General features: G+C 72.2%; 49 protein-coding genes (1 of these 49 running past the window's edge). 29 read left to right on the top strand and 20 right to left on the bottom strand.

The features are described 5' to 3' along the window. On the top strand, positions 1-262 hold the 3' end of the coding sequence (locus tag SMA5143A_RS26430) for an NADH-quinone oxidoreductase subunit D (protein WP_063791502.1). 899 nt of this gene lie to the left of the window's left edge; the window shows 262 of its 1,161 coding nt (coding positions 900-1,161); its start codon lies off the left edge, out of view; its stop codon occupies positions 260-262. Between the two features lie 13 nt (positions 263-275). On the opposite strand, the gene SMA5143A_RS26425 is transcribed toward SMA5143A_RS26430, so the two are convergent. After that, positions 276-1,385, bottom strand: coding sequence for an SAM-dependent methyltransferase (locus SMA5143A_RS26425; RefSeq protein WP_107465339.1), 1,110 nt, complete (start codon positions 1,383-1,385; stop codon positions 276-278). A gap of 136 nt (positions 1,386-1,521) precedes the next feature. Between SMA5143A_RS26425 and SMA5143A_RS26420 the strand changes: the two genes are divergently transcribed. Together SMA5143A_RS26420 and SMA5143A_RS26415 are read left to right on the top strand one after the other, a co-directional pair. Beyond that, positions 1,522-2,724, top strand: a complete 1,203-nt coding sequence (locus SMA5143A_RS26420) for a sensor histidine kinase (RefSeq protein ID WP_107465338.1) — start codon at positions 1,522-1,524, stop codon at positions 2,722-2,724. Positions 2,725-2,799: 75 nt separating this feature from the next. Beyond that, a complete protein-coding gene (locus SMA5143A_RS26415) occupies positions 2,800-3,468 on the top strand; it encodes a response regulator (RefSeq protein ID WP_107465337.1) in 669 nt (222 codons plus the stop codon). 110 nt (positions 3,469-3,578) lie between these two features. On the opposite strand, the gene SMA5143A_RS26410 is transcribed toward SMA5143A_RS26415, so the two are convergent. Continuing rightward, positions 3,579-6,119: a hypothetical protein gene (locus SMA5143A_RS26410; protein WP_146193963.1), complete on the bottom strand. Its 2,541-nt coding sequence runs from the start codon at positions 6,117-6,119 to the stop codon at positions 3,579-3,581. A gap of 20 nt (positions 6,120-6,139) precedes the next feature. On the opposite strand from SMA5143A_RS26410, the gene SMA5143A_RS26405 reads away from it, so the two are divergent. Beyond that, a complete protein-coding gene (locus tag SMA5143A_RS26405; RefSeq protein ID WP_146193962.1) occupies positions 6,140-6,694 on the top strand; it encodes a hypothetical protein in 555 nt (184 codons plus the stop codon). Positions 6,695-6,818: 124 nt separating this feature from the next. On the opposite strand, the gene SMA5143A_RS26400 is transcribed toward SMA5143A_RS26405, so the two are convergent. The 3 genes from SMA5143A_RS26400 to SMA5143A_RS26390 all read right to left on the bottom strand — a co-directional run bounded on the left by SMA5143A_RS26400 (position 6,819) and on the right by SMA5143A_RS26390 (position 9,744). Further along, positions 6,819-7,352 carry an NUDIX hydrolase gene (locus SMA5143A_RS26400; RefSeq protein ID WP_107465334.1) on the bottom strand — a complete coding sequence of 178 codons (534 nt, stop codon included), beginning with the start codon at positions 7,350-7,352 and terminating at the stop codon, positions 6,819-6,821. An 81-nt stretch (positions 7,353-7,433) separates the two neighbouring features. Then, positions 7,434-8,540: a DUF5937 family protein gene (locus SMA5143A_RS26395; protein WP_107465333.1), complete on the bottom strand. Its 1,107-nt coding sequence runs from the start codon at positions 8,538-8,540 to the stop codon at positions 7,434-7,436. 70 nt (positions 8,541-8,610) lie between these two features. Continuing rightward, a complete protein-coding gene (locus SMA5143A_RS26390; RefSeq protein WP_258193765.1) occupies positions 8,611-9,744 on the bottom strand; it encodes a threonine aldolase family protein in 1,134 nt (377 codons plus the stop codon). A 281-nt stretch (positions 9,745-10,025) separates the two neighbouring features. Between SMA5143A_RS26390 and SMA5143A_RS26385 the strand changes: the two genes are divergently transcribed. The 10 genes from SMA5143A_RS26385 (at position 10,026) to SMA5143A_RS26340 (ending at position 18,410) form a co-directional block, all read left to right on the top strand. Next, positions 10,026-10,964 (top strand): Rossmann-like and DUF2520 domain-containing protein, encoded by a 939-nt coding sequence (locus SMA5143A_RS26385; RefSeq protein WP_107465331.1) that lies wholly within the window; start codon positions 10,026-10,028, stop codon positions 10,962-10,964. Beyond that, positions 10,961-11,953 carry a pantoate--beta-alanine ligase gene (panC, locus tag SMA5143A_RS26380; protein WP_107465330.1) on the top strand — a complete coding sequence of 331 codons (993 nt, stop codon included), beginning with the start codon at positions 10,961-10,963 and terminating at the stop codon, positions 11,951-11,953. Before SMA5143A_RS26385 ends, panC begins: the two co-directional genes overlap by 4 nt. Continuing rightward, complete coding sequence (locus tag SMA5143A_RS26375; RefSeq protein ID WP_107465329.1) at positions 11,950-13,665, top strand: L-aspartate oxidase; 1,716 nt, start codon at positions 11,950-11,952, stop codon at positions 13,663-13,665. The genes panC and SMA5143A_RS26375 overlap by 4 nt, the downstream gene beginning before the upstream one ends. Positions 13,666-13,670: 5 nt before the next feature. Further along, positions 13,671-14,657: a carboxylating nicotinate-nucleotide diphosphorylase gene (gene nadC / locus SMA5143A_RS26370; RefSeq protein WP_107465328.1), complete on the top strand. Its 987-nt coding sequence runs from the start codon at positions 13,671-13,673 to the stop codon at positions 14,655-14,657. Positions 14,658-14,673: 16 nt separating this feature from the next. Beyond that, positions 14,674-15,471 (top strand): type III pantothenate kinase, encoded by a 798-nt coding sequence (locus SMA5143A_RS26365; protein ID WP_055513136.1) that lies wholly within the window; start codon positions 14,674-14,676, stop codon positions 15,469-15,471. A 298-nt stretch (positions 15,472-15,769) separates the two neighbouring features. Then, positions 15,770-16,456: a hypothetical protein gene (locus SMA5143A_RS26360; protein WP_107465327.1), complete on the top strand. Its 687-nt coding sequence runs from the start codon at positions 15,770-15,772 to the stop codon at positions 16,454-16,456. Between the two features lie 19 nt (positions 16,457-16,475). Then, on the top strand, positions 16,476-16,652 hold the full coding sequence (locus SMA5143A_RS26355) for a hypothetical protein (RefSeq protein WP_099967052.1): 177 nt from the start codon (positions 16,476-16,478) through the stop codon (positions 16,650-16,652). A 137-nt stretch (positions 16,653-16,789) separates the two neighbouring features. Next, positions 16,790-17,236, top strand: coding sequence for a BlaI/MecI/CopY family transcriptional regulator (locus tag SMA5143A_RS26350; RefSeq protein WP_375136548.1), 447 nt, complete (start codon positions 16,790-16,792; stop codon positions 17,234-17,236). Positions 17,237-17,245: 9 nt separating this feature from the next. Next, entirely contained in the window at positions 17,246-17,785 is a 540-nt protein-coding gene (locus SMA5143A_RS26345; protein WP_055522484.1) for an amino-acid N-acetyltransferase, read from the top strand. A 289-nt stretch (positions 17,786-18,074) separates the two neighbouring features. Beyond that, positions 18,075-18,410, top strand: a complete 336-nt coding sequence (locus SMA5143A_RS26340; RefSeq protein ID WP_055538663.1) for a histone-like nucleoid-structuring protein Lsr2 — start codon at positions 18,075-18,077, stop codon at positions 18,408-18,410. On the opposite strand, the gene SMA5143A_RS26335 is transcribed toward SMA5143A_RS26340, so the two are convergent. Further along, positions 18,389-19,105 (bottom strand): SCO3374 family protein, encoded by a 717-nt coding sequence (locus tag SMA5143A_RS26335; RefSeq protein ID WP_107465325.1) that lies wholly within the window; start codon positions 19,103-19,105, stop codon positions 18,389-18,391. The genes SMA5143A_RS26340 and SMA5143A_RS26335 overlap by 22 nt on opposite strands. A 463-nt stretch (positions 19,106-19,568) precedes the next feature. Here SMA5143A_RS26335 and SMA5143A_RS26325 point away from each other — a divergent pair, with 463 nt between their 5' ends. Next, a complete protein-coding gene (locus SMA5143A_RS26325) occupies positions 19,569-22,094 on the top strand; it encodes an ATP-dependent Clp protease ATP-binding subunit (protein ID WP_055538661.1) in 2,526 nt (841 codons plus the stop codon). 96 nt (positions 22,095-22,190) lie between these two features. Here the strand turns inward: SMA5143A_RS26325 and SMA5143A_RS26320 are convergent, their stop codons facing one another. Continuing rightward, positions 22,191-25,352 (bottom strand): NACHT domain-containing protein, encoded by a 3,162-nt coding sequence (locus SMA5143A_RS26320; RefSeq protein ID WP_107465324.1) that lies wholly within the window; start codon positions 25,350-25,352, stop codon positions 22,191-22,193. Between the two features lie 431 nt (positions 25,353-25,783). Here SMA5143A_RS26320 and SMA5143A_RS26315 point away from each other — a divergent pair, with 431 nt between their 5' ends. Next, positions 25,784-26,395, top strand: a complete 612-nt coding sequence (locus SMA5143A_RS26315; RefSeq protein WP_107465323.1) for a M23 family metallopeptidase — start codon at positions 25,784-25,786, stop codon at positions 26,393-26,395. A gap of 19 nt (positions 26,396-26,414) precedes the next feature. Here SMA5143A_RS26315 and SMA5143A_RS26310 read toward each other — a convergent pair whose 3' ends face one another. Then, positions 26,415-27,050, bottom strand: coding sequence for a TetR/AcrR family transcriptional regulator (locus tag SMA5143A_RS26310; RefSeq protein WP_258193759.1), 636 nt, complete (start codon positions 27,048-27,050; stop codon positions 26,415-26,417). Between the two features lie 166 nt (positions 27,051-27,216). On the opposite strand from SMA5143A_RS26310, the gene SMA5143A_RS26305 reads away from it, so the two are divergent. Beyond that, complete coding sequence (locus SMA5143A_RS26305; RefSeq protein ID WP_258193758.1) at positions 27,217-28,878, top strand: MDR family MFS transporter; 1,662 nt, start codon at positions 27,217-27,219, stop codon at positions 28,876-28,878. A gap of 51 nt (positions 28,879-28,929) precedes the next feature. Here SMA5143A_RS26305 and cseC read toward each other — a convergent pair whose 3' ends face one another. From cseC to SMA5143A_RS26275, 6 genes are all read right to left on the bottom strand, one after another. Then, on the bottom strand, positions 28,930-30,531 hold the full coding sequence (gene cseC, locus SMA5143A_RS26300; RefSeq protein WP_258193757.1) for a two-component system sensor histidine kinase CseC: 1,602 nt from the start codon (positions 30,529-30,531) through the stop codon (positions 28,930-28,932). Between the two features lie 14 nt (positions 30,532-30,545). Next, the gene (gene cseB, locus SMA5143A_RS26295) at positions 30,546-31,253 is read right to left on the bottom strand and encodes a two-component system response regulator CseB (protein ID WP_107465322.1); all 708 of its coding nucleotides are present in this window, start codon (positions 31,251-31,253) and stop codon (positions 30,546-30,548) included. Positions 31,254-31,313: 60 nt separating this feature from the next. Continuing rightward, positions 31,314-31,994: a hypothetical protein gene (locus SMA5143A_RS26290; RefSeq protein ID WP_107465321.1), complete on the bottom strand. Its 681-nt coding sequence runs from the start codon at positions 31,992-31,994 to the stop codon at positions 31,314-31,316. Beyond that, entirely contained in the window at positions 31,982-32,533 is a 552-nt protein-coding gene (locus SMA5143A_RS26285) for a SigE family RNA polymerase sigma factor (protein ID WP_055524060.1), read from the bottom strand. Before SMA5143A_RS26285 ends, SMA5143A_RS26290 begins: the two co-directional genes overlap by 13 nt. 409 nt (positions 32,534-32,942) lie before the next feature. Next, a complete protein-coding gene (locus SMA5143A_RS26280; protein WP_107465320.1) occupies positions 32,943-33,866 on the bottom strand; it encodes an A/G-specific adenine glycosylase in 924 nt (307 codons plus the stop codon). Positions 33,867-34,126: 260 nt separating this feature from the next. Beyond that, on the bottom strand, positions 34,127-35,197 hold the full coding sequence (locus SMA5143A_RS26275; RefSeq protein WP_181362021.1) for an LLM class flavin-dependent oxidoreductase: 1,071 nt from the start codon (positions 35,195-35,197) through the stop codon (positions 34,127-34,129). A gap of 306 nt (positions 35,198-35,503) precedes the next feature. Here SMA5143A_RS26275 and SMA5143A_RS26270 point away from each other — a divergent pair, with 306 nt between their 5' ends. Further along, the gene (locus SMA5143A_RS26270) at positions 35,504-36,337 is read left to right on the top strand and encodes a hypothetical protein (RefSeq protein ID WP_107465318.1); all 834 of its coding nucleotides are present in this window, start codon (positions 35,504-35,506) and stop codon (positions 36,335-36,337) included. 108 nt (positions 36,338-36,445) lie between these two features. Here SMA5143A_RS26270 and disA read toward each other — a convergent pair whose 3' ends face one another. The 3 genes from disA to SMA5143A_RS26250 form a co-directional block, all read right to left on the bottom strand. Then, positions 36,446-37,570: a DNA integrity scanning diadenylate cyclase DisA gene (gene disA / locus SMA5143A_RS26265; protein WP_055542252.1), complete on the bottom strand. Its 1,125-nt coding sequence runs from the start codon at positions 37,568-37,570 to the stop codon at positions 36,446-36,448. Positions 37,571-37,651: 81 nt separating this feature from the next. Next, complete coding sequence (gene radA / locus SMA5143A_RS26260; RefSeq protein WP_107465317.1) at positions 37,652-39,061, bottom strand: DNA repair protein RadA; 1,410 nt, start codon at positions 39,059-39,061, stop codon at positions 37,652-37,654. Between the two features lie 306 nt (positions 39,062-39,367). Then, a complete protein-coding gene (locus SMA5143A_RS26250) occupies positions 39,368-40,744 on the bottom strand; it encodes an alpha/beta hydrolase (protein WP_107465316.1) in 1,377 nt (458 codons plus the stop codon). Between the two features lie 243 nt (positions 40,745-40,987). Between SMA5143A_RS26250 and SMA5143A_RS26245 the strand changes: the two genes are divergently transcribed. Then, a complete protein-coding gene (locus tag SMA5143A_RS26245; RefSeq protein WP_107465315.1) occupies positions 40,988-42,685 on the top strand; it encodes a BACON domain-containing protein in 1,698 nt (565 codons plus the stop codon). 44 nt (positions 42,686-42,729) lie between these two features. Here the strand turns inward: SMA5143A_RS26245 and SMA5143A_RS26240 are convergent, their stop codons facing one another. Continuing rightward, complete coding sequence (locus tag SMA5143A_RS26240) at positions 42,730-43,617, bottom strand: hypothetical protein (protein ID WP_107465314.1); 888 nt, start codon at positions 43,615-43,617, stop codon at positions 42,730-42,732. A 71-nt stretch (positions 43,618-43,688) separates the two neighbouring features. Here SMA5143A_RS26240 and SMA5143A_RS26235 point away from each other — a divergent pair, with 71 nt between their 5' ends. The 4 genes from SMA5143A_RS26235 (at position 43,689) to ilvD (ending at position 48,235) form a co-directional block, all read left to right on the top strand. Continuing rightward, the gene (locus SMA5143A_RS26235; protein WP_107465313.1) at positions 43,689-44,621 is read left to right on the top strand and encodes a Ppx/GppA phosphatase family protein; all 933 of its coding nucleotides are present in this window, start codon (positions 43,689-43,691) and stop codon (positions 44,619-44,621) included. Between the two features lie 209 nt (positions 44,622-44,830). Further along, positions 44,831-45,652, top strand: coding sequence for a sugar phosphate isomerase/epimerase family protein (locus SMA5143A_RS26230; RefSeq protein WP_079049281.1), 822 nt, complete (start codon positions 44,831-44,833; stop codon positions 45,650-45,652). Then, the gene (locus SMA5143A_RS26225) at positions 45,649-46,266 is read left to right on the top strand and encodes a TetR/AcrR family transcriptional regulator (protein ID WP_107465312.1); all 618 of its coding nucleotides are present in this window, start codon (positions 45,649-45,651) and stop codon (positions 46,264-46,266) included. Before SMA5143A_RS26230 ends, SMA5143A_RS26225 begins: the two co-directional genes overlap by 4 nt. Positions 46,267-46,381: 115 nt before the next feature. After that, positions 46,382-48,235 carry a dihydroxy-acid dehydratase gene (gene ilvD, locus SMA5143A_RS26220; RefSeq protein WP_107465311.1) on the top strand — a complete coding sequence of 618 codons (1,854 nt, stop codon included), beginning with the start codon at positions 46,382-46,384 and terminating at the stop codon, positions 48,233-48,235. Positions 48,236-48,425: 190 nt separating this feature from the next. Here the strand turns inward: ilvD and SMA5143A_RS26215 are convergent, their stop codons facing one another. Further along, positions 48,426-50,639 (bottom strand): serine/threonine-protein kinase, encoded by a 2,214-nt coding sequence (locus tag SMA5143A_RS26215; protein WP_107465310.1) that lies wholly within the window; start codon positions 50,637-50,639, stop codon positions 48,426-48,428. A gap of 182 nt (positions 50,640-50,821) precedes the next feature. Here SMA5143A_RS26215 and SMA5143A_RS26210 point away from each other — a divergent pair, with 182 nt between their 5' ends. The 6 genes from SMA5143A_RS26210 (at position 50,822) to proC (ending at position 55,602) form a co-directional block, all read left to right on the top strand. Next, positions 50,822-51,154, top strand: a complete 333-nt coding sequence (locus tag SMA5143A_RS26210) for an SH3 domain-containing protein (RefSeq protein ID WP_107465309.1) — start codon at positions 50,822-50,824, stop codon at positions 51,152-51,154. 249 nt (positions 51,155-51,403) lie between these two features. After that, entirely contained in the window at positions 51,404-51,844 is a 441-nt protein-coding gene (locus SMA5143A_RS26205; protein ID WP_107465375.1) for a hypothetical protein, read from the top strand. Between the two features lie 83 nt (positions 51,845-51,927). Then, complete coding sequence (locus SMA5143A_RS26200) at positions 51,928-52,707, top strand: class I SAM-dependent methyltransferase (RefSeq protein WP_107465308.1); 780 nt, start codon at positions 51,928-51,930, stop codon at positions 52,705-52,707. A gap of 303 nt (positions 52,708-53,010) precedes the next feature. Beyond that, positions 53,011-53,871, top strand: a complete 861-nt coding sequence (locus SMA5143A_RS26195) for an ABC transporter ATP-binding protein (RefSeq protein ID WP_107465307.1) — start codon at positions 53,011-53,013, stop codon at positions 53,869-53,871. Continuing rightward, on the top strand, positions 53,868-54,677 hold the full coding sequence (locus SMA5143A_RS26190) for an ABC transporter permease (protein ID WP_107465306.1): 810 nt from the start codon (positions 53,868-53,870) through the stop codon (positions 54,675-54,677). The genes SMA5143A_RS26195 and SMA5143A_RS26190 overlap by 4 nt, the downstream gene beginning before the upstream one ends. A 112-nt stretch (positions 54,678-54,789) precedes the next feature. Further along, entirely contained in the window at positions 54,790-55,602 is an 813-nt protein-coding gene (proC, locus tag SMA5143A_RS26185; RefSeq protein ID WP_107465374.1) for a pyrroline-5-carboxylate reductase, read from the top strand. Positions 55,603-55,668: 66 nt separating this feature from the next. Here proC and trpS read toward each other — a convergent pair whose 3' ends face one another. Next, positions 55,669-56,664, bottom strand: a complete 996-nt coding sequence (gene trpS / locus SMA5143A_RS26180) for a tryptophan--tRNA ligase (protein WP_107465305.1) — start codon at positions 56,662-56,664, stop codon at positions 55,669-55,671. Between the last annotated feature and the right edge of the window lie 434 nt (positions 56,665-57,098).

The raw sequence follows: 57,098 nt of genomic DNA, 5'->3' as shown, positions 1-57,098 counted from the left end.
GCCCGGACCGATCAACCAGCGCCTGCCCAAGGTCCTCAAGGCGCCCGAGGGCCACACCTACGCCTGGACCGAGAACCCCCTCGGCATCAACGGCTACTACCTCGTCAGTAAGGGCGAGAAGACGCCGTACCGGCTGAAGCTGCGCTCGGCGTCCTACAACAACATCCAGGCCCTCACCGAGCTGCTGCCGGGGACCCTGGTGGCCGACATGGTGGCGATCCTGGGCTCGATGTTCTTCGTGGTGGGCGACATCGACAAGTAGGCATCCGACCCGTCTACTCCGTGTCGTGCCCCCTGCCGTGCTCCGTGCCGCCCTCCCCGAGCGGGTGGGGGAGTCCTCGGGGGATCCCCACCGGCTGGATCAGCCAGCCGAAGTCGCCCAGCCCGCCCGGCGAGGTGAGTTCGGCGGCCTCGCCGGCGCCCGCGAGGGCGCGCACGTAGGCGGCGGGGTCCGTGGTCGCCAGGGACAGCGGCGGGCGCCCGGCGGTGACGCCGAGGGCCCGCAGCGCGTCCCGCTGGGTCAGCAGCCGCGCGCCCGGCAACGCGCAGGCGTCCAGGGCGACGTGCGCGGTGATGTCGCGGGAACCGTCCGGCACGGGCGCCGTCTCCCGGCCCTGACGGAAGCCGGTGAGCGTCCCGAAGGGCGGCCGGGCGTCCGCGAGGTGCGCGTAGTCGACGGCGACCGCGAGGCCCCGTTCCACGCCCGCGACGGCCGCGGCCCAGGCACGGTCCCGGGGCAGCCCGATCTCGGCCCGCAGCCCCTCCTCCCCGGCCACCGGCCACCACCGCTCCAGCCAGGCCGCCTCCTCGCCGCCGACCGGCTCACCGAGCCGTTCCCGGCCGTCCGCGCGGACGAGGACCAGCCGGGGCGTGCCCGCCGCGTCCACCTCCACCACGTCCACCGGCACGTTGTCCAGCCACTCGTTGGCGAACAGCAGCCCGGTGACCCGCTCCGGCGGCTCGGCGCACCACTCGATGCGGTGATCGAGGCCGTCCGGCCGGTCGGCGATCTCGACGGCGTACGCGCGCGTGCGGGCCGCCACCTCCGCGGGGAGCGCCGCCAGAACCCCGGTGCTCAGCTCGCCCCGGCCCGCGCCCATGTCCACGAACGCCAGTTCGCGGGGGTGCCCCAGCGCCGCGTCGACCCGGCGCAGCAGCCGTGCCACGGCGCCCGCGTAGAGCGCGGACGCGTGCACGGAGGTCCGGAAGTGCCCGGCGGGCCCCTCCGGCCGCCGGTAGAAGCCGTGGGTCCCGTACAGGGCCTCCTCGGTCGCGGCCCGCCACGGCAGCCAGGGGCCCGCCCCGCCGGGGGCGGGAGGCCGTGCCCCGTGCGCGTCCGGCGCGGCGGAGCGGCCGGCCTCCGCCGACCCGCGGTCGTGAACCACGCAACCCTCCCGAAGTCCCGGTGATCCCTCGCCGCCAGAGGCTATGCCGCCTCCACCTTGGGGAGTACTTGGCCCTGTCATGGATCGATCCTCCGGTTGACCCCGCTGTGCCGCGCGCTTCCCTACGCTGGGTTACGTGCAGCGCCTCTATGACTTCCTCCGCAGGCACCCGACATGGGTCGACGCCTTCTGGGCGTTCGTCCTGCTCGGGATGTCCGTGCTGGGCGGCCCGATCCACTCCGACTACACCGTGGGTGTGACCGATTCCGCGTTCGTGCCGATCACCCTGGCTCTGTGCCTGTCGGTCGCCCTGCGTCGGCGTATGCCGGAGAAGATGCTGGTGCTGGCCGCCCTCACGGGCTTCGCGCAGTTGGTCTTCGACGTGCCCATGATCCCGGCCGACTTCGCGATGCTGGTCGTCATCTACACGGTCGCGGCGAACGGCGCCCGCTGGGCCTCCCGGTTCGCCCTGGCCGGCGGGCTGTGCGCCGCGCCGCTGGCGCAGATGCGGTGGAACGACGCGCAGACGGGGATGCTGGGCAACGCCGTGCTCGCGATCATCCTCACCGTGCCGTTCGCCCTCGCCTGGGTGCTCGGCGACTCGCTGCGCACCCGCCGGGCGTACTTCGCGCAGCTGGAGGAGCGCGCCGCCCGCCTGGAGAAGGAGCGCGAGGCGCAGGCCAAGGTCGCGGTCGCCGCCGAGCGCGCCCGGATCGCCCGGGAACTGCACGACGTCGTCGCGCACAACGTGTCGGTGATGGTCGTCCAGGCCGACGGTGCCGCCTACGTCCTGGACGCCGCCCCCGACCAGGCGAAGAAGGCCCTGGAGACCATCTCCTCCACCGGCCGCCAGGCCCTCGCCGAGATGCGCCGCCTGCTGGGCGTCCTGCGCACCGGCGAGCACCAGGAGGTCGGCGAGTACGTGCCGCAGCCGGACGTCGAGCAGATCGACGACCTCGTGGAGCAGTGCCGTACCGCGGGCCTGCCCGTCGACTTCAAGATCGAGGGCACCCCGCGCCCGCTGCCCAGCGGTGTGGAGTTGACGGCGTACCGCATCGTCCAGGAGGCGCTGACCAACACCCGCAAGCACGGCGGCCCGAACGCGGGTGCGAGCGTCCGGCTGGTGTACTTCGACGACGGGCTCGGTCTGCTCGTCGAGGACGACGGCAAGGGTGCCCCGCACGAGTTGTACGAGGAGGGCGGCGTCGACGGTCAGGGGCACGGCCTGATCGGCATGCGTGAGCGCGTCGGTATGGTCGGCGGCACGCTCGACGCGGGCCCCCGGCCCGGTGGCGGCTTCCGTATCAGCGCCCTCCTGCCGCTCAAGCCCGCACACTGACATGGCCGTGCCACCGGCTGACACCTGTCACGGACGGCACCGGACGACACCCCACGGACACGGAAGAGGACCCCGATGGCGATCCGCGTAATGCTCGTCGACGACCAGGTGCTGCTGCGCACCGGGTTCCGGATGGTGCTGGCGGCCCAGCCGGACATGGAGGTCGTGGCCGAGGCGGGCGACGGCGTGGAGGCCCTCCAGGTGGTGCGGTCGACGGCCGTGGACGTGGTCCTCATGGACGTCCGGATGCCGAAGCTGGACGGCGTCGAGGCGACCCGCCGGATCTGCGCCGAGCCGAACCCGCCGAAGGTGCTCATCCTGACCACCTTCGACCTCGACGAGTACGCGTTCTCCGGGCTGAAGGCGGGTGCCTCCGGCTTCATGCTCAAGGACGTGCCGCCCGGTGAACTGCTGGCCGCGATCCGTTCCGTGCACAGCGGCGACGCCGTCGTGGCGCCCTCCACCACCCGGCGGCTGCTCGACCGTTTCGCTCCGATGCTGCCGGGTGCCGCCGACCCCGAGCGCAAGGAGCTGGACCGGCTCACCGAACGCGAACGCGAGGTGATGATCCTCGTCGCCCAGGGCCTGTCCAACGGTGAGATCGCCGCCCGTCTCGTCCTGTCCGAGGCCACGGTCAAGACCCACGTCGGCCGCATCCTCACCAAGCTGGGCCTGCGCGACCGCGTCCAGGTCGTCGTCCTCGCCTACGAGACGGGGCTGGTCAGGGCCGGCGGCCACGGCTGAGCCGGCCGACTCCCCGGCGTCCACAGGAGGGTGACCCCGGTGGACGCCGGCCGCGCACCCGCCCGCGCCAGGCCCGTGTCGGCGACCGCCGGCGGCGGCCCCGGCGTTCGTCAGGCGCCTGGACCCCGCCCACGACCGGGCTCCGGCCCCGGACGGTCGCGCAGGTGCGGCGGTGGCACGGCCGGGCCGGGGGCCGTGGGTCGGTTCTGGCCCGGTGTCGTCCGGGGGGCCGAGCGGGACCGGGCCGCCGCCGCGCTCGCGGCACGCCGGGCGTCGCCCGGGGCGGCCGCCCCGGCGGGCCCGGCCGGCCCGTTGGTCATGGGCGGCCCCTGTCGCTGTTCACGCTCGGCGGCGGTGTGCCGGGCCAGGTGGCTGCCCTGGAGGGCCGTCGCCATGAAACCGGCGGCGACATTGCCGCTCTCCGGCGGAGTGGTCCTGTCGTTGAGGACCGCGAGCCGTGCCATGTCCTCGCGGCCGAAGACATGGGTGGGAAGCATGCGCGAGGCGGCTCCCGTCACGTCGCACGCGTGGCGCTGCCCGCGCGCCTCGAACTCGAGGCGGTAGCCGAGGTACTGGCGGTCCTTGTCGAAGCGCAACTCGCCGCGGACCTCCCCGCCCGCCGACCGCGCCCACGACTCGACGGAGTCCACGGCGTGCGGCAGACGGGAGACCCGCCCCAGGCACGCCACATAGGCGTCGCCCTCCACCCCGAGCGACCTGCCCGAACTGTCCAGCGCCGTGAGACGGACCCGGCCGTCCGGCGCGGTCACCGTGCCGACCGCCCCGAGATGGCGGCCGGAGAACGTCACGAGGCGGCCGTCGCCGCCGTACTCGGCGTCGTGCTTGGCGCGCAGCGCGGTGTACTGGGCGTCGTTGTGCAGCACGAACGGCGCGTCCTTGCCGACCATGAAGACCCTGCTGTCGGGGCGGGCCCGCAGGATGATCTCGGCGTTGGCGATGGCGGCGCCGCCCACGCCGGCGATGACCCAGTCCTTGGCGACGGAGGGGTCGTAGTCACCGTCTCCCACCTCGTCGCCCATCAGGACGCGTCCGGGCGCCGCGGCACGGGCCTCCTCCCACGCGGCCGTCGCCCGCAGGGTCTCCATCGCCCCGGCCGCCCTGGGGTCTCCGGACGCCGCGAGGCTGTCGGAGACTCCCGCGTCGGCGAGCACGGCGAGGGAGGCCGCGGCCCGGTCCTGGCCCTCGGGCAGGGAGAGCAGCCGGTCGCGGGCGGCGGCGGCCTCCGGAGTGCCGAGCGCGGCGAGGCCGTCGGCCAGATGCTCGGTCGCCTCGGGAACGGTCGGCACCCGCCGGTCGGCACCCGGGACGATCTCGGGCGGGATACCGGTCGCGATGAGCGGGGAACCCTTGACCTCCACCGTCACCGGGTCGGATCCGTCCGCCGGGCTGATCTCGGCGAGGAGCCGGCCCTCGGCGCCGACACGGAGCTCCGCCCGCCCGTCGACGAGCGGACCGCGGACGGCGGCGGTGTCCTCCCAGAGCTGCAACGCGGGCAGCGGTACGCGCTGCCGCGGGTCGGCGAACTGGTACGGGTCGCCCATGCCGCTCTGCCGCAGATGCCGTACCTGGTCGGCGGATTGGACGATCGCCTCGATGGGGTCGACGTGCCAGCGTCCCCGCGCGTCCACGAGCAGCATGTCCGGGGAGCGGGCCGCCAGGGCCGCGCCCCCTCCGATCATCAGCTCGTACTGCGGGTGCCGGCCCTCGGGCAGTGCCGCCTGCCGGGCGCGCAGCTCCTCCAGCGTGCGGCCGCTGAGCGACGTCCGCCGCTCGGCTGCCTCCGCCGCGGCCCGGTCCAGTTCCGCCCGCGGCACGGGCGAGCCGTCGGGCCGCAGCCCCGGCATGGTGAATCCCGGCGGAACCACCGGGGCGGTCCCCTCGGAGGCCCGTGCCGCCCGCGCCTCGACGACCGCGCGCGCGTCGGCGGTGTCCAGTCGCTCCACCGGCCGGGCGAGTTCCGCCATGGCCTCGCGCGCCCCCGCCCGCAGCAGGGGCCGTACGACGTCCTGGCGGATGTCGGCCGCGTACAGCTCGATCGCGTGACTCGCGTCGGTGGCCGGTGACCTGGGCCGCAGCCCCGACTCGTCGACCAGCTCCGAAAACCGGTGACGGGCGTCGAGGCGCTCCGCCGCGCCCAGGTCCGCGTCGTTCATCCGGGCCGCCAGGTAGTTGAACTCCTCGGCCCGGCCCCGGTCCGCGTCGGACAGCTCCGGATGTGCCGGCAGTGTCGCGCCGGGGGTCAGCAGGCTGTCCAGGGGCACCCGTGCGCCGACGGTGGACCGGTCCCGCACCGCCAGCAGCTCACCGACCTCACGGGAGAGCACCTGCCCGGCCAGCTCCGGGCGCAGGGTGTCGGCGAGCTGCACGACGTACCGGTCGGTCGTGGTGTTGGTGAAGGTGCGCGCCAGCAGGGGGTGCGGCAGGGCCGCCGTGTCCAGGCGTAGTTCGATTCTGTCGCCGGCCGTGGTGCCGAGCTCGAAGAAGCGCCGGCCGTCCTGCTCGACCGCGGACACACCGGTCAGCAGGCCGGGACGGATGTCCCGCAGCACCGCGGGCAACGCGGCCTCGGCCTCAGCGAGCAGCCGCCTCTCCGCACCCGATTCCACTGCATCCCCCCTGATCAGCGCCATGACTCACGTAGGATGATGGCATGTTGATCGCCCGTTCGGCTCAAGAAGCGCACCTGTACATGGACCTGCGTGCCTGTGCGTGCGGGGCGGCGGGTTTCGACCGTCAGCACCGCCTGGAGGAGCGGAACGGGGCACTCGTCAGCGTGTACGAGGGGGTCTGCCCCGCGTGCGGGACGACCCGCGTGTTCGAGTTCACGCTGTCCGACGACCGGCCGCCGGAGCCGCCCGCGTTCGGCGGCGCCGAGCCCTCGCGCGTCCTGGACCCCGGCGAGTTCCTGTGGGTCGCCGACCAGGTGTCGACCGAGTCCGGGCTACGGCTGCTGAGCGCGCCGCTCGCCGAGCACCGGGCGATCGGAGCGGCCACCGCGTATGCGATCGCCGCGCTGGAGGAGGTCGCCAAGTTCCTTCCCGAGCACGCCGACCGCGTCCCCGAGGACAGGTTCACCTCGCGGCTCGGACAGGAGATGTACGCGAAGGACCCCACCCGCTTCACCCGCCAGGACATCACCGCCGCGCTGGAGCTGAAGCGCCGGATCGCCGCGGGCACCCGGCAGTTCGGCACCCAGCAGGGCTGAGACCGGCCCCGCGGGCCGAGGTCGGTCGCGGTCCGGCTCCGCAGGGCCGAGGTCAGCCGCCGTCCGGCTCCGCAGGGCCGAGGTCGGTCGCGGTCCGGCCCCGGCAGGTTCCCGGGCGGGCGATTCAGGTCGCCGTCTCGGGCAGCAGGAGCGCCATGACGCCCACGAGTGTGGCGCTGCTGACGATCTCGCGTCGGCCGATCATGCCGGGGACGTCGGCCAGGGGGACCCACGCCAACTCGTCCGACTCGTTGCGTTCCGTGGGCTCACCGATGTGCCGGGCGTCGTCCGTACGGAACACGAAGTGGCGTGAGTCCATGATCCCGGCCGCCGGCTGCGCGTGGATCAGCTCCCGCATCGTCCCCGGACGCCACCCCGTCTCCTCCTCCAACTCCCGGGCGGCCGCGGCCTCCGGGCTCTCGCCGTCCTCGACCAGCCCCATGGGCAGCTCCCAGGCCCAGGTGTCGGTGACGAAGCGGTGCCGCCACATCATCAGCACGCGGCGCCGGTCGTCCACGGCCGCCGTCACGGCGACATCGCGCACTCTGACGACGTGGTAGTCGGCGCGGGTGCCGTCCGGCTGGGTCACGTCCAGCGATCTCAGCCGCACCCAGGGGGTGTCGTGCAGCGTGTGCTCGCCGTGAACGGTCCATCGCATGGTGCGCCTGCTCTCCTCGGTCGCGGTTGCCGGAGGCGGGGCCCGGCGCGGGTCGCCCACCTGTCGGCCAGATGATCCCGCCTACCGCAGGACCCCTTCCAGGAAGTCGCTGCCGAGGCGGGCCACCACCGCCACGTCCAGCTGGTGCAGGACGTACCGGCCGCGGCGACGGGTCGTCAGGAGGTCCGCCTTCTTCAGGACGGCGAGGTGCCGGGATATCTCCGGTGCCGTCATGCCCAGCATCTGCGCCAGCTCGCCCGTGGTGTACGCGCTGCGGGCGAGGTTGCGGCACAGGCGCATCCGGACGGGGTGCGACAGGGCGGTCATGCGCAGCGCGAGCTGCTCGACCGACGGTGGCGCGGCGGGCTCGGCGGCACCGACCGGGTACTGGAGGACCGGCTGCCAGCCGAACCGGTGCAGGACGGTGAGGTGGGGCCGGCCCAGACTGGTCGGCACGAGGAGCAGTCCCCCGTCCTCCGTGGCGGTCCGGCTCTCGACCAGCTTGTCCACGGTGATCCGGGCCGCCGCCTCGTCGTGGGCGATCGACGGGGACACGGCGTCCAGCGCCTCGGCCAGGCCCTTGTGCCGCAGCAGTTCCGTCTTGTGGCGGGCGTCCCCGGCGAGGGTGTGGCGCAGCCGGGACCACGTCTCGGCGAAGAACGCCTCGTCGCAGTCCTCCAGGAACTGCCGCAGCCAGGCCCGCACGGCCGGCGGGTCCGCCAGCAGCCGCTGCGCGAACCGCACCTGCCGCGGCCCCCGCGCGGCGGCCAGCTCCAGGGCCAGCCGACGCGTCTCCGCGTCGGACAGCACGTCCCGCTTCCGCGAGTCATAGCCCGGGGTGCAGACGAACTCCATTCCCGCGTCGACGAACTGGTCGTCCGTCAGCTTGTCGAGCAGGTCCAGCTCCTCGGCGAGCGTCCCGCCGGGGAGCGTGTCCCGGCCGGGGACGCCGGCGAACGACATGAACAGGTCCGAGAACGTCGTACGCCACAGGAAGTCCGCCTCGCACATCCGGTCCGCGAGATGCGGATCGAGCCGGGCGGTCACCCCCGTCACCCAGCCCCGCGACCCCGGATGGTGCCCCGGCTCGGCCAGCACGTGCAGCGCCATGCCGAGTTCGGCCAGGGGAGAGGGGACGAAGGCCACCCGCTCCGGCCGCAGCCCCGTGATGTCGATGCGCACGCTCACTGCCCCATGGTGCACCCGACCACCGACAACGCCTCCGGCGCGGCCCTCCGGAGAACAGGGCCCTGACCGGCTATGCCCCGAGCACCGTCCTCACCCGCTCCACGAAGTCCTCCGCCGCCCGCCGTACGTCCTGCGCCGTCCACTCCAGCCCCGCCGCCCGCACCTCGACCTCGGTGACGGCCAGTCCCGGGCCTCCCCGGTCCCAGGCGCGGGCGAACAGCAGTGTCCCGGTCTCCTCGCCCTGCCGGACCGCGGCCTCCGCGACGACGTCGACGTCGTACGGCAGCCACACCTGGAACTCCTGCGTGTGCGGCACCTCCGGGTGCACCCGCGCCCACGGCACCCCCGCCTCGGCGAACCCCTCGCGCAGCGCGGCGGCGACCACGCGCGCGTGCCGGACGTACTCCGGCAGCCGGGGCAGCTCCCGCTCCAGCCCCACCAGGGCCGACAGGGCGGTCGGGAACTGCTGGAACAACTGGCCGCCGTACCGGTGCCGCCAGGTCTTCACGTCCTCGACCAGCGTCCGGGGACCGGCGATCGCGGCACCGCCGTAGGCGTCGAGGGACTTGTAGTACGAGACGTAGACGCTGTCGGCGAGGGACGCGATCTCGTCCACCGGGCGGCCGAGGTGCGTGGCGGACTCCCACAGGCGGGCCCCGTCGAAGTGGACCACCGCGTCGCGCTCGCGTGCCGCGTCGGTGAGCGCCGTCAGCTCCTCCCAGGAGGGCAGGACGAATCCGGCCTCCCTGAGGGGCAGTTCCAGCATCAGCGTCCCGAAGGGCTCGGGGAGGCCGTCGACCTCGTCCGCGGTCGGCTGCCGGGCCTCACCCGTCAGCCGGACCGGGCGCAACCCGCTGACCTGGCTGAACGCGTTCCGTTCGTGCACCTCGGGGTGCGACAGCGCGTGCAGCGCGACGGCGGGGTTACCGGTCCGGGCCGCCCAGCAGCGCAAGGCCACCTGCTGGGCCATGGTGCCGGTCGGGAAGAAGGCGGCGGCCTCCATGCCGAGCAGCGCGGCAGTCCGCTCCTCCAGGGCCTCCACGACCCCGTTGCCGTAGATGTCCGCCGACCCGTCCAGGTCGTACACGTCCCCGGCCGTGTCGAGCACGGCCAGCCGCTCCCTGATGGTCCCCAGGGCACCTGGCCGCGACAGCACGCGGTCCGCCGCGCGGTGCGCGATCAGCCGCCGCCGGTACCGCGACATCGCCGCGGACTCCTCGGGCTTTCCGTTCGCCGCGGGCTCCTCCGCGGAGTCCGTCCCGCCGCGCGTGTGTGCCGTCGTGTTCTCCGCCGCGTCTGTCATCCCCGGATCATCCCGCGCCCCCGCCCTCCGGGCACATGGATTTCACACCGCCGTGACCTGCGGACATTCCACGCGGAAACCCACAGCCTGTGGACAACCGATCGACCTCCGAACCAATCGCGTTAACATGACGAGAAATCGTCCGGTACCCGGAGCGGACTGGAACGGGAAGGCCACCGCGAGTGAGTACATTCCAGCAACCAGAGCCGAAGGACCGCCCCGCGCGGCTCACCGTCGGCGTCGTGGGCGCCGGCCGGGTCGGCCCGGCGCTGGCCGCGTCGCTGAAGCTCGCGGGACACCGCCCGGCGGCCGTGTCGGGGGTCTCCGACGCCTCCCGGCGACGCGCCGCCGAGCTGCTGCCCGACGTGCCGCTGATGCCCCCGGCCGACGTCCTGCGCCACGCCGACCTGGTCCTGCTCACCGTCCCCGACGACGCCCTGCCGGGCCTCGTGGAGGGCCTCGCCGAGACCGGTTCCGTCCGGCCGGGGCAGCTGCTGGTGCACACCTCGGGGCGCTACGGCGCGAAGGTGCTGGACCCGGCGCTGCGGGCCGGGGCGCTGCCCCTCGCGCTGCACCCCGCGATGACGTTCACCGGGACCGCCGTGGACGTGCAGCGGCTCGCCGGATGCTCCTTCGGGGTCACGGCGCCCGAGGAACTGCGGCTGGCCGCCGAGGCGCTGGTGATCGAGATGGGCGGGGAGCCCGAGTGGATCGCCGAGGCGAACCGCCCGCTCTACCACGCGGCCCTCGCCCTCGGCGCCAACCACCTGGTCACCCTGGTCGCCCAGTCCATGGAACTGCTGCGCACGGCCGGCGTCACGGCCCCCGACCGCATGCTCGGCCCGCTCCTCGGCGCCGCCCTCGACAACGCCCTGCGGTCCGGGGACGCGGCCCTCACCGGCCCCGTCGCGCGCGGCGACGCGGGCACGGTCGCCGCGCACATCGCCGAGCTGCGCGCGCACGCCCCCGCCACCGTGGCCGGGTATCTGGCGATGGCCCGCGCCACCGCCGACCGGGCCCTCGCCCACGGCCTGCTCAAGCCGGAGCTCGCCGAGGACCTCCTCGGGGTACTCGCCAACGGAGCGGGCGGGACCACCGGGACCGAAGGGAACGCCGGATGACCACCACCGTGCTGCGCACCGCCGACGAACTGCACGCACGCACGCGTGCGGGCCGCCGCGCCGTCGTGATGACCATGGGCGCCCTGCACGAGGGCCACGCCACGCTGGTCCGCACCGCCCGCGAGATCGCCGGCGCCGAGGGCGAGGTCGTCGTCACCGTCTTCGTGAACCCCCTTCAGTTCGGCGCGGGCGAGGACCTCGACCGCTATCCGCGCACCCTGGACGCCGACGTCAAGCTCGCCGAACAGTCCGGCGCCGACGTCGTGTTCGCCCCTGCCGTCGACGAGGTCTACCCGGGCGGAGAACCCCAGGTCCGCGTCACCGTCGGCCCCATGGGCGAACGCCTGGAGGGCTCCTCCCGCCCCGGCCACTTCGACGGCATGCTCACCGTCGTCGCCAAGCTCCTCCACCTCACCCGCCCCGACGTGGCGCTCTACGGCCAGAAGGACGCCCAGCAGCTCGCCCTGATCCGCCGTATGGTCCGGGACCTCAACTTCGGCGTGGACGTCGTCGCCGTCCCCACCGTCCGCGAACCCGACGGGCTGGCCCTCTCCAGCCGCAACCGCTACCTGTCCGCCCAGGAACGCCGCACCGCCCTCGCCCTCTCCCAGGCCCTGTTCGCGGGCCGGGACCGGCACGCCGCGCAGGAGGCGCTCCGCGCGCGTGCCCGCGAAGTGCCCGCCACGCGCGCGCGTGCCGAGGCCCTCAGCGCGCTCGGCGAGTCCCGCGCGGCCGCCGACGCCCACGCCATGGCCAAGGCCGCGCCCGGCGGCCCCGCCGCCGTCCGCGCCGCCGCCCGGCTGGTCCTGGACGAGGCCCTGCGCATGAAGCCACCGCTGGAGCTGGACTACCTGGCCCTGGTGGACCCGTCCGACTTCACCGACATCCCCGACGACTTCACCGGCGAAGCCGTCCTCGCCGTCGCGGCCCGGGTGGGGACGACCCGGCTGATCGACAACATCCCGCTGACCTTCGGAGCCGCCTCGTGAGCAGCACAGGCATACGACTGCACGCCCCAGCACCGGGCTGGTCCATCGACGCCGACGTGGTCGTCGTCGGTTCCGGCGTCGCCGGCCTCACCGCCGCGCTGCGCTGCGAGGCCGCCGGCCTGGCCACGGTCGTCGTCACCAAGGCCCGCCTCGACGACGGCTCCACCCGCTGGGCCCAGGGCGGCATCGCCGCCGCCCTCGGCGAGGGCGACACCCCCGAACAGCACCTGGACGACACCCTCGTCGCGGGCGCCGGCCTGTGCGACGAGGAGGCCGTGCGCCTCCTCGTCACCGAGGGTCCCGACGCCGTGCGCCGCCTCATCGCGACCGGCGCCCACTTCGACGAGTCCGAGGAAGGCGGCCTGGAGCTGACCCGCGAGGGCGGCCACCACCGCCGCCGCATCGCCCACGCGGGCGGCGACGCCACCGGCGCGGAGATCTCCCGCGCCCTCGTCGAGGCGGTACGCGCGCGCGGCCTGCGTACGGTCGAGAACGCGCTCGTCCTGGACCTCCTGACGGACGCCGAGGGCCGCACCGCCGGTGTCACCCTGCACGTCATGGGGGAGGGCCAGCACGACGGCGTGGGAGCCGTCCACGCCCCCGCCGTGGTCCTCGCCACCGGCGGCATGGGCCAGGTCTTCTCCGCCACCACCAACCCGTCCGTGTCCACCGGCGACGGCGTGGCCCTCGCCCTGCGCGCGGGCGCCGAGGTCTCCGACCTCGAGTTCGTGCAGTTCCACCCCACCGTGCTGTTCCTCGGCGCGGACGCCGAGGGCCAGCAGCCGCTGGTGTCCGAGGCCGTGCGCGGCGAGGGCGCCCACCTGGTCGACGCCGGCGGCACCCGCTTCATGCTCGGACAGCACGAGCTGGCGGAGCTGGCTCCGCGCGACATCGTCGCCAAGGGCATCATGCGCCGGATGCAGGAGCAGGGCGCCGAGCACATGTACCTGGACGCCCGGCACTTCGGCGCCGCCATGTGGGAGCACCGCTTCCCCACGATCCTCGCGGCCTGCCGCGCCAACGGACTCGACCCCGTCACCGAGCCCATCCCGGTCGCCCCGGCCGCCCACTACGCCTCCGGCGGCGTCCGCACCGACTCCCACGGCCGGACGACCGTCCCCGGCCTGTACGCCTGCGGCGAGGTCGCCTGCACCGGCGTCCACGGCGCCAACCGGCTCGCCTCGAACTCCCTCCTGGAGGGCCTGGTCTACGCCGAGCGCATCGTCGCCGACATCGCCGCGGCCCACGCCGAGAACGGCCTCCACGCGCGCGTGCCCCAGCCCGTCCCGTACGCCGAGCAGCCCGCGCACCCGCTGCTCGCCCCGGAGACACGGTTCGCGATCCAGCGGATCATGACCGAGGGCGCCGGCGTCCTGCGCTCCGAGGCCTCCCTGGCGACCGCCGCCGCGGCTTTGGACCGGCTCCACGCGGAGGCCCGCGACGCGCTCGCCGAGAACGGCAAGACGGCCGAGCCCGGCGTCGACACCTGGGAGACCACCAACCTCCTGTGCGTGGCCCGCGTCCTGGTCGCCGCCGCCCGGCTGCGCGAGGAGACCCGCGGCTGCCACTGGCGCGAGGACCACGCCGACCGCGACGACACCGACTGGCGCCGCCACATCGTCGTACGGCTCAATCCGGACCGCACGCTCGCGCTGCACACCACGGATACCGCAGACTTCCCCCCTACCCGGCCGCACCACCAGGAGCAGTGACAGACGTGAGCACCCCCGAACTTCCCCTCGCCTCCGCAGGTGGCTGCGGCGACGGCTGCGCGTGCGGCGCCGACGACGGCCTCACGGGCGAGGAGTACCTGGAGTGCGGGCTGGACCCCGCGCTCGCCCAGCTCCTGGCCGACGCCGGACTCGACCCCGTCGAGGTCGAGGACATCGCCAACGTCGCCATCCAGGAGGACCTGGACCACGGCGTCGACGTCACCACCGTCGCCACGATCCCCGAGGACGCGCGCGCCACCGCCGACTTCACCGCCCGCGAGGGCGGCGTCGTGGCAGGCCTCAGGATCGCCGAGGCGGTCCTGTCGGTGGCCTGCTCCGACGAGTTCGAGGTCGAGCGCCACGTCGACGACGGCGACCGCGTGGAGGCCGGGCAGAAGCTCCTCAGCGTCACCGGCGCCACGCGCGACCTCCTCACCGCCGAACGCAGCGCCCTGAACCTCCTGTGCCGCCTCTCCGGCATCGCGACCGCCACGCGCGCGTGGGCGGACGCCCTGGAGGGCACCAAGGCCAAGGTTCGCGACACCCGGAAGACGACGCCGGGGCTGCGCTCCCTGGAGAAGTTCGCCGTCCGCTGCGGCGGCGGCGTCAACCACCGCATGTCGCTGTCCGACGCGGCCCTCGTCAAGGACAACCACGTGGTCGCCGCCGGCGGGGTCGCGCAGGCCTTCAAGGCCGTCCGCGAGATGTTCCCCGAGGTGCCCATCGAGGTCGAGGTCGACACCCTCCACCAGCTCCGCGAGGTCGTCGACGCGGGCGCCGACCTGATCCTCCTGGACAACTTCACGCCCCCGGAGTGCGAGGAGGCCGTCGCCCTCGTCGCCGGCCGCGCGCTGCTCGAGGCGTCCGGCCGCCTCACCCTGGCGGGCGCCAAGGCGTACGCGGACACCGGCGTCGACTACCTGGCCGTCGGGGCCCTGACCCACTCGTCCCCGATCCTGGACATCGGCCTCGACCTGCGCGCGGCCGAGTGAGGACGGGGGACCGGTCATGCTGCTGACGATCGACGTGGGCAACACCCACACCGTCCTCGGACTGTTCGACGGCGAGGACATCGTCGAACACTGGCGCATCTCCACGGACTCGCGCCGCACCGCCGACGAACTGGCCGTCCTCCTCCAGGGCCTCATGGGCATGCACCCGCTCCTCGGCGAGGAACTCGGCGACGGCATCGACGGCATCGCGATCTGCGCGACGGTCCCCTCGGTGCTGCACGAACTGCGCGAGGTGACCCGGCGCTACTACGGGGACGTCCCGGCGGTCCTCGTCGAGCCCGGCGTGAAGACCGGCGTGCCGATCCTCACCGACAACCCCAAGGAGGTCGGCGCCGACCGCATCATCAACGCGGTCGCCGCGGTCGAGCTGTACGGCGGTCCCGCGATCGTCGTCGACTTCGGTACGGCGACGACGTTCGACGCGGTCAGCGCGCGCGGCGAGTACGTCGGCGGCGTCATCGCCCCCGGCATCGAGATCTCCGTCGACGCGCTCGGCGTCAAGGGCGCGCAGCTCCGCAAGATCGAGGTCGCCCGGCCGCGCAGCGTGATCGGCAAGAACACGGTCGAGGCGATGCAGGCGGGCATCGTCTACGGGTTCGCCGGACAGGTCGACGGCGTGGTGAGCCGTATGGTCCGCGAGCTGGCGGACGACCCCGAGGAGGTGACGGTGATCGCCACGGGTGGGTTGGCGCCGATGGTGCTGGGCGAGTCCTCGGTGATCGACGAGCACGAGCCGTGGTTGACGCTGATCGGGCTGCGGCTGGTGTACGAGCGGAACGTGTCACGCCTGTGAGGGGGGCGTCGGGCGCCTTGTAGCTCGGGGCCGCGGGTTCGTTGCGGGTGCGGGTGGTTCGTGGTTCCTCGCGCACTTCCCCGCGCCCCTGCTTTCCAGGGGCGCGGGGAACTGCGCGAACAACCCCCACCCGCCCGCAGCCACCCACGGACCCTTGCCCCCGAGCTGGATGGCGCCCCGCGTCCAGGATCCCCCCACGTGGGTGGTCCCCCGGCGCCACGCGCCACCCGCTGGCCTCTTTTGTCTGATTAGCGCGTATCGTCGCCGCATGCCCACGCCCCACGGAACCCGCGGCGGCATGGCGTTCGGCGCTGAGGAGCTGCGTGTGCTCCGTCGTGCCCTCGCCCTCGCCCTGAACCCCAGTCCCGCTTCGGCGGAGGACGTCCAGGACTGCCTCCGGCTCGCCGAGTCCGTCGACGAGGCGACCCGCGAGGACGCCCGCCTGAGGGCCTTCCTGCTGGCCGACCTCGCCCGCTACCGCGCCGCGCTCCCCGGCACGGTCACGGGCTACGCGGCCCTGCTGGAGGAGGCCCTGGACGCCGGGTACCGCCCCCAGTCGGACGACCTCGCGGCGCTGCGCGCCCTGCGCGGCAGCCCCGCGGCGGCCGCGCTGCTGGACCGCTGCCGCTCCCTCGCGGAGCGGGACGTGCGCGCCCGTTTCGCGGGGCGCGCGGTGCGGACGGTGGTCGTCCCGGCCTCCCGCTCCGGCGCAGGCGCGCGCGGTCGGCTCACCGCCCTGCCCGGCGGCCTGGCCGCGCGGGCGGCACACGCGCGTGCGGCCGGCGAGGAGCCCGCCGAACAGCCTCCGAAGCCGGCCAGGCCCGCCCGTCCCGCGCAGCCCGCCGACAAGCCGGGCCCCGTGCCCCGGCCCGACGCGCCCCGGCCGGGCCGCCGGCCCATCCCCACCCCGGGCGAGGTGTTCCCGCCCAAGCGGAAGCCCGGTGCCCCGCCGGCGAACCCGCCCCACCAGCTGGCCGCCGTCTAGCCCTGGCTACCCTGGACGCATGGACTACGTCTCCGCGCTGCTGCCCCCCTTCGTGATGGCCGCACTGTTCATCGGTGTGATCAGGGTGATCGTGAAGACCCAGGGCGGCCCCAACAAGGCCAAGGAGGACGCGGCCGTCGACGCCGCGCTCGCGCGCGCGGACCACGCCCGCCCCGCCTCCGACGGCGACCGCTGAGGCTCACCGCCCCACGCCTCGCACCTCAACGGCGTACGACTCGTGTGTTTTTCGAGTCGTACGCCCTTTTTGTTCACCTTCTCCGGATATCGTGCGGAACTGTGCCTCGCCCATTGGGAGAACTCGAAGACGCGGTCATGACGCGGGTGTGGAAGTGGAACCGCCCGGTGACCGTTCGGGAAGTCCTGGAAGATCTGCAACAGGAACGGTCCATCGCCTACACGACGGTGATGACCGTTCTGGACAATCTCCATCAGAAGGGCTGGGTGCGCCGGGAGGCGGAAGGCCGGGCCTATCGATATGAGGCGGTCTCCACCCGCGCCGCCTACGCGGCCGCTCTCATGAACGAGGCCTGGTCGCAGAGCGACAACCCGGCAGCCGCTCTCGTCGCCTTCTTCGGGATGATGAGCGAGGAACAGCGGCAGTCCCTCACCGACGCCGTACGCATCGTGCAAGGTCCCGAAGCGCTCGCGCCGCCCGCCCCCGATGCCGAAACCCCTGCCGAAACCGGCGGCGAATCCACCGAATCGTCCGGCGAAACAAGGGGCACCCCCGGCCAATCCCCGGACCACCCCGGGCGATAGCGTCCGCTCATGCCAGCAGAGAGTCCCGAAGTCACCGCTAAAGCCCTCACCGTCCGACGGGCTCGGACCAGCGATGTCCCGCACGTACGCCGGCTCCTCGACTCCTACGTCCAGCGCCGCATCCTGCTCGACAAAGCGACGGTGACGCTTTACGAGGACATCCAGGAGTTCTGGGTGGCGGAGCGGGGCTCCGGCGCGGACGCGGAGGTCGTGGGCTGCGGGGCGCTGCACGTGATGTGGGAAGACCTCGCGGAAGTCCGCACTCTCGCGGTGAACCCGGAGGCGAAGGGACTCGGGGTCGGTCACCGGTTGCTGGAGAAGTTGCTGGAGACCGCTCGCTGGCTGGGTGTTCGCCGGGTTTTCTGTCTGACCTTCGAAGTCGAGTTCTTCGCGAAGCACGGCTTCGTGGAGATCGGCGAGACGCCCGTCGACACCGATGTCTACGCGGAGCTGCTGCGTTCCTATGACGAGGGCGTCGCGGAGTTCCTCGGTCTCGAACGAGTGAAACCGAACACCTTGGGCAACAGCCGGATGCTTCTGCATCTGTGATCGTCGGGCGATCGGCAAGGACTGACGGCTTCCGAACGAGCCTCAAGCGCTATTCCGGTGCCGCCGCCTTGCCCGGGTTCCCTATGTCCGAAACGCGCATCTTTTCGGTCTGCCCCGGGCGCCCCGGTCTCTCCTCACCCTCTCCCCGGTCTCTCCCAGGGGTTTGTGTTTTTCCTGGAAAAGCGGTTTGCTTTCCGACGTACTGCAGTACTGCATATAACAGGGGACGTGAAACAGCGGCGGACGCCGCAGGTCCTCCGCCCCGTAGTTATCGATGAAAGGAAATCCGGTGGCACAGAAGGTTCAGGTCCTTCTTGTCGACGACCTCGACGGCGGCGAGGCGGACGAGACCGTGACGTTCGCGCTGGACGGCAAGACATACGAGATCGACCTCACGACCGCCAACGCGGACAAGCTTCGCGGCCTTCTCGACCCCTACGTCAAGGGTGGTCGGCGTACCGGAGGCCGTGCTGCCGGAGGGCGCGGCAAGGCCCGTGCGGCTTCCGGCGGCAGCCAGGACACCGCGGCCATCCGCGCCTGGGCGAAGGAGAACGGCCACGAGGTCAACGACCGCGGTCGTGTCCCCGCCGCCATCCGCGAGGCCTACGAGAAGGCCAACGGCTGAGACTCGGACGGTCCGGTGCTCGCGCGCCGCAACCGGACGCGGTGGCAGTGCGTCGCCACCGTGTCCACCACCCGTACGAGGTCGGGGGTGCCCGTGGCGCCCCCCAACGCCGACATCGTCGGCAGCGAGGCTTCCACCTCGCGTCCCGGCTCGGGGGGCCGCAGCCATACGGCGGCCCCCTGTGAACCGGTGCCCTCCGGCATGCCCCCGCGCCCCGTGGCCCCGCCCGCGGGTGCCGGCGCCTCGATGTGACCGCCCGTTCCCACGGCTGTGAGGTCCAGGTCGAGGCCGCCCCAGTCCAGCCACTCCAGCAGCCCCGGCACCTCCTCGGCGCCGCCCGCCGCGACCAGCAGCCACATCCGCCCGTCGCGCAGCGCCACCGGCGAGCCCGGCCCGGGAATCGGGCCCAGGTGCCGCAGCGCCGCGAACCCCGCCTCCGCCGGCACGTCGAGCACATCGAAGCGCAGCCCCGTAATGAGGTGTACGGGCGTCCCGGGCACGGTCGCCCAGCCGAGATCGTTCTCGTACCACAGCCGTACCGCCTCGGACGGGAGGTCGCCCGGGGCGTCGCCCGGGGCGTCGCACGGGCTGTCGCCCGGCGTATCGCACCGGATGTCGCACCGGATGTCGCCCGAGACGTCGCCCGAGATGTCGCTCGGGTCGAGCGGTCGGCGAGGAAGGGGGACGATGGCCATGTCAGCAGCAACCGCGCAAAGGGGCCCGGAGTTACGCTGGGTGTCTGAGCGGATGCACAGGGTGCAGGGAAAGGGGGCGTTCAGCGGTGGGTGGCGACGCAAGGATGTTCGCCCTTAGCGGAGGGAACCGGTGCACCCGGCATGGAGTGTCAGTCCCTACGGGTAAGACATCCCTAGTGGGAGGGGGCGACACGCAGGAAAGGCCGTCTCACGTTCGCCATCGGCGTACTGATGGTGAGGGTAACTGCCTGGCCTGCGGGAACATCGTCTCGCACCATCGGGTTGGAGCAGATGTCGGCGTTCGGGACCCAGGAGGCAGCAACTTCTGTCTCCGCGAGAGCGGAGGTGAACCGGACGGTGTCGGCAGTTGGAATGAGCGGTCCCCGCTTGCGGGACTAAGCTGCGGAAGGACAGAGAGGGGAGCGTCCCCTTACTGCCTGACCGCTCTGAGGAGCGATTAACGATGTTCGAGAGGTTCACCGACCGCGCGCGGCGGGTTGTCGTCCTGGCTCAGGAAGAAGCCCGGATGCTCAACCACAACTACATCGGCACCGAGCACATCCTCCTGGGCCTGATCCACGAGGGTGAGGGTGTCGCCGCTAAGGCCCTGGAGAGCCTCGGGATTTCGCTCGAGGCGGTCCGCCAGCAGGTGGAGGAGATCATCGGTCAGGGCCAGCAGGCCCCGTCCGGCCACATCCCCTTCACCCCCCGTGCCAAGAAGGTCCTGGAGCTGTCGCTCCGCGAGGCCCTTCAGCTGGGCCACAACTACATCGGCACGGAGCACATCCTGCTCGGCCTGATCCGTGAGGGCGAGGGCGTCGCCGCCCAGGTCCTGGTCAAGCTGGGCGCAGATCTCAACCGGGTGCGGCAGCAGGTCATCCAGCTGCTCTCCGGCTACCAGGGCAAGGAGACCGCCACCGCCGGCGGTCCCGCCGAGGGCACCCCCTCCACGTCCCTGGTCCTCGACCAGTTCGGCCGGAACCTCACCCAGGCCGCTCGTGAGTCCAAGCTCGACCCGGTCATCGGGCGCGAGAAGGAGATCGAGCGGGTCATGCAGGTGCTGTCCCGCCGTACCAAGAACAACCCGGTCCTGATCGGTGAGCCCGGCGTCGGCAAGACCGCCGTCGTCGAGGGCCTCGCTCAGGCCATCGTCAAGGGCGAGGTGCCCGAGACCCTCAAGGACAAGCACCTCTACACCCTGGACCTCGGTGCGCTGGTCGCCGGCTCCCGCTACCGCGGTGACTTCGAGGAGCGCCTGAAGAAGGTGCTCAAGGAGATCCGCACCCGCGGCGACATCATCCTGTTCATCGACGAGCTGCACACGCTGGTCGGTGCGGGTGCCGCCGAGGGCGCCATCGACGCGGCCTCCATCCTGAAGCCGATGCTGGCCCGCGGTGAGCTCCAGACCATCGGTGCCACCACCCTGGACGAGTACCGCAAGCACCTGGAGAAGGACGCGGCCCTCGAGCGCCGCTTCCAGCCCATCCAGGTCGCCGAGCCGTCCCTGCCGCACACGATCGAGATCCTCAAGGGTCTGCGTGACCGGTACGAGGCGCACCACCGCGTCTCCATCACCGACGAGGCCCTCGTCCAGGCCGCCACCCTGGCCGACCGGTACATCTCGGACCGCTTCCTGCCGGACAAGGCGATCGACCTGATCGACGAGGCCGGCTCCCGGATGCGCATCCGCCGGATGACCGCGCCGCCGGACCTCCGCGAGTTCGACGAGAAGATCGCCGGTGTCCGCCGCGACAAGGAGTCCGCGATCGACTCGCAGGACTTCGAGAAGGCCGCCTCCCTGCGCGACAAGGAGAAGCAGCTCCTCGCCGCCAAGGCCAAGCGCGAGAAGGAGTGGAAGGCCGGCGACATGGACGTCGTCGCCGAGGTCGACGGCGAGCTGATCGCCGAGGTCCTCGCCACGGCCACGGGCATCCCGGTCTTCAAGCTCACCGAGGAGGAGTCCTCCCGCCTGCTGCGCATGGAGGAGGAGCTCCACAAGCGGGTCATCGGCCAGGACGACGCCGTCAAGGCGCTGTCGAAGGCGATCCGCCGTACGCGCGCCGGTCTGAAGGACCCGAAGCGTCCCGGTGGTTCGTTCATCTTCGCCGGCCCGTCCGGTGTCGGTAAGACCGAGCTGTCCAAGGCGCTCGCCGAGTTCCTCTTCGGCGACGAGGACGCGCTGATCTCCCTCGACATGTCGGAGTTCAGCGAGAAGCACACGGTGTCGCGTCTCTTCGGTTCGCCCCCCGGCTACGTGGGCTACGAGGAGGGCGGCCAGCTGACCGAGAAGGTCCGCCGCAAGCCGTTCTCCGTCGTCCTCTTCGACGAGGTCGAGAAGGCCCACCCGGACATCTTCAACTCGCTGCTGCAGATCCTGGAGGACGGTCGTCTGACCGACTCCCAGGGCCGGGTCGTGGACTTCAAGAACACGGTCATCATCATGACGACCAACCTCGGCACGCGGGACATCTCCAAGGGCTTCAACCTGGGCTTCGCGGCCTCGGGTGACACGAAGACCAACTACGAGCGCATGAAGAACAAGGTCTCGGACGAGCTGAAGCAGCACTTCCGGCCCGAGTTCCTCAACCGCGTGGACGACGTCGTCGTCTTCCCGCAGCTCACCCAGGCCGACATCCTGCGGATCGTCGACCTGATGATCGGCAAGGTGGACGAGCGCCTCAAGGACCGGGACATGGGCATCGAGCTCTCCCAGTCCGCCAAGGAGCTGCTGTCCAAGAAGGGCTACGACCCCGTGCTGGGCGCCCGGCCGCTGCGCCGGACCATCCAGCGCGAGATCGAGGACACGCTGTCCGAGAAGATCCTCTTCGGCGAGCTGCGCCCCGGTCACATCGTGGTCGTCGACACGGAGGGCGAGGGCGACACCCAGACCTTCACCTTCCGCGGCGAGGAGAAGTCGGCACTGCCCGACGTCCCGCCGATCGAGCAGGCGGCCGGCGGCGCCGGTCCGAACCTGAGCAAGGACGCGTAGTCCGCTGCGCGAGGCTTGAGCGTTCAAAGGGGCTGCCCCGGGACTTCGGTCCCGGGGCAGCCCCCTTTTCGCGTGGCGGACGGCGTGTTGGTGGGCTCAGAGCACGCTGTCCGACCGTTCCACGGCGACCGGCACCGGCAGAAGCCCGAGAACGCGCTCCGGGACCGTGTCGACGTCCGGCGCGAGGTGAATTGTGGTGGTCCGCAGGTTGGGAAAGAGCTCCGGCACTTTCGAGAGGTCCTCGGTCCCCGTGAACGAGTTGAGCCGTAGGTGGGTGACGTTCGGCAGAACGGGGCCCGCTTCCCACCCGACGGCGTTCCAGTTGACGCGCAAATTCTCCAGGGCGGGCATGCGGGCGATCTCCCCGAAGTCGTCCGCGGTGAGCCTTTCGAGGAGCTTGGCAAGACTCAGGGTCTTCACTGAGCGCAGTTGTCCGAGTCCGCGCAGAGCGGTGTGCTTGAGTGCGCTTCTGGTGAATCGCAGATACTCCAGCGGCAGCCCCGGCGGAAGGGCCTCGTCGACGGAATCGGCGCACAACGGGATACCGAGGTCCAGCGACTCCAGCGTCGGTGAAGCCGAGAGAACATGAAGAGCACCCGGCCTTTCCAGTCCCGGCAGGCTATTCAAGGCCAGCCAGGTGAGCGGAAGTTCGGTCAGCGGCGTCAGATCGTCGACGTGGGGACCGGTGCCGTGGATGTCCAGATGAGTGAGCCGGTCCAGTCCCCTGAGGAAGCCCAGACTCCGCAGAATTCGGTTGTCCCGGAGGATGAGTGCGCGCAGTTGCCCGGGAAGCAGGGCGGCACGGAGCGCGGCACAGTCGTGGTCGCCCACCATCTGGACGCGGCCCCGTCCGCCGAGGGCGCGCAGTTCCCGGGCGTGCTCCGCCGAGTGGACGCTGACGTAGAGATCGTCTGCGGGGAGGTCGGCGATGATCTCCTCGGCGTATCGGCGGGTGTCGAAGCGGTGCCAGGTCCAGGCAAGCTGGGCGCGGACCGGCGGGAACGGGTGGGACCGGAAGCGGGCGAGGACGGGCAGAGCGGCGTCGGTACCCACGAGGGACGCGGTGAGGACGACGGCCCGCGCCTCACGGTCTGTGAGCCCTTCCGGCCCCGGCAGAAGCTCCAGCACGAGCGGACCGCAGGAAGCCAGCAGCCGGGCCTCCTCGGTGGTGCGGGGAGGAATCAACGGGGCCGCTGCTTCCTCCACGGCCGCCCGGACCCGCGGATCGAGTTCCGTGGCGTGCTCCAAGCATGCGAGGGCGAGCAGACGTATCCGTGCGCTGCGGGAGGTGTCCGGGGCGCCCGCCGCGGCGTCGACCAGGTCCCCGAGCAGACCTGCCCGTTCCCGCGGTCGGGCGTGCGCGACGGCCATGCGGATCACATCGGCCCACTGTTCGTCCTCGGCGTTGCGTACGAGGAGGCCGAAGTCGCCATCCTCCACGGCGGCCTTGGCGCCCAGATGGTCCTGGAAGGTGCGGTGGACGAACTCCACGGAGTCCGAGGTCGGTTCGCGGAGGAGACCGCTGCGCAGGAGAAGGTGGCGCAGGATCTGTTCGGCGTCGCCCTGGGCGGCTGCCGCCGGAAGGGACGGCAGGACGTCGGCGATGATCCGGACCGCGCGTTCACGATCCATCTCCGACTGGTTGTTGCGGATCAGCCAGTACGCCAGGCGCTGCAGGAGCTGGATCTGGGGGAGCTCGGTGAGGTGGATTCCGTCCACACCGGCGGGCCGACCGCCGTCGATGCGCGGGAACATGTCACGTTCCTCGTCGCGGCGGCACAGCAACATCGACAGAGCGGCGTCGTACAGCTCCCGTCTGCCGTGCGGGAGATGGCCGCGTCGGTCGTGATGGAGGGCACAGATCAGACCGCACATCAGGGGGTTGGTGGCGAGCCGGCCGAGGTCGGGTTTGGTGCGGACGGCGTCGAGGAGGGAGCGCTCGTGGTTGAGGAGGCGTTCCCGCTCGGACGCGCGAGCATCGACCTGGGCCGCTGTGTGCCAGCGGGCGACGAAGGCGGCCACGTCGTCCGGGCTCATGGGAGACAGGGCCAGTTCGGTGAAGCCGTCGGGGGCGAGCCAGTTTTCCCGTACGGCGGAGGGACGGGAGGTCACCAGCCACCGGTTGCCCGGATAGACCTCCAGCAGCTCGCGCAGCCAGCGGCGGGTGCGCTCCCGTTCGCGTTCGGGGATCTCGTCGATTCCGTCGACCAGGAGCAGACCCCTGCGGGCGGTGAGGACGCGGTCCACCCAGCCGGCGGGCTGGGCGGCGTGGAAGGGGGCACGTACGGCGGCCAGGAACGCGTCGGGGGAGGGGAGGCCGTCGGGTCGACGGATCAAGGTGCGCAGGGGCAGTACGAAGGGGATACGGTCCCCGCGTTCGCCTCGGGCCGTCGTCACCGCCAGCCATTGCACCAAAGTCGTCTTGCCGGAGCCGGCGACCCCGCGCAGCAAGACCCGCTCGTGGTCCGCGAGGGCCTCTTCGGCGGGGAGCTTCGCGGCCGCCGCCGCTGTGCGCGTGCCGTAGGAGCCGGCCGTCTCGTCGTCCTCGGCGGAGCGCAGCGCCTGGAGGCCGAGGTAGGCGACGTCGAGGGGCCAGCGCTCGGGTGAGTTGACCAGGTCGATGCCGTAGATCGTGAGGTGGCTGTGTCTGGTGCTGACATGGGCGAGATAACGGTGTTCGAAGGCGGAGTCGGTGCCGCCGGTCATGGGAGTGCGGGCGATCAGTGCGTCGACCTTGGCGATGAGCTCGGCCTGGCGGCGGGTCTGCTCCACGAGAGTGCGGGGCACGAAAGTGGAGCGTTGGGTGAAGAAGTGCAGGATGTGGAGGCAGGCAGCGGTGAGCACGCGCTCGTAGAAGAGCGTCGACTCGAAGGAGAGGTGGTGCGTCACCGTCCGGCTGCGGGAACGGAGCTGGAGTGCGAGCGCCTCCTCGCCCAGCTCGACCGCCTGTACGTCGGTCATGGTGAGGTCCCCGAGGGCGTACAGCGTCTGGGTGAGGGCGGTGACGACTGCCGGTTCCTCGTGAGCGGGAAAGGAGCGTTCGCCGGCCCTCTGCGCGCGGTCGACCAGTTGGGCAGCCACTTTGCTGACGTCTCGCCCGTCGAGCGTCCGTTTCTCGCCTTTGAACGACACGATTCCGGAAATCCGTACCGGTCTGTCGACGAGCCCCGCGCCCGCGCCTTCTTGGACGAACAGTTTTCTGATCAGCGGTGTCACCAGGCTGGACGCCAGGCGCAGACCTAAGACCGAGGACTCCACTTCATTCCCCCCAGGTGTGGTGGATCACGGCTCAGCTTAGGAGTGCCGCTGAATTCGTGGGGGCGTGGCGCGTAGTCCGGGTCACATTTGGGTGGGGGTTTTCGGGTGGGGGCGGTGACATGGGGCATAGGGCCTGCGTCACGTACTAGGTGGAATAGTTGCGGGGCGGCGATGGGGCAAAACGGACTTTTGGTGCGTTGTTTGAGTGGGTGTGGGTTGAGGTGCACGGCTTCGGGGGTTTTGGGGGATGAAGTGGCGAGTGGGAGGGCTGAGGGTTTGTACGGCCTTGTGTCGTAGATGGGGGGTTTTGGGTGGCGGGGGGAGTGCGGGTACCAAGGGACGTGCCATTCGGCGGTCGCGGTTGAGCGCCGGGTGGTCTTCGTGTGCCTCCCGAGGCACCGGTCCCTGTCTCCGTCCCCCGTGAGGTCCCCATGTCGCAGCGCGTTCGCTCCCCCCGTACCCGTATGTCCGCCCTTCGTGTCCGTGCCGCCGCCGTCGTGGCCGCCGGAGTGGGAGTCTCGGGTGTGCTGGGCGTCGGGGTCGCGGCCGCGGCCGGCGGTGCTCAGAGCGCCGGCGCCGTCCAGACCTCGGGTGTCGCCCAGGCCGCCGCGGCCAAGAAGGCGACCTCGTGGGTCACGCCCGTCAAGGGCTACAAGCTCAGCGCCAGCTACGCCCAGGCCGGCAACATGTGGAACTCCACGCACAGCGGGCAGGACTTCGCCGTCAAGAGCGGTACGGCCGTCTTCGCCGCGCACGGCGGCACCGTCGTGAAGGCCGGTGGCAACGGCGCCGGTGACGGCCCCGCGTACGGCAACGCCGTCGTCGTCAAGCACGGCAACGGCTCGTACTCGCAGTACGCCCACCTCTCCCGCGTCCAGGTGAAGGTCGGGCAGATCGTGAAGACCGGGCAGCGCATAGCCCTCTCCGGCAACACCGGTAACTCCAGCGGGCCGCACCTGCACTTCGAGATCCGTACGACCGCGAACTACGGCTCCGCCGTCGACCCCGTCGCCTTCCTGCGCGGCAAGGGCATCACCCTCTGACCGACGGCGTGACGCGCCCTCAGGCCCCCGGCGTGCCCGTGTGCGCCTGGGTCACCAGATCGATCGCGACCTCCAGGACAGCCCTGCGCTTGTCCTCGGGGTCGCCTTCGACGTCCCGGAGCACGAACATCCCGGCGTGCATGGTGAACAGGGCGCTGATGCAGCGGACCTGGTCGGTCAGGGCGGCGTCCGGCTCCTTGATGGTGTCGATCAGGCGCAGCATGCGGTCCTTGAACGACTCTCCGACGCTCAGTTCCCGTACCGTCGCCTGGTTCTCCTGCATGAAGCGGAAGAGGGGCGCCACGTCGGCCAGGGCCTCGCTGTAGCGGCGCAGGATCTCCCGCTTGGTGTCGAGGGTGCGCGGCTGGTGGTCCGCCCACTCGATCAGTTCGTCGATCGGGCGCTGGAGGTCCTGGAAGAGGCTGACGAGGATGTCCTCCTTCGTCTTGAAGTGGTAGTAGAGCGCCGCCTTCGTCACCTCCAGACGCTCGGCGATCTCCCGGAGCGAGGTCTTCTCGTAGCCCTGCTCGGCGAAGAGTTCGAGGGCGACGTCCTGGATGCGCTGACGGGTGTCGCCGCGGCGATGCCGTTTCGGCGCCGCGCCGGCGGGCGTGGTACCGGTGGGCGTCTCGCCGTCGGCTGTCGTCTCGCTCATCCTGCTACTCCTCGTCGCCGCGACCCCGGTGGTGGGTCAAGCCTCTGCCAAGCCCGCCGAACTTACTTGACGACCGGCTAGTTGGGGGCCTAGTTTCCCCAAGTGTAGTCAACTAGCCGGGCGGCAAGTAAGTAGGGAAGCGGTCCGGGGGGAAGGAAGGACCGCCATGAGCGCGGACACCGAGAAGGAAACGACCAGAGGGGCCGGCGGGGCCGCGGGGGCGGTGGGTGCCGCCGCTGTGGCCGACGAGGAGATCCGTGACGCGGTCCCCGGCGGAGCTTCCGGCGAGGGTGAGGGTGCGGGCGCGAAGGAGCCACAGCCGCGCAGTGTGCGCGTCGTGCTGTTCGCCCTCATGATCGCGATGCTGCTCGCGATGCTCGACAACATGATCGTGGGCACCGCGATGCCGACGATCGTGGGCGACCTCGGCGGGCTCGAACACCTGTCGTGGGTGGTGACCGCGTACACGCTCGCGACCGCCGCCTCCACGCCCATCTGGGGCAAGCTCGGCGACCTCTACGGCCGCAAGAGCGTCTTCATGACCTCGATCGTGATCTTCCTGATCGGATCGGCGCTCAGCGGCATGGCCCAGGACATGGGTCAGCTGATCGGCTTCCGTGCCCTCCAGGGCCTTGGCGCCGGCGGCCTCATGGTCGGCGTCATGGCGATCATCGGCGATCTGATCCCGCCGCGGGAGCGGGGCAAGTACCAGGGCATGATGGCCGGGGTCATGGCCCTCGCGATGATCGCGGGGCCGCTGGTCGGGGGGACCATCACCGACCACTGGGGATGGCGCTGGTCCTTCTACATCAACCTGCCGCTCGGCGTGGTCGCGCTGGCCGCCATCAGTGTCGTCCTGCATCTGCCGAAGCCGTCGCGCGAGGCGCGGTCGGCGCGGAGCATCGACTATCTGGGCGCGGCGCTGCTGACCGTCGGCATCACGGCGATCGTGCTGGTCACGACCTGGGGCGGCACCGAGTACGCGTGGGGGTCGGCCGTCATCATGGAGCTCGCCGCGATCGGTGTGGCCGCGCTGGTGGGGTTCCTGTTCGTGGAGACCAGGGCGGCCGAGCCGGTGATGCCGCTGCACATCTTCCGCAGCCGGAACTTCACCCTGATGTCCCTGATCGGGTTCATCACCGGGTTCGTGATGTTCGGCGCGGTCCTCTTCCTCCCGCTCTACCAGCAGTCCGTGCAGGGCGCGTCCGCGACCAACTCCGGGCTGTTGCTGCTGCCGATGCTCGGCGCGATGCTCGCGGTGTCGATGGTCGCGGGTCGCGTGACCACGGGCAGCGGACGCTACAAGGTCTTCCCCCTCGTCGGCAGCGTCCTGATGATCGTGGGACTCTTCCTGCTGGCGCAGATGGACACCGGGACGAGCCGGCTGACGTCCGGGGTGTTCATGGCGGTGCTCGGTTCCGGTATGGGATGCCTGATGCAGATCACCATGCTCGTCGCGCAGAACAGCGTCGAGATGAAGGACATGGGCGTCGCGTCCTCCACGACCACGCTGTCCCGGACGCTCGGGTCGTCCTTCGGTGTCGCGATCATGGGCGCGCTGTTCAACAGCCGGGTCCAGGACGTCATGGCCGAGCGGGCCGGTGCGCTGGGGTCCGAGGTGACCGAGCAGTCCGCGCAGCTGGACGCGGCGAGCCTGGCGAAGCTGCCGGTGCCGGCGCGGGAGGCGTACCAGTTCGCGGTGTCCTCCGGCACGCACTCGGCGTTCCTGCTGGGCTCCGTGGTGGCCGTCCTCGCACTGGTGGCCGCGGTGTTCGTGAAGGAGGTGCCGCTGCGGGGAGCCGGGGGGCCGCCCGTAGCGGGGGAGTAGACGAAGCCGAGGGCACCGTCTCGTGAAGGGCAGGGGTTCGCCCCCTGCCCTTCAGGCTGTCGTCTCGCCCGGCATCGGCAGCATCGGGTAGCTGCCCGTGTTGGTGGGGGCGTGTTCGGGCAGCCAGAGGACGGCCACGGCGCCCTCCGCCGGTACGGAGTCCGGGGCGCCGGGCGGTCGGATGTTGCGGAAGGTGAGGCGGGCGCCGAGGACCCGGGCCTGACCGGCGGCGATGGTGAGGCCGAGGCCGTGGCCCTGGCCGGCGCGGTCCGAGGCGCCGGTACGGAAGCGGCGCGGGCCGTCGGCCAGCAGCTCCTCGGGGAAGCCGGGACCGTGGTCGCGGACCCGGATGACCCGTCCCTCGACGGACACCTCGATCGGCGGCCTGCCGTGCTTCGCCGCGTTGGCCAGCAGATTGAGCAGTACCCGTTCCAGGCGGCGGGGGTCCGTCGTCACCTCCGACTCATGGACCACCTGCACGCGCACACCCGCGTCCCGAGCCGCCACCCGCCGGCTCACGAACTCGCCCAGCATGATGTCCTGCAACTCGGCCCGCTCCGACGCGCCGTCGAGCCGAGCCACCTCCAGCACGTCCTCGACGAGGGTCCGCAGCGCCTGGGCCCGGTCGCGGACCAGCTCGGTGGGGCGCCCCGGAGGGAGCAGCTCCGCCGCGGTGAGCAGCCCCGTCACCGGGGTGCGCAGCTCATGGGCGATGTCCGCCGTCACCCGGCGCTCCGCCTCGATCCGCTGCCGCAGCGTGTCGGCCATGGCGTCCACCGCCCGCGCCAGCTCGGCGGTCTCGTCCCGTGTGACCCCGCCGATCGCGTCCTGCACCCGGACGTCGGTCTCGCCCTTGGCGACCTGGTTCGCGGCGGCCGCCGCCTTGCGCAGCCGGCGGGACATCCGCCCGCCGATGAGGACACCGAGGGCCGAGCCGCCGAAGACGACCGCGATCGAGCCGATGATCAGGGCCTGGTCGAGATCCCGCAGCACGGTCGAGCTGTGGTCGGTGTGCGTGTGCAGCGACAGCACCCGGTTGTCCTTCAACGGCACCGCCGCCCAGATGTCGGGCACCCCGTCGGGGCCCTCCGAGACATACGTCGCCCGGCGGCCCTCCATGACCTTGGCCAGCAGGTCCTGCGGGATCTCGGGGTCGTTGATCCGCACCCCGAACGCCCCCGACTTCAGCGGGCGACCCGACTCGTACATGCGCTGGGCGACCTGGATGCGCTCGTCGGCCAGGTCGCGCGCGTTGTCCAGCATCGACACCCGCGCCGCGTTGTGCACGACCAGGCTCAGCGCGATCGCCACCAGTGCCCCGACGAACGCGATCGCCGCGCTGAGCTGCCAGCGCAGCCCGGTGCGCAGACCCGAGACCGGGCCCCCGGAGACCGTGTCGACGCCGTCTGCGGCTCCGGCACCCGAGCCACCTGCCCCGGCCCCACGCCCGGCGCCCGCGACGACACCGCTCCGGCCGCCACCGCCGCCGCTCCCCGCACCCACACCGCTCCAGGGGCCCGTGCCCCGGCCGCCGCCCAGGTTGACCCCGGCGCCCGGACCGCCCGCCGCACCGGTTCTCGGCCGGGCGGCGTCCGAACCGGCCCCGCCCGGCGCTCCCGGCCCCCGCCGTCCTCGTATCCCCCTCATGGCCATACCGGCGGCCCCGCTCAGGCCTTGAGCTTGTAGCCGAAGCCGCGGACCGTCTCGATGCGGTCCTGGCCGATCTTCGTGCGCAGTCGCTGCACATGGACGTCGACGACACGGGTGTCGCCGCCCCAGCCGTAGTCCCAGACACGTTCGAGGAGCTTGTCACGGGACAGGACCGTGCCGGGGGCCGAGGAGAACTCCAGGAGCAGCCGCATCTCGGTCGGCGTCAACGCCACCGGGTCGCCGGCCTTGCGTACCTCCATGCCCTCGGTGTCGACCACCAGCTCGCCGAAGGTGAGGACCCCGTCGGTGCCGGCGGACCCGTGGTCGTCGGCGCGGGAGTCGCCGCCGCTCGCGTGCCCGAAGCGGCGCAGCACCGCCCGGATCCGGGCGACCAGGACGGCGCCGTCGAACGGCTTGGTGACGTAGTCGTCGGCGCCCGCCTCCAGACCGAGGACCACGTCGATGGAGTCGGCGCGCGCGGAGAGCATGATCACCGGGACGGTCGACTCGTCACGGATTCGGCGGCACAGCGAGACCCCGTCGAGGCCGGGGACCATGACGTCGAGGAGCGCGATGTCCGGCCGGTTCGCCCGGAACGCCTCCAGCCCCGACAGCCCGTCGGGCATGGCCGTGACCGCGAAGCCGTCCCGCTCCAGGGCGAGCTGGGTGGCCTCGCGGATGACATCGTCGTCCTCGACGAACAGGACGTGGGTCTGCTCTGCCATCCGGTCTTCTCGTCCGCTCTCGGTAGTGATCGGTGGGGTGGGGGAAGGGCTGGGCCGGTGTCAGCGGGGTGCGGGAGTGGGCGACTCCGCGCCGCCCACCGAGGTGCTGTACTCCGTGCGCGTACTGGACCGTTCGACGAAGCGGTCCTTCAGCCAGCGGTAGGTGGTCACGTCCTCGCTGGACGGATACGCGGACGGGTCGCCGTACCGGTCGTTCTCGTACAGCTGCCGGGTCACCAGCAGGTCGCCGCGGTCGATCTCCGCGTACACCGGCGGCTGTTCGGAGAGGAAGACGCTGCGGTACTTGCCCTTCTCCGAGCGGTACACGTACGAGGCCACGCCGACGGCGTCCGCGCAGGACAGCACGTTCACCACGATGTCGTCCGTCGAACCGCCGGTCAGATCGCCGTAGATGACGTCGATCGGCGGCTTGTCGGCCACGCACGGCTCCAGGTCGGCCTTCACCGCCTTGCTGACCTGCGGGTCGGCCCGGACCAGCCGCACCACCTCGTCCACGCTCGGCTGGTCGCCGTGCGCCGAGGCGGAGACGGCCGGTGACGCGGCGCCGGCCTTCAGCGAGTCGCTGTCCGCCGGGCCCTCGTCGCGTGCGCCGGTGCCGCCCGTGCCGCAGGCGGATACGGAAAGGCCGAGGGCGGCGAGCACGGCCACCGCCGTGATCGCCGCCTTCGAAGCCTGCCTGGCCCCTTGGCCGGGGCCGGCCTCTGTGCTCAGGCCGCGCAACGCTCCTGCTCCTTGTTCGGTGCGAGCGCGCGGGCGGCGCGCTCTGCGAGGTCCCGCGACTCCAGCTCCTCGCGGAGCCGGGCCAGCGCACGGTGGAGCGTGCTCTTCACGGTTCCGGCCGACATGCCGAGGGCGGCGGCCGTCTCCTCCGTGGACATCTGCTCCCAGTGTCGCAGCACCACGACGCTGCGCTGCTTCGGAGCGAGCACCTTCATGATGTCCATGAGGAGCGCGCGGTCCGCGTGCTGCTCGGTGGAGTCGTCGATGCAGGCGTCCGGGAGCTGCTCGGTGGGGACCTCCTCCAGCTTCCGGGCCCGCCACCACTCGGTCCGCGTGTTGATCATGACCCGGCGCAGATACGCGTCCGCCAGCCGCTTGTCGGCGATGCCGTCCCAGCGGCCGTACGTCCGGGCCAGTGCCGTCTGCAGCAGATCCTGGGCGTCCACCGGGTCCGGTACGAGCCGGCGGGCGCTGCGCAGCAGCGCGTCCTGCCGGGTGCGGACGTACTCCTCGAATTCGAGCACCTCGCCGTGCGCCATGATCAACCGCCTCCGTTCCCCGTTTGCCGACCAGCGCGCGGTCTGCGCCGTCGGTTCTCCGCTCCGTCGTGCCGCCGAACGCGTTCTGGTCGTGCGTTCCGCCGCCGCGTCCCGCTGGTTCGTTCGTGTGTTCCCGCGGTACGTCGAAGAAGCTACGGAGCTGTTGTCACGGAGGTGTCCGAGGCAGCCTGCGGAGAACGCTCGGCTGTCCGTCGGTTGTGTAACAGAAGTAGGAACGGGGTAAAGCGAGGGGCGATTCGGGGCGGGTATCGGGTGATTCGCCCCCGCGGGGCCCGCCGGATCGCTGTTACGGAGCCCGCCGCGTCTGCCCTGACCGGAGCACGCGTGTGCCCTGACCGGAGCGCGGGCGGGTCCGTCGCGGACTCCGGTCAGGGCCGGGTGACGAGCGTCAGGTGAGGGGGAGTCGGTAGAAGCCGTCGGGGAGGGGCTCCACCAGCCCGTCGGAGACCAGTCCGTCGAGCGCCCGGGCCCGCTGCACCGGCTCGTCCCAGACCCGGTCGAGCACCGTCTGCGGTACGGGCTCCACCGCGTCCCGCAGCACGGCGAGGAGCTTGCCGCGCACCTGCCGGTCGGTCCCGGCGTACGTCTGGCCCCGACGCGCCGGCCCGTCGTGCGCGGGCTTCCCGGCGAGCCGCCAGGCGCACTGCGCGGCGATGGGGCAGTGATGGCAGGACTCGTTCTTCGCCGTGCACACCAGCGCGCCCAGCTCCATCGACGCGGCCGCCCAACGCGACGCCGTGCCCTCGTCCTGCGGCAGCAGGGCGCGCGCCAGCTTCCGCTCGGCGGCCGTCGTGGCGTTCGGCGGGTACTGCGTGCCGGTGACCGCGCGGGCGAGGACCCGGCGGACGTTGGTGTCCAGCACGGCGTGCCGCTGCCCGTACGCGAACGACGCCACGGCCGCCGCCGTGTACTCCCCGATGCCCGGCAGCGCCAGCAGCTGCGCGTGGTCCCTCGGTACGTCGCCGCCGTGCCGTTCCGTTATGGCCGCCGCCGCGCCGTGCAGCCGCAGCGCCCGGCGGGGATAGCCGAGCCGGCCCCACGCGCGCACCGCCTCACCCGGCGGTTCCTTCGCGAGGTCCGCGGGGCGGGGCCAGCGGGACAACCACTGCTCGTAGACCGGCAGCACGCGGTTGACCGGCGTCTGCTGAAGCATGAACTCACTGACCATCACCCCCCACGGGCCGGCCTCCGGCCGCCGCCACGGAAGATCCCGCGCGTGCGTCTCGAACCAGGCGATCACCGGGGTGTGCAGGGGGGAGGCGGACGGGGTCGGGTCGACGGTGTTGCCCTGGGGCTTGGTGGGTGCAGTCATGGCACGTCCGATCCTGCCATGTCGCTCCGCTGGGGTGGTGGGGGCGCGGCGGAGGGGTTGGGGCACCTGTTGTATGCCGGGTGCGGGTGGGTGGGGGGCGTTGGCGCAGTTCCCCGCGCCCCTGAAGGGAACGGGCCTGCGGCCCGCCCTTCATGAAAAGCACGGGGCGCAGCCCCGGTCGCTTGCCAGGGGCGCGGGGAACTGCGCGAGCAACCACGAACCACCCGCACCCGCCGAACGAACCGCGCGCCCCCGAGCTATTAGGCGCCCGGCCACCCCAACAACGGTCCCAGCCTCGTCGCGATGTCCGTCAGGATCTGGACATAGTCCTCGTGCTCGAAGGTGAACGGCAGGGCGAACGCCACCTCGTCGACCTCGCGGAACGCGACCTGCGCGTGCAGCCGCTCGGCGATCTCCTCGGACGTCCCCACGAGGTCCGGCGCGAACAGCAGCCGCCCCGGCCCCTGCGGCGCCGCCGTCCGGGGCAGGCGGGCGGCCGCGTACGCCTCGTACCTGGCCCGCTGCTCCACACTCGCGGAGTCCGTCGGAATCACCACCAGCCCCTGCGAGACCCGCGCCCGCTCCCCGTCGGGGTGGTGCGCGCGGAACTGCCGGATGTGCGAGAGCTGGATCGCGGCGAAGTCCGCCGACCCGGCCCCGGCCTCCTCGTTCCCCGGTGCGCCCTCGCTCGGCGTCGTCTCCCCCGGCTCCGCCTTCACGACGCTGCTGGTGAGGAAGTTCATTCCGTTCTCCCCGGCCCAGCGGGCCGACCGCAGGCTGCCGCCGCCGTACCACAGACGGCTTCCCAGGCCGGTGGAGTGCGGCTGGACCCGGTTCGAGAAGACCTCGAACCCCATGGTGCCGCTGAACTCCGTGGCCGCCTCCCCGCGCACGAAGCCGAGGAGCCGCCGGACCCGCTCGAAGCTGAAGTCCTCGGAGTCGGCGGTGTCGGGGTAGAGCGCCGACTTGACCGTGTCGTAGTGCATCGGCGGCCCCACGCTGACACCGGGGTTCAGCCGGCCGCCGGACAGGATGTCGACCGTCGCCAGGTCCTCCGCGAGCCGCAGCGGGTTCTCCCAGCCCAACGGGATGACGGCGGTGCCCAGTTCGATACGGCTCGTGCGCTGTGAGGCCGCCGCGAGCACGGCGACGGGAGAGGAGATGCCGTACTGGAGGTGACGGTGGCGCAGCCAGGCGCTGTCGAAGCCGAGCCGTTCGCCCAGCTCGATGATCTCCAGGGTCGACTCGTGGCCCCGCCGGGGGTCCGCCTCGTCGAACAGCCCGATGGTCAGAAAGCCCAGCTTCCGCAACGGCCGCGAGCCCGGCGGCACGGGGTGGTCCATGGTCGTCCTCCAACTGGTACGCGGTGGGGACGATTGTCGCAGGCGGGCGGCTTGGGGGAGTCGTGCACCGTTCCGGTGAACATGTGCGGGGGGAAAGGGGAGTTGACCTTTCGCGCCGCTGATCGTCGTGATCACGGACGGTGTCCGTTTCGCCTTGATGGTTACTGACCGCGATCGGTAACGTCCCTGCTCAGGCGGTGAGTCGGGCCTACCAGGATGATGATCCGGAAAAGTTGCGGTTCAGGGCGGCGGGTGGGGCCGGTTAAGTGCCTGATCTCTCGTACAGTTTGCGCCGTGGGATCTCTGCGCAATCCGGTCGGGCCGCTTCCCTCCACCATCTACTGGCGACGGAGGGCCGTCATCGCGGCCGTCCTCGGCGTGCTCGCCCTTCTGATCGTATGGGTCGTCACCGGCGGTGGCGGCAACGGCAAGAACGGCGCGGGCGACTCCAACGGCAAGAACCCCGCGCCCTCCATCACCCCCGGGCCCTCCGGCTCCGGCCCGGCGATCAGCCAGGCGCCCGGCGGCCGTGACGAGACGGGCGACGAGTCCGGCTCCGGGGGCGACAGCTCCGGATCCGGCTCGGACTCCGGCTCCAGCTCGGGCTCCGGGGCCGGCGGTGGCGACGGCGGTTCGAGCGCCTCCGGGGGCGGCTCGTCCAGCGGCGGCACCGGGAGCGGTGGCGGGAGCACCTCCGGCGAGCAGGTGCCGGCGGGGTCCAGCCTGCCCAACTGCGCGGCCTCGGCGGTGAAGTTGAGCATCCGCAGTGTGCGCAACGCCTACGCGCCCGGTACGGACCCCACGTTCGAGCTCGTCGCCCGCAACTCCTCGGGCAGCGACTGCAAGCTCGACCTCGGCCCGGACCACACGATCGTGACGATCACGGCGACCGGGGCCGACGACGCGTTCTGGTCCTCCGACGACTGCCACGAGACCGCCGGCAGCCTGCTGTTCCGGGTCCCGGCCGGCGACCAGGTCACCTACACCGTCCAGTGGAACCGGGACCCCAGCGCCCCCAACTGCGCCACCCCGTCCGCCGGTTCGGCCAAGCCCGGCACGTACCTCATCGAGGCGAAGGCCCCCGGCCTGACCAAGGACCGGACGTCCTTCGTCCTGGAGAAGGACTGACCCTCCGGGGCGAGCGCGCCGGCCTCCCGGCGGGCGGCCCTCCGGAGCGGGACGCGCGTGCCGCGATCGGTCAGGGGCGTGGGGGTTGGTTCGGCTGACCGCCGGAGGCTAGACGTAGCGCTCCAGGATCGAGGACTCCGCCAGGCGCGACAGGCCCTCGCGGACGCTGCGGGCGCGGGCCTCACCGACGCCGTCGACGGTCTGGAGGTCGTCGACGCTCGCGGCGAGCAGCTTCTGCAGGCCGCCGAAGTGTTCCACCAGGCGGTCGATGATGGCGCCCGGCAGGCGGGGGACCTTCGCCAGGAGGCGGAAGCCGCGCGGGGAGACCGCCGAGTCCATGCCCTCGGGGGAGCCGGTGTAGCCCAGGGCCCGTGCCACCGTGGGCAGTTCGAGGAGTTCCGCGTGGGAGAGGGCGTCCAGCTCGGACAGTGCCTCGTCGACCGTACGGGAACGTTTGGCCGTGGGCTCGGGGACGTAGTCCCGGACCACCAGCTCCCGTTCCGGCTCCACGCCCGCGATGAGCTCGTCCAGCTGGAGGGCCAGAAGGCGGCCGTCCGTACCCAGTTCGACGACGTACTCGGCGATCTCCGTGGCGATGCGCCGGACCATCTCCAGACGCTGGGCCACCGCCGAGACGTCCCGGACCGTCACCAGGTCCTCGATCTCCAGCGCTGACAACGTTCCCGCGACCTCGTCCAGGCGGAGCTTGTACCGCTCCAGCGTCGCGAGGGCCTGGTTGGCGCGGGACAGGATCGCCGCCGAGTCCTCCAGGACACGGCGCTGCCCGTCGACGTACAGCGCGATCAGGCGCATCGACTGGGAGACGGAGACCACCGGATACCCGACCTGTTTGCTCACACGGTCCGCGGTGCGGTGCCGGGTACCTGTCTCCTCCGTCGGGATCGTCGGGTCCGGGACCAGTTGGACACCTGCCCGCAGGATCTTCGACAGGTCCGAGGAGAGGACGATGCCGCCGTCCAGCTTGCACAGCTCACGCAGCCGCGTGGCCGTGAACTCGACATCCAGGACGAAACCACCGGTGCACATCGGCTCGACGGTCTTGTCGAAGCCGAGCACGATGAGTCCGCCGGTGTTGCCGCGGAGAATCCGCTCAAGCCCGTCGCGCAGCGCCGTGCCCGGGGCCACGGCGCTCAGTGAGGCGCGCATCAGGCCATCGGCACCGGAGCTCCCACCGGACTTTCCGGGAGCTGCTGCCCGGTCGTTGGCTGCCACTGCACTCCTCCGGTCGCAGGTTCTGGGGCGCTCCCGTTTCGCACACGTGGTTCGTACGGACGGGCGAGACCTGGGCAAAGTCTACCGGCGGTCCTCGTCGTCCCGTGGGGCGTCTCGACGACGGGATCGGGGCAGTACCCGCAGCGCGTCCCCCATGTCCGCCACTTCCAGCACCTTCATACCGGGAGGAACCTTGCCGGGATCGGACGGAACGAGCGCGTGCGTGAAGCCGAGGCGGTGCGCCTCCGCGAGGCGGCGCTGCACACCGGTGACCCTTCTGACCTCGCCGGCGAGGCCCACTTCGCCGATCGCCACGAGGTTCTTGGGCAGCGGGGTGTCGCTCGCCGCGGACGCCAGGGCGAGCGCGATCGCCAGGTCCGCGGCGGGCTCGGACAGCTTCACGCCGCCCACCGTCGCGGAGTAGATGTCCCTTTTGCCCAGAGCGGCGATCCGGCCGCGCTGCTCCAGGACCGCCAGGACCATCGAGACCCGCGAGGTCTCCAGGCCGGACGTGGTGCGGCGGGGGGAGGGGAGCTGGGAGTCGACTGTGAGCGACTGCACTTCGGCGACGAGCGGGCGGCGGCCCTCCAGGGTGACGGTGAGGCAGGTGCCGGGCACCGGCTCGTCGCGGCGGGTGAGGAAGAGACCACTGGGGTCGGCGAGGCCGGTGATGCCCTCGTCGTGCAGCTCGAAGCAGCCGACCTCGTCCGTGGCGCCGTAACGGTTCTTGACGCCGCGTACGAGGCGGAGGCGGGCATGGCGGTCGCCCTCGAAATGCAGCACGACGTCGACCAGGTGCTCCAGGAGGCGGGGGCCCGCGATCGCGCCGTCCTTCGTGACGTGGCCCACGAGCAGGGTCGCCATGCCGCGTTCCTTCGAGGCGCGGATCAGCGCACCCGCGACCTCGCGGACCTGCGCCATGCCGCCGGGGGCGCCGTCGATCTCCGGGGAGGCGACCGTCTGCACCGAGTCCAGGATGAGCAGACCGGGCTTGACGGCGTCCAAGTGGCCGAGGACGGCGGCCAGGTCGGTCTCGGCGGCGAGGTAGAGGTGGTCGTGGAGGGCGTCGATGCGGTCGGCACGGAGGCGGACCTGGCTCGCGGACTCCTCACCGGTGACGTAGAGCGTCGGGCGCTCGGCGCTGGCGGACTTCGCGGCCACGTCGAGGAGGAGGGTGGACTTGCCCACGCCGGGCTCGCCGGCGACGAGGACGACCGCGCCGGGGACGAGGCCGCCGCCGAGGACACGGTCCAGCTCGGGGACGCCGGTGGGGCGGGCGGTGGCCTGGCGGCCGTCGACCTGGCCGATGGGGAGGGCGGAGGTCGTGACCCGGCCGGGGGCGGTGGTGCGGACGGCGGGGGTGCCGTACTCCTCGACCGTGCCCCACGCCTGGCACTCGGGGCAGCGGCCCAGCCACTTCGCCGTCTGCCAGCCGCATTCCGTGCAGCGGTAGGAGGGACGGTCCTTCGTGGACTTGGTACGGGCAGCCATGCACGAACCGTAGCGGAGGGGACTGACAACGGGCCGGGGGGCCGTGGGCGGGGGCCGGGAGGGGGCGGGGGCCGGGGCCGGGAGGGGGCTGGGGGGGCCGGGGGCGCGTGCGGTGCGTTGGGGGGCGGGGCCGTGCCGGTGTGTCAGCCCGTCGCTTGGTGCCCTACTGCTCGGGGGTTCGGGGGAGCTGTTGGCTGTGCTTCTCTACGCGACGGGCTTGACACACCGGCACGGCCCCTCCCGTCCGTGGGCGGCCCGCCCGCCGTGGGCCACCGGTCACAGACCGAGGTCCCGGGAGGGGTCGGTCTACAGGCGGCGGCCGATCGTCAGGGGGGCCGGGTGGTGTCGGACGTAGGCCGCGCCGTCCAGGTTGAGGGACTGGGCGGCTGTCTGGAGGGCGCCCGCTGTGGCTGTCGCGCCCCAGTGGCCCTTGTCCAGGCGGGACTCGACCGCGTGGAGGGCGGCCACCGTCTCCGCGGTGGTGAAGTTGCAGTGGCCCTGGCGTTCCACGTACGCCTGGCGGTGGAGCGCGGCGTCCCCGGAGGCGCGGACCCGTGCGGCGAAGCGGGACTGCTGCTCGGTGGGGACGAGGTCGTCGGCGGTGGTGTGGATGTTGAGGAGGGGCACCGCCAGGCCCTGGCCGGCGGAGGACGTGCGGCGGCCGGCGGCCACGGCGGCCGGGTCGGCGGCGATGTCGGCGTGGGCGGTCAGGTTCCGCAGGTCGGCGCGCAGATCGAGGCCGGCCTTCCGGTAGAGCGCCTTGACCAGGGGTGCGTGCTGGGAGGTCGCCAGCACGCGCGCGTAGTCGATGCCCTGGTTGCCGGAGTTGTTGCCGCCGAGGGCCTTCTCGACGTGGAAGCGGGCCGGCACGACCCGGTTGAGGACGCCCTGGAGCAGCCACGAGGCCTGCTGGGCCTGCTGTTCGTCATGGTCGCCGGCGGCGGGGCGGTTCTTGCCGTAGGCCCAGGTCGGCAGGTTCAGGTAGGCCGCGGCGAGGGCGACACGGGCACGGCCCTCAGGGGTCTTCTGCGCGGCGGCGACGGCGTCGGTCAGCAGACGGCCGCTGACGGCGCCCTCGGCCTCGGAGGCGAAGCCCACCAGCTTCACCGGGGTGCCGGGCAGCAGCAGGCGGGCGATCGTGTACTCGGCGTCCAGCTGGTAGGCGTGCAGGTCGTTCGCGCCGGCCACGAGCCCGCACAGCCCCAGGGCGCCGTCGATGCCGCCGGCGCCGGAACGGGCGAGGCGGGCGTTGACCAGGCCGCCCATCGACAGGCCGACGGAGAGGGTGCGGTCGGGTTCGCCGATCCTCTCGGTGACCGCCCTGATCGTCGCGACCTGGTCGCGCTCCGCGCTCTCCAGGGCCCAGAGGGTCTCGCTGGTGTCGAAGGAGGAGCCGGTGAGGGCGTAGCCCTCTTCGAGGAGGCGCAGGCGTACGGCCTCGCCGGGGGCGTTCTGGGGTGTCGTGACGCCGAAGCCGTGGCTGAAGACGATCAGCGTGCCGTTCCAGTCCTCCGGCACGTCGGCTATCCAGGCGGCGCCGTCGGGAAGGGTGCCGGAGAGGCGCTCGACGGGTCCCGCGGGCCGGGGAGCGGCGGTCGAGACGGAGGCGCTGGTCGCGGCGAGGGCGACGACCGCGGCCAGGGCGGTGAGGGTGCGGGTGGAGCGGCGACTGCGTACGGCCATGAGAGGTGGGGCTCCTGTCGACGCGAAGGGGGACGGGGGCTTTGCACGCTCTTACTCGGGGGTAGCTCGAACCCGAAGGGAATGTAGGGCTGTTTTCTTGTGACGGTCAACGAAGTACACAACAATCAGCCAGTGCGCCGAAGCCCGCGTTCCTGTCCCCTTATGAGGGATCGTTTCACCCGTACGGAGTAAAAGTGCTCAAGAGGCGAGAAGGTGCTGCTTCCGGGCGCCTACCGTCCACGAATGATGAGCATCAGTCCGGAGACCTCGACCCGCACCGCCGGCGCCCACCGGGCGCACAGCGAGGCGCGCGATCGGGCTGCGGCGCGCGCGGTGGCGCAGCGCCCGCCCGCGCGCTACGAGCCGTACCTGGACGGCCTGTTCACCTACTGCATGTCGGTGCTGTGCGACCAGGACGTGGCGATCGCCGCCCTGGGTGACGTCCTCGCCCTCGCCGAGCGCCGACGCGGACCGGACGCCGAGGAGAGACGCCGGTCCTGGCTGTACGCGCTGGCCCGCTGGTCCTGTCTGCGCAAGCTCGCAGAGACCCGGCAGACGCGCCCCGGCGCACACGCCCAGGGCCGCCGCGCCCCGCACGGCGCGGAGCCCCAGCACGGCGTACGAGCCGTCGCGCCGCACCTGTCCGAGGAGGAGGAGCGCCGACGGCGGCGTGAACTCGCCCGGCTCGCCTGGCCGGAGGCCGCCGGCACGACCCCCGAGCAGCGCGAGGCGCTCGAACTCGCGGTCCGCCACCAGCTCACCGCCCAGGAGGTCGCCGACGTCCTCGGTATGGACGCGGCCGCCGCCCGCGAACTGCTCTCCTCCGCCGCCTGCGAGGTGGAGCGCACCCGCGCCGCCCTCGCCGTCGTGGAGACCGGCGCCTGCCCCGGTGTCGCCCTCCTCACCGGCGACCAGCAGCTCGTCCTCAGCGCCACCCTGCGCCGCGAACTCGTCCGGCACGTCGACGACTGCCCCGTGTGCCGCCGCGCCGCCGAGCGCGCCGTCCCCGGCCGCTGGCCCGGCACCAGCGTCACCCCCGCCGCGCTGCCCGTCCTCGAAGCCCCGCGCGCGGCCCTGTACGGAGCGATGGGACACCTCACTCGCGCGCGTGCCCCGCGCTTCGACCGGCGCGGCTTCCCCATGGACCCCAGGGACCGGGCCGCCCGCCGCGACCGGCTCCGCGCGCGTGCCGTCACCACCACGGTCGTCGCCACCGTCGTCGCCGCCCCCGTCCTCGCCCTCTGGGCCGCCTACCGGGGCGCCCCCCTCATCGGCGAGGGCGTCGACGGCCGGTCGGTCGCCTCCGGCGCGGAACAGGGCGACGGCGACGGCACCGTCGGCGACGGCACCGGCGCGTACGAGAACGCCGGCAGCGCGCGGGCCGAACCCGGCGCCCGCCGGGGCGGGCACGACTCGGACGACGTCTCCGTGGAGGTCACCCGCGGCAAAGGCGCCGGCGCGCTCGCCGTGACCGCCCGCAACGACGGCGAGACCACCCTCATCACCCTGCGCGCCACCGGCGACTCCCCCGTCGTGTGGTCCGCCCGCACCGGCGCCGACTGGCTCTACCTCAGCCACTCCTCGGGAACCCTCAAACCCGGCGCCTCGCTGACGATCAAGGTGTACGTCAACCAGCTGAGCGAGCCCGCCGGGCACTGGACCGCGCAGGTCACGCTCGCCCCCGCGGGCGCCGTCGTCACCATCGAGGGCTACGGTCCCGTCCCCGCGCCGCCGGACGACCCCCGCCCGACCGCGCCCGTGCCGGACCCCGGCCCGCCGAGGCCCACCGCGCCGCCCCCGCAGCCCGACCCGGAGCCCACTCCCACCGGCCCCGCCCAGCCGGACCCGACCCCGACCCCCACCGACCAGGCCCCCACGGGGCCCGCCGACCCGCCGCCCCCACCGGGCGACAGCGGCGGCGATCCCCCGCCCGCACCCTGAGCGCCGAGGGGGACCGCCGCCGAGAGAGGCCGGTGCCGGTCGGCCTACGGTTCCACCGGATGCGGCGCCACCGGGTCCGCCGGATGCGGCGCCACCAGTGGCAGCCCGGACGCCAGCCGCTCCTCGCACAGCTCCACCAGCCGGTCGTACGCGGCCTTGCCCATCAGCTCGATCAGCTCCGGCCGGTACGACACGTACACCGGCTCACCGGCGCCGTGCGCGGACGTCGCCGACGTGCACCACCAGTGCAGGTCATGGCCGCCGGGGCCCCAGCCGCGGCGGTCGTACTCACCGATCGACACCTGAAGCACCCGGGTGTCGTCGGGCCGGTCGATCCAGTCGTAGGTGCGCCGGATCGGCAGCTGCCAGCAGACGTCCGGCTTCGTCTCCAACGGCTCGCGCCCCTCGCGCAGCGCCAGGATGTGCAGCGAGCAGCCCGCCCCGCCGGCGAAACCCGGACGGTTCTGGAAGATGCACGAGCCCTTGTACGGCCGGGTCTGGCGCTCGCCGTCCTCGTCCTGGGAGACCCACCCGGCCCGGGTGCCCACATCGTGGAACTGCCAGATCTCCGGCGTGAGCCTCGCCACATGTTCGGCGACCCGCTTCTCGTCGTCCTCGTCCGAGAAATGGGCGCCCAGCGTGCAGCAGCCGTCGTCCGCGCGCCCCGCCTGGATGCCCTGGCAGCCGCTGCCGAAGACGCAGTTCCAGCGGGAGGTCAGCCACGTAAGATCGCAGCGGAAGACCTGTTCCTCGTCCGCCGGATCAGGGAACTCCACCCACGCGCGCGCGAAATCGAGCCCCTTCTCGTCGGGCTCCGAAGCGCCCTTGCGCGGTTTCGGGGGTGTGGTCGCCACCTTCGCCCGCGAGGACCCGGCGTCCGCCGCGGCCGCCACTGCCGACTTGTCGGCCTTTGCCTTTTTCGTCTTTGGCACCCGTCCAGGGTACGGCGCCGAAGCCCGCGCGGAGGACGGCGCACGGCCTGTCTGGCAGTAGCGTTCCGCCCATGAGACTCGGTGTCCTCGACGTGGGATCGAACACGGTGCATCTGCTGGTGGTGGACGCACACCCGGGCGCGCGCCCCCTGCCCGCGCACTCGCACAAGGTGGAGCTGCGCCTCGCCCAGCTCCTCGACGAGGACGGCGCCATAGGCCACGACGGGGTCGACAAACTCATAGCCGTCGTCCACGAGGCCCGCCAGGCCGCCGAGGACAAGGGCGTCGAGGAGATGCTCCCCTTCGCGACCTCCGCCGTGCGCGAGGCCAGCAACGCCGACGACGTCCTCGCCCGCGTCAAGGACGAGACCGGGGTGGAACTCCAGGTCCTCACCGGCGCGGAGGAGGCCCGGCTGACCTTCCTCGCCGTCCGCCGCTGGTTCGGCTGGTCCGCGGGCAAGCTCCTCGTCCTCGACATCGGCGGCGGCTCCCTGGAGATCGCCTACGGCATCGACGAGGAGCCCGACGCGGCCGTCTCCCTCCCGCTCGGTGCCGGCCGCCTCACCGCCGGCTGGCTCCCCGACGACCCGCCCGCCCCGGACGACGTCCGCGCGCTGCGCCGCCACGTCCGCGCCCAGATCGCCCGCACGGTGGGTGAGTTCAGCCGCTTCGGCGCCCCCGACCACGTCGTCGCCACCTCCAAGACCTTCAAGCAGCTCGCCCGTATCGGCGGCGCCGCCCGCTCCACCGAGGGCCTCTACGTCCAGCGCGACCTCAAGCGCCAGGCCCTGGAGTCCTGGGTCCCCAAGCTGGCCGAGATGACCACCGCCCAGCGGGCCGCCCTCCCCGGTGTCTCCGAGGGCCGCGCGAACCAGCTCCTCGCCGGGGCGCTGGTGGCCGAGGGCGCCATGGACCTCTTCGAGGTGGAGACCCTGGAGGTGTGCCCCTGGGCCCTGCGCGAGGGCGTCATCCTGCGCCGCCTGGACCACATGGGCACCACGTAGGAGCACACCTCGCACACCGGGGACGGCGGGGGCCGGAGGACGCGGGGAGCATCGCGGGCGACCGTGAGGGACCCGCGCCCGCCCGCCCCGACCGCGTCCCGCGGCGATGTGGTGAGCGCCTCCCCCGGCATGTGGTGAGCGCCACCCGCACCCGGCCAACCGCCCGCCCCTGACCCACACGGCGAACCCCACCCTTTAGGCTGTGCTGCGTGGCAGAAGTGGTGCGGATCCCGGACGCGAAGGTCGCCCTGTCCACGGCCTCCGTGTATCCGGAGTCCACGGCGACGGCCTTCGAGATCGCCGCGCGCCTCGGCTACGACGGCGTCGAGGTCATGGTGTGGACCGACCCGGTCAGCCAGGACATGGAGGCCCTGCGCCGCCTCTCCGACTACCACCAGATCCCCATCCTCGCCGTTCACGCCCCCTGTCTGCTGATCACCCAGCGGGTGTGGTCCACCGATCCGTGGGTCAAGCTCCAGCGCGCCCGGGCGGCCGCCGAGAAGCTCGGCGCGAGCACCGTCGTCGTCCACCCCCCGTTCCGCTGGCAGCGCCAGTACGCGCGCGACTTCGTCACCGGGATCTGGCGCATGGCGGGCGAGACGGACGTACGGTTCGCCGTCGAGAACATGTACCCCTGGCGCTACCGCGACCGCGAGATGCTCGCCTACGCCCCCGACTGGGACGTGACCAAGGACGACTACCGCCACTTCACGATCGACCTCAGCCACGCGGCGACCTCCCGTGTCGACGCGCTGGAGATGGTCGACCGCATGGGCGACCGCCTCGGCCATGTCCACATGGCCGACGGGCGGGGATCGGCCAAGGACGAGCACCTCGTGCCGGGTCGCGGCACCCAGCCCTGCGCCGAGCTGCTGGAGGGCCTCGCCCGCTCCGGATTCGACGGCCACGTCGTGATCGAGGTCAACACCCGCCGGGCCATGTCCAGCGCCGAACGCGAGGCCGACCTCGCCGAGGCCCTCGCCTTCACCCGGCTGCACCTCGCCTCCTCCGCGAAGGTCCCGCGGCCGTGACGTCGGCCACCCCCCGCCGCCGGGGACGGCCTCCTCGTACGGAAGCGGCCGACGCCCCCGCCGCCCGTGACCGCATCCTCGCCGCGGCCCGCGAGGAGTTCTCCGAGCTCGGCTACGACAAGACGTCGGTCCGGGGGATCGCGAAGGCCGCCGGGGTGGACTCGGCGCTGGTGCACCACTACTTCGGGACGAAGGAGCAGGTGTTCGAGGCCGCCATCACGTTCTCGTTCGCCCCGGCGGTGGAGGCGCCCAGAGCCGTCGAGGACGGCCCCCTCGACGCCGTCGGCGAGCGGCTCACCCGCTTCTTCTTCGGGGTCTGGGAGAACCCCGCGACCCGTACGCCCCTGCTCGCGATCGTGCGGTCGGCCGTGAACAACGACACCGCCGCCGCCGTGTTCCGGCGGATCGTCGCCACCCAGGTGCTCCGCCGTATCGCCGGCCGGCTGGACGTCGCGGACGCGGAACTGCGGGCCGAGCTGGCGGCCGCGCAGCTCGTGGGGATCGCGATGATCCGGTACGTCATCAAGGTCGAGCCCCTGGCGTCGGCGGATCCCGAGCAGATCATCAGACGAGTGGCCCCCGTGGTGCAGGCCCATCTGACATCGCCCCACTGAGGACGCCGAAAACCGAGACGCTCGTCCCGTCATCCGGACGATGTGTCCGCCCACTGGATAACCGGCGTACGCTCGACTTCAGTCATAACTCTCCGAAGGAGCGAGGCGAGCGACGATGCCCGAGCTGAGGTCCCGCACAGTCACCCACGGCCGCAATATGGCGGGCGCCCGCGCCCTTATGCGCGCCTCCGGTGTACCGGGCGCGGACATCGGCCGCAAGCCGATCATCGCGGTCGCCAACTCCTTCACCGAGTTCGTGCCCGGCCACACCCACCTCCAGCCGGTGGGCCGGATCGTCAGCGAGGCGATCCGCGAGGCCGGCGGCATCGCCCGCGAGTTCAACACGATCGCCGTCGACGACGGCATCGCCATGGGCCACGGCGGCATGCTGTACTCCCTGCCCTCCCGCGACCTGATCGCGGACAGCGTGGAGTACATGGTGGAGGCCCACTGCGCCGACGCCCTGATCTGCATCTCCAACTGCGACAAGATCACCCCGGGCATGCTGAACGCCGCCCTGCGGCTCAACATCCCGACGGTCTTCGTCTCCGGCGGCCCCATGGAGTCAGGCCGGGCCACCCTCGTCGACGGCACGGTCCGCACGCTCGACCTGGTCGACGCGATCTCCGACGCCGTGAACGACAAGATCTCGGACGAGGACATCCTCCGTATCGAGGAGAACGCCTGTCCGACCTGTGGCTCCTGTTCCGGCATGTTCACCGCCAACTCGATGAACTGCCTGACCGAGGCCATCGGCCTGTCCCTCCCGGGCAACGGCTCGGTCCTGGCCACCCACACGGCCCGCAAGCAGCTCTACGTCGACGCCGCCAACACGGTCATGGACATCACCCGCCGCTACTACGAGCAGGACGACGAGACGGTCCTGCCGCGCTCCATCGCCTCGTTCGCGGCCTTCGAGAACGCCATGGCCCTCGACATCGCCATGGGCGGCTCCACCAACACGATCCTGCACCTGCTGGCCGCCGCGCAGGAGGCGGGCGTCCCCTTCGGCCTGAACGAGATCGACGCCGTCTCGCGCCGTGTGCCCTGCCTGGCGAAGGTCGCGCCCAACGTGGCGAAGAACCGCACGTACTACATGGAGGACGTGCACCGCGCCGGCGGCATCCCCGCCCTGCTGGGCGAGCTGCACCGCGCGGGCCTGCTCAACGAGGACGTGAACTCCGTCCACAGCGCCTCCCTCGCCGACTGGCTGAAGACCTGGGACGTGCGCGGCGGCTCCCCGTCGCCCGAGGCGGTCGAGCTGTGGCACGCGGCCCCCGGCTGTGTCCGCTCCGCCGAGGCGTTCTCCCAGTCGGAGCGCTGGGACTCCCTGGACCAGGACGCCGAGGGCGGCTGCATCCGCTCCGCCGAGCACGCCTACTCCAAGGACGGCGGCCTCGCCGTGCTGAAGGGCAACCTCGCGGTCGACGGCTGCGTGGTGAAGACGGCCGGCGTCGACGAGTCGATCTGGACGTTCGAGGGCCCTGCGGTCGTCTGCGAGTCGCAGGAGGAGGCCGTCCAGAAGATCCTGCTGAAGGAGATCAAGGAGGGCGACGTCGTCGTCATCCGCTACGAGGGCCCCAAGGGCGGCCCCGGCATGCAGGAGATGCTCTACCCGACCTCGTACCTGAAGGGCCGCGGTCTCGGGAAGTCCTGCGCGCTGATCACCGACGGCCGCTTCTCCGGCGGTACGTCGGGTCTGTCGATCGGCCACGCCTCGCCCGAGGCGGCCGGCGGCGGCACGATCGCCCTCGTCGAGGACGGCGACCGCATCCGCATCGACATCCCGAACCGCACGATCGAGCTCCTCGTCGACGACGCCGAACTGACCCGCCGCGAGCAGGCCCTGAACGGCGTCTACGCGCCCAAGAACCGCGAGCGGAAGGTCTCCGCAGCGCTGAAGGCGTACGCCGCGATGGCCACCAGCGCCGACAAGGGCGCCGTGCGCGACGTCTCCAAGCTGGGCTGACCCGACGTACGGACCTGACGTCGGAGGGCCGCCGCCGGGAGGAGATCCCGGCGGCGGCCCTCCGCGCGTCCAGCGCCAGGTCCAGCCGCAGGCGCCCTGCGGCTCGCCGATCCCGTCCGGGACATGACGGCGGGAGGGCGCCGGTGACCACGGCACGCGCCCGGCCCCGCCGACCGCGTCCGCCCGGCGGTCACCAGCCCGCCGGAGCCCCCGCGTCCACCCCGAACACCGTGCCGTCGGGGGCGCCCGCGAAGACGCGTCCCCCGACGACGACCGGCGTGGTCAGCGCGGCCACGACCCGGTCGGTGGCGCCGAGCCGTGGGGGAGTCTGCCCGGTGAGCCGGCCCTTGCGGGCGTCCAGCGCGAGCAGCCGCCCGTCGGCGGTGGTGAAGTACACGTACCGGTCGTCGGCCACGGGCGCCGAGCCCTGCGCCACCCCCGTCTCGGCCCGCCACAGCTGCCTGCCCGCCTTCATGTCGACGGCCACGAGCGCACCGCCGATGCCCAGCAGATACACGCGGTCACCGCGGACGACGGCGAGCGCCTGCTCCAGCCGTACGGGCAACGTGAACCGGTCCGCCGTCCGGGACTCGGCGTCGTAGCGGACGACACCCACCGTGTCGCCGTACACCCCGCCGCTGGCCACCAGGAAGAGGGCGTCACCACTGGCACCCACCGGCTTCAGAGCACCGTCCAGCCGCGCGTCCCACTCGACGTCCCCGGTCTCCGGATCCACCGCGGTGACCCGCGTCCGCGCCCCCGCCCCCTCGCCGGTGACGCTCGCCACATAGGCCGGCCCGTCCCCGCCGAACGAGGTGAAGTACGCCTCCCGCTGCCCGGGGACGGCACGGCTCCACAGCGTGTCGCCGGTCGCGCCGTCCAGGCCGGTGACGGTGCCGTCGGCCGAGGTCAGCAGGAGCACACCGCCCACGAACCGCCGGCTTCCGTACGCGGTGAGGTCCCGTTCCCAGCGGACCTCGCCGGTCGCCGGGTCGAGGGCCTGCGACCGGCCGCCGGAGTCCGTCGAGACGTGCACCAGACCGCCCGACACGACGGGCGGCTCACTGGTGTCCCCACTGACGGGGTGCCGCCACAGCACCCGGCCGTCGGCCGGATCCAACGCCGACACCAGCCCCGGCTGCGCGCACACCAGCTTCCCCGCCCCGTACGCGCACTGCGGCGCCCCGGCCTTCCTCGGCGCCGGTCTCGTCGCCCAGGGTTCGAGCGCGGGGGCGGCGGCCACGGTCGCGCGAGGTGTGGCCGCACGGCCGCCAGTCGCGCCCCCGCCGTCGCCGTCGCCGTCGCCGAGCAGCCGTATCGAGCCGAGGACGCCGCCCACGACCAGCACCAGCGCGGTGGCGACGACGAGGACCCGCCGACGCGGCCGGCCCCGCTCGGCCCGCCCTTCGGTGGCGTCCGCCGGACCCCCGTCGGCCTGCCCGTCGTCCCCCTCGCCCACGGCCGTACCGTCCGGGCCCGCAGCCCCCTTTTCGGCCAGGGAGTCCCGCGCCCGCTCCCCGCCCGCCCCCGCCCCCTGCTCACGCTGGGCCGGTATGAACGCCTGGGTGTCGTACGAGGCCGCCACGGACCGCAGCCGGTGCATCAGCTCGTCCGCCGTGGGCCGGTCCTCGGGCTCCTTGGCGAGGCAGTCCCGCACGAGCGGGGCGAGGTTCTCCGGTACGCCGGCGAGGTCCGGCTCGTCATGGACCACCTGGTAGGCGACGACGTACGGGCTGTCGGAGTCGAAGGGCCCGCGCCCGGTCGCCGCGTGGACGGTCACCGAGCCGAGGGCGAAGATGTCGGCGGCGGGCCCGACCTCTCTCGGCCGCCGGAACTGCTCCGGGGCCATGAAGGGCGGCGTACCAATCAACTTGCCGGTCTCGGTGCGCAGTTCGCTGTCCTTGGGCCGGGAGATCCCGAAGTCGATGACTTTGGGCCCGTCCTCGGCGAGGAGCACATTGCTGGGCTTGAGGTCCCGGTGCACCACGCCCGCCCGGTGGATGTCCCGCAGCGCCTCGGCGAGCCCCGCCATCAGACGCCGCAACTGCCCCGGCGGCATGGGCCCGTTCCGCTTGACGTGCTCGGCGAGGGTCGGGCCGGGAATGAAGAGGGTGGCCATCCAGGGCCGGGCGCTGTCGGTGTCGGCATCGACGACCGGCGCCGTGAACGCGCCGCTCACCTGGCGCGCGGCGGCGACCTCCTGCCGGAACCGCCCCCTGAACTCGGGGTCCTTGGCGAACTCGGCGTGCACCACCTTCACCGCGAGCCGCAGCCCGGACGTCGAGGTGGCCAGATGCACGACCCCCATGCCACCGGAGCCGAGACATGACTCCAGGCGGTACTGACCGGCGTACTCGGGAAGTTCCGCTTCCGCTCCCGAACCGGTGTCCCGCTGTGGCGCCATGGGCACACCCCCGTGCTGTTCGGCCGCTCGCGCGACGCACGGAGCCTAGTCGATGACACGTACGGGACAGAGGCGGCTTGCTAGCCTCCGCGTGCGAAGAATGCACATGTGTGCGTGTCTTGATTCAGGGGTATCAAAGGGTCCCCATGGCTGTCATGGGGTGAAACGGGGGGAGATTTCGCATGTCCATCGACCGCGTCGAAGAGATCACGGACGACAGCGAGGGGGAGCCGACGGCCGCGACCGCCGCGTCGGTGACGGCAGCCGTCCGCTACTACTCGGTCGCCCCCGGCGTCCGCCTCAACGTCCGCAGCGGCCCGAGCACCAGCTACGGCATCGTCCGCGTCCTCTCCGAGGGCGCCAAGGTCCCGATCTTCTGCCAGACCCCGGGCCAGACCATCTCCGGCCCCTACGGCACCACCAACATCTGGGACAACATCGGCGACGGCGACTACATCTCCGACGCCTACGTCTACACCGGCGCCGACGGCTACGTGGCCGGCCGCTGCGGCTGACCCACCAGGGCAACCGGTACGAGCCGAGAGGGACGCCCTCGCCCGCAGGCCGGGCGGGGGCGCCCGCGCCCGCCCGGCCCGGCCCGTCGCCCCGGTCCGCACCGGAGCGATAATCGACCCGTGAGCGACAAGCAGACCGGAACCGGGGCGAAGCCGCAGCCCGCCAAGGCACCCACGGCCTCCGGGGCCTCCACGACCCCGTCGGCCACCAAGGCCCCCACGACGCCCAAGGGTCCCCTCCCCGAACCCATCCGCTTCTTCGGGACGACCTGGCTGAACCACGACGGCGACTACACCGTCCGCCGCGTGACCGTCTCCCTCGGCTCCCTCGCCGCCGTGGCGGCCTCCTGCCTCGTGCTGCGCCTCGCCTACGAGGGGCTGCAACTGGCGGCGGTGGGCGGCTTCGTCTCCATCACGGTCGTCGTCATGTTCGCCGTGTGCAGCGCCCTGGCCTTCGGCCACACCTGGGGCTCGTTCTCCCGGCGCCCGGACCCGGACCGCCAGTCCACCCTGCGCGGCCTCCTCACCATCGGCTTCATAGGCTCCCTCGTCGCCTACTTCCTCCGCTCCCTCAAGGAAGCCCCCGGCGAGTCCCTCCACCGCCGGACCTACGAAGCCGACCTGGCCCAGTACACCCGCCGCACCACCAAGCGAACCGGCAACCCGGCCAAGCGCCGCCCCCGAGGCTGAGCCAGGACAAGCCCCGGTGGCGGGGCCAGGGGGACGGGAACACCCCTCTCCTCGAACAGCCCCCGAACGACAACCATGTCCCCATGGACATCCCTCAACGCGCGTCCCGAGCCCACTCGTTCAACAGGGCCGCGGCCCAGTACGCGGCGAGCCGCCCCTCCTATCCGCCCACGCTCCTCCCCGCCATCGAGGACCTGGCCGCCCGCCCGTTCGCCCGCTCCACCACCGTCGACGTAGGCGCCGGCACCGGCATCTCCACCGCGCTGCTGCACGCCCACGGGGCCCATGTCCTCGCGGTCGAGCCCGGCCCCGGCATGGCCGCGGAGTTCCGCCGAGCCCACCCCCACATCCCGCTCGTCCGGGCCGACGGCAACGCCCTCCCCCTGGCCACCGCCTCCGTCGACTTCCTCACCTACGCCCAGTCCTGGCACTGGACCGACCCCACCCGCTCGGTCCCGGAAGCCCTCCGCGTGCTGCGGCCCGGCGGCGCCCTCGCCCTGTGGTGGAACACCGACGCCCTCGACATCCCCTGGATCCTCGACGCCGCCACCCGCATCCGCCGCTTCCTCGGCCTGGACGCCGACGCCCCCATGGAGCAGACCGGCACCACCGGCGCCCCCGCCGCCCTGGAGGCCACGGCCGGCCGGCTGGACTGCGCCCGCCGCCGCATCCGCTGGAGCCGCCGGGTCTCCCTGGACACCCACCTCGCCAACATCGCGAGCCACTCGGGCTTCCTGGTCCTCGACGAGGCCACCCGAAACACCTTCCTCACCGAGGAACGAGCCCACCTCCGAGCCCTCTTCCCCGATGAACAGATCGAGGAGACCTACGACGTGGACCTCCTGGTGGCCACCCGTCCCTGACCTACGGCCACCCGCAAACGGCCCGCCCCCCACCGTGACCTTCTCAGCCGGGACTCTTCGCAACGCGGCGTTCTGCGCCGGGGCCGCCGGCCTGCCGCCCTTCCGCGGCGACCCCGGCGCGCATCACCCTCACCCGGGCCCCGCACCACCCCTCTCTCCGCAACCACGCCGCCTCGCGCCGCCCTTGCCCCCGCCGTCCAGTCCATCCCCGGGGCCTCCGCCCTCCGCCGTTCACGCCCTGCGCGCCCTCCCCACCCTCCGTGCGCCTTGACGACCGAACCCACCCGGAGCATTATTCATCGCATGATGAATTATTCGCCCGGGAAGTCGGCGCCCCCGCCCCCCGACCCCGCGACAACCACCGCGAGCACCACGGCCCCGGCCCCGGCCACGCCGTCCGCTCCCGCCATCCACGCCGAGAACCTCACCGTCACCCGAGGCCCCCGCACCGTGCTGCGCGGCCTCGACTTCGAGGTCCCGCCCGGTCAGATCACCGGCCTCCTCGGCCCCTCCGGCTGCGGCAAGTCGACGCTGATGCGCTCGATCGTCGGCACCCAGGACAAGGTCACCGGCACCCTCCAGGTCCTGGGCCACCCGGCGGGCGCCCCCACCCTCCGCTCCCGCATCGGCTACGTCACCCAGGCCCCCTCCGTCTACGACGACCTGAGCGTCCGCCAGAACCTCGACTACTTCGCCGCGATCCTCGACCCGGGCCGAGCCGCCGCCGACCGCCGCCACGAGAACGTCGCCCGGGCCATCGCCGACGTGGACCTCACCAGCCACGCCGACGCCCTCGCCGGCAACCTCTCCGGCGGCCAGCGCAACCGTGTCTCCCTGGCCGTCGCCCTCCTCGGCACCCCCGAACTCCTGGTCCTCGACGAACCCACGGTCGGCCTGGACCCCGTACTCCGCCGCGACCTCTGGGACCTCTTCCACTCACTCGCCACCGAGCGCCGGGCCACCCTCCTGATCTCGTCGCACGTCATGGACGAGGCCGAGCGCTGCCACCGCCTCCTCCTGATGCGCGAGGGCGAGATCCTCGCCGACGACACCCCCGAGGCCCTCCGCACCCGCACCCACGCCGACACCGTCGAAGCGGCCTTCCTGCACCTGGTCGACGAGGCCGCCGCGACAGCCTCACCCCAGAAGAAGAGGACCCGATGACCACCACGGCCCCCACCCCGAAGGCACACCGCCCCACCGCGGCCACACCCGCACCCCGGCCGAGGGCACTCAACTACTCCCGTACGACGGCCACGGCCGCCCGCGTCCTCCGCCAGCTCGGCCACGACCCCCGCACGATCGCCCTGCTGCTGCTCATCCCGTGCGTGATGCTGTTCCTGCTGCGCTATGTCTTCGACGGCAGCCCACGCGTCTTCGACTCCATCGGCGCCTCACTCCTCGGCGTCTTCCCGCTGATCACCATGTTCCTGGTGACCTCCATCGCCACCCTCCGCGAGCGCACCTCCGGCACCCTCGAACGCCTCCTCGCCATGCCCCTCGGCAAGGGCGACCTCATCGCCGGCTACGCCCTCGCCTTCGGCACCCTGGCGATCATCCAGTCCGCCCTCGCCACCGGCCTGGCCGTCTGGTTCCTCGACCTGGACGTCACCGGCTCGCCCTGGCTGCTGCTTCTCGTCGCCCTCCTCGACGCACTCCTCGGCACCGCCCTCGGCCTCTTCGTCTCGGCCTTCGCCTCCTCCGAGTTCCAGGCCGTCCAGTTCATGCCGGCCGTGATCTTCCCCCAGCTCCTTCTCTGCGGCCTGTTCACCGCCCGCGCCGACATGCACCCCGCCCTCGAAGCGATCTCCGACGTCCTCCCCATGTCCTATGCCGTCGACGGCATGAACGAAGTCCTCCTCCACACCGACATGACAGCCACCTTCATCCGGGACGTCGCGATCGTCGCCGGCTGCGCCCTTCTGGTCCTGACCCTGGGAGCGGCCACCCTGAGGCGCCGGACGAGGTGACCCCTCCGTGCCCCCGCGCGCCGCGTCCCGCCCACCGGACACGTCGTCCGAACCCGCACCCTCGATGGGAGGATGGCCCCAGGACGACGCACCCCCGGAGGGCACCCGCACCATGACCCAGAAAGTCGCAGTCCTCGGCACCGGAAAGATCGGCGAGGCCCTGCTCAGCGGCATGATCCGAGCCGGCTGGGCCCCCGCCGACCTCCTGGTCACCGCCCGCCGCGCCGAGCGCGCCGAGGAACTCCGTACCCGCTACGGCGTCACCCCGGTCACCAACGCGGAGGCCGCGAAGACGGCCGACACCCTGATCCTGACGGTCAAGCCCCAGGACATGGCCGCCCTCCTTGACGAACTCGCCCCGCACACCCCCGCCGACCGCCTGGTCATCAGCGGCGCGGCAGGCATCCCCACCTCCTTCTTCGAGGAGCGCCTGGCAGCGGGCACCCCCGTCGTCCGTGTCATGACGAACACGCCCGCCCTCGTCGACGAGGCGATGTCCGTCATCTCCGCCGGCAGCCACGCGAGCGAGGCCGATCTCGCGCACGCCGACGAGATCTTCGGTGCCGTCGGCAAGACCCTCCGCGTCCCCGAGTCCCAGCAGGACGCCTGCACCGCCCTCTCCGGCTCGGGCCCGGCGTACTTCTTCTACTTGGTCGAGGCCATGACCGACGCGGGCATCCTGCTCGGCCTGCCCCGCGACAAGGCGCACGACCTCATCGTCCAGTCCGCCATCGGCGCGGCCACGATGCTCCGCGACAGCGGCGAACACCCCGTCAAACTCCGCGAGAACGTCACCTCCCCGGCAGGCACCACGATCAGCGCCATCCGTGAACTCGAGAACCACGGCGTACGAGCCGCGTTGATCGCCGCGCTGGAAGCCGCCCGCGACCGCAGCCGCGAACTGGCCTCCGGCAACAACAACTGACCGCGTCGGCCGCCCGAGCCGCAGCGCCGGGGGCGGGACCCCGCCGTCACACCCCCGGCACAGCGGTCAACCGGCCAGCAACCCGATCGCCCGGTACGCCGAGTCCACCCTCGGCCGCGCCATCCCTCTGGCCTTCTCCGCACCCAACCGCAACACCTCTTCCACGTACGCAGGATCGGCGCACAACTCCTTGTGCCTCTGCTGTACGGGCCTGAGGAGCTCGACCACGGCCTCTGCGGTGTCCTTCTTCAAAGCTCCGTACGACTCATATACACCGCTCAGTTCCTCGGGGTTCCCACCTTCACAGGCGGCGAGGATCTCCAGCAGATTGGCGAGCCCCGGCCGAGCCGGCCGGTCGTAGACGACCTCGCGCCCGCTGTCCGTCACCGCCCGCATGATCTTCTTGCGCACCACATCCGGTTCGTCCAGCAGATAGACGATGCCTGGCCCCACGTCGTCCGTCTTCCCCATCTTCGACGTCGGCTCCTGCAGATTCATGACCCTGGCCCCGACCTTGGGATGCGTCGCCCGAGGAACCACGAACGCCTGCCCGTACCGCTGGTTGAACCGCACCGCCAGATCCCGCGCCAGCTCCACGTGCTGCGTCTGGTCGTCGCCGACAGGCACCTCGTCCGTCCCGTACGCCAGGATGTCCGCGGCCATCAGCACCGGATACGTCAGCAGCGACAGCCGGACGCTCCCACCCCGGTCCCGCTCCCGCGCGGCTTTCTCCTTGTACTGGATCATCCGCCGCATCTCACCGTCGGTGGCCACACACTCCAGTACGTACGACAGCCGCGCGTGCTCGTCGACCTGACTCTGTACGAATACGGTGCACAGCTCCGGATCCAGCCCGGACGCCAGCAGCAGGGTCGCCGCCTGTCGACTGAGTCTGCGTACCCGTGCCGGATCGTGCTCCACGGTCAGCGCGTGCATGTCGACCACACAGAACAAGGCGTCCGTCCGACGCTGATCGACCTCGGCCCACTGCCGAACGGCCCCCAGGTAGTTCCCGAGCGTCAGATGTCCGGTCGGCTTGATCCCGCTGAAGACCCGCGTCATCTCTCATCCTCCTGGTCAGGACCGCCGCCGCCGGCCGGCCGCCCCTGGAGGGAGATACGAGAACGGCCGCCGGGGGCGGCGGCCGTCGAGTGCGTACGTGAGCGCGGCCGCCGTCAGGCGGCCCACCACTGCTGGTGACACGTACGCGTGGTCATGGGGTCAGGCTACGCGGCGGGGCCCGGTCCCGCAGCGAGTTGACACACCCTGGGCCCGTCCGTAGTGTTCTCCGGGTTGTCCGACGTGAGCGCCGACTCCGGTCGGTCCCCGGACAGCCATTCCGCAGGTAAACACCGACAATCGACGATCCGTCGTCGTGCCATTGGCGTGCGTATTTGCAGAATGAGGAATCCGCGTTCGAATGGGCGCAGCCCCCGATTAGCTCGGGAGCCAGGAATCCGCTAAAGTCTCACTCGCCGGAACGGCCCAACAGCCGC

This window comes from Streptomyces sp. MA5143a (genome assembly GCF_900290235.1).
GTDB lineage: Bacteria > Actinomycetota > Actinomycetes > Streptomycetales > Streptomycetaceae > Streptomyces.
The sequence above is the reverse complement of the archived record's forward strand: the minus strand, read 5'-3'. Positions and strand labels throughout refer to the sequence as shown.

What these genes read in the sequence shown, in the direction of transcription:
- SMA5143A_RS26415 (WP_107465337.1), top strand. Translation starts at nt 2,800, where the DNA reads ATGGCGATCCGCGTAATGCTCGTCGACGACCAGGTGCTGCTGCGCACC.
- SMA5143A_RS26410 (WP_146193963.1), bottom strand. Translation starts at nt 6,119, where the DNA reads ATGGCGCTGATCAGGGGGGATGCAGTGGAATCGGGTGCGGAGAGGCGG.
- SMA5143A_RS26405 (WP_146193962.1), top strand. Translation starts at nt 6,140, where the DNA reads ATGTTGATCGCCCGTTCGGCTCAAGAAGCGCACCTGTACATGGACCTG.
- SMA5143A_RS26400 (WP_107465334.1), bottom strand. Translation starts at nt 7,352, where the DNA reads ATGCGATGGACCGTTCACGGCGAGCACACGCTGCACGACACCCCCTGG.
- SMA5143A_RS26390 (WP_258193765.1), bottom strand. Translation starts at nt 9,744, where the DNA reads ATGTCGCGGTACCGGCGGCGGCTGATCGCGCACCGCGCGGCGGACCGC.
- panC (WP_107465330.1), top strand. Translation starts at nt 10,961, where the DNA reads ATGACCACCACCGTGCTGCGCACCGCCGACGAACTGCACGCACGCACG.
- SMA5143A_RS26365 (WP_055513136.1), top strand. Translation starts at nt 14,674, where the DNA reads ATGCTGCTGACGATCGACGTGGGCAACACCCACACCGTCCTCGGACTG.
- SMA5143A_RS26360 (WP_107465327.1), top strand. Translation starts at nt 15,770, where the DNA reads ATGGCGTTCGGCGCTGAGGAGCTGCGTGTGCTCCGTCGTGCCCTCGCC.
- SMA5143A_RS26355 (WP_099967052.1), top strand. Translation starts at nt 16,476, where the DNA reads ATGGACTACGTCTCCGCGCTGCTGCCCCCCTTCGTGATGGCCGCACTG.
- SMA5143A_RS26350 (WP_375136548.1), top strand. Translation starts at nt 16,790, where the DNA reads ATGACGCGGGTGTGGAAGTGGAACCGCCCGGTGACCGTTCGGGAAGTC.
- SMA5143A_RS26345 (WP_055522484.1), top strand. Translation starts at nt 17,246, where the DNA reads ATGCCAGCAGAGAGTCCCGAAGTCACCGCTAAAGCCCTCACCGTCCGA.
- SMA5143A_RS26335 (WP_107465325.1), bottom strand. Translation starts at nt 19,105, where the DNA reads ATGGCCATCGTCCCCCTTCCTCGCCGACCGCTCGACCCGAGCGACATC.
- SMA5143A_RS26325 (WP_055538661.1), top strand. Translation starts at nt 19,569, where the DNA reads ATGTTCGAGAGGTTCACCGACCGCGCGCGGCGGGTTGTCGTCCTGGCT.
- SMA5143A_RS26315 (WP_107465323.1), top strand. Translation starts at nt 25,784, where the DNA reads ATGTCGCAGCGCGTTCGCTCCCCCCGTACCCGTATGTCCGCCCTTCGT.
- SMA5143A_RS26310 (WP_258193759.1), bottom strand. Translation starts at nt 27,050, where the DNA reads ATGAGCGAGACGACAGCCGACGGCGAGACGCCCACCGGTACCACGCCC.
- SMA5143A_RS26305 (WP_258193758.1), top strand. Translation starts at nt 27,217, where the DNA reads ATGAGCGCGGACACCGAGAAGGAAACGACCAGAGGGGCCGGCGGGGCC.
- cseC (WP_258193757.1), bottom strand. Translation starts at nt 30,531, where the DNA reads ATGGCCATGAGGGGGATACGAGGACGGCGGGGGCCGGGAGCGCCGGGC.
- cseB (WP_107465322.1), bottom strand. Translation starts at nt 31,253, where the DNA reads ATGGCAGAGCAGACCCACGTCCTGTTCGTCGAGGACGACGATGTCATC.
- SMA5143A_RS26285 (WP_055524060.1), bottom strand. Translation starts at nt 32,533, where the DNA reads ATGGCGCACGGCGAGGTGCTCGAATTCGAGGAGTACGTCCGCACCCGG.
- SMA5143A_RS26280 (WP_107465320.1), bottom strand. Translation starts at nt 33,866, where the DNA reads ATGACTGCACCCACCAAGCCCCAGGGCAACACCGTCGACCCGACCCCG.
- radA (WP_107465317.1), bottom strand. Translation starts at nt 39,061, where the DNA reads ATGGCTGCCCGTACCAAGTCCACGAAGGACCGTCCCTCCTACCGCTGC.
- SMA5143A_RS26250 (WP_107465316.1), bottom strand. Translation starts at nt 40,744, where the DNA reads ATGGCCGTACGCAGTCGCCGCTCCACCCGCACCCTCACCGCCCTGGCC.
- SMA5143A_RS26245 (WP_107465315.1), top strand. Translation starts at nt 40,988, where the DNA reads ATGATGAGCATCAGTCCGGAGACCTCGACCCGCACCGCCGGCGCCCAC.
- SMA5143A_RS26235 (WP_107465313.1), top strand. Translation starts at nt 43,689, where the DNA reads ATGAGACTCGGTGTCCTCGACGTGGGATCGAACACGGTGCATCTGCTG.
- ilvD (WP_107465311.1), top strand. Translation starts at nt 46,382, where the DNA reads ATGCCCGAGCTGAGGTCCCGCACAGTCACCCACGGCCGCAATATGGCG.
- SMA5143A_RS26215 (WP_107465310.1), bottom strand. Translation starts at nt 50,639, where the DNA reads ATGGCGCCACAGCGGGACACCGGTTCGGGAGCGGAAGCGGAACTTCCC.
- SMA5143A_RS26210 (WP_107465309.1), top strand. Translation starts at nt 50,822, where the DNA reads ATGTCCATCGACCGCGTCGAAGAGATCACGGACGACAGCGAGGGGGAG.
- SMA5143A_RS26200 (WP_107465308.1), top strand. Translation starts at nt 51,928, where the DNA reads ATGGACATCCCTCAACGCGCGTCCCGAGCCCACTCGTTCAACAGGGCC.
- SMA5143A_RS26195 (WP_107465307.1), top strand. Translation starts at nt 53,011, where the DNA reads ATGATGAATTATTCGCCCGGGAAGTCGGCGCCCCCGCCCCCCGACCCC.
- SMA5143A_RS26190 (WP_107465306.1), top strand. Translation starts at nt 53,868, where the DNA reads ATGACCACCACGGCCCCCACCCCGAAGGCACACCGCCCCACCGCGGCC.
- proC (WP_107465374.1), top strand. Translation starts at nt 54,790, where the DNA reads ATGACCCAGAAAGTCGCAGTCCTCGGCACCGGAAAGATCGGCGAGGCC.
- trpS (WP_107465305.1), bottom strand. Translation starts at nt 56,664, where the DNA reads ATGACGCGGGTCTTCAGCGGGATCAAGCCGACCGGACATCTGACGCTC.